General features: G+C 58.8%; 27 protein-coding genes and 1 pseudogene. 11 read left to right on the top strand and 17 right to left on the bottom strand.

Annotated features, from left to right (window positions below):
• The 5 genes and pseudogenes from MRBLSP13_RS11020 to MRBLSP13_RS11000 all read right to left on the bottom strand — a co-directional run.
• A pseudogene (locus MRBLSP13_RS11020) lies at positions 1 to 127 on the bottom strand (electron transfer flavoprotein subunit beta/FixA family protein); the annotation flags it as partial.
• 38 nt (positions 128 to 165) lie between these two features.
• Positions 166 to 1,548 (bottom strand): dihydrolipoyl dehydrogenase, encoded by a 1,383-nt coding sequence (gene lpdA / locus MRBLSP13_RS11015; RefSeq protein WP_363735432.1) that lies wholly within the window; start codon positions 1,546 to 1,548, stop codon positions 166 to 168.
• Between the two features lie 3 nt (positions 1,549 to 1,551).
• Entirely contained in the window at positions 1,552 to 2,835 is a 1,284-nt protein-coding gene (locus MRBLSP13_RS11010; RefSeq protein WP_363735433.1) for a dihydrolipoamide acetyltransferase family protein, read from the bottom strand.
• 2 nt (positions 2,836 to 2,837) lie between these two features.
• On the bottom strand, positions 2,838 to 3,851 hold the full coding sequence (locus MRBLSP13_RS11005; RefSeq protein WP_363735434.1) for an alpha-ketoacid dehydrogenase subunit beta: 1,014 nt from the start codon (positions 3,849 to 3,851) through the stop codon (positions 2,838 to 2,840).
• A gap of 3 nt (positions 3,852 to 3,854) precedes the next feature.
• A complete protein-coding gene (locus MRBLSP13_RS11000) occupies positions 3,855 to 5,084 on the bottom strand; it encodes a thiamine pyrophosphate-dependent enzyme (RefSeq protein WP_363735435.1) in 1,230 nt (409 codons plus the stop codon).
• A 143-nt stretch (positions 5,085 to 5,227) separates the two neighbouring features.
• Here MRBLSP13_RS11000 and MRBLSP13_RS10995 point away from each other — a divergent pair, with 143 nt between their 5' ends.
• Positions 5,228 to 5,686 (top strand): Lrp/AsnC family transcriptional regulator, encoded by a 459-nt coding sequence (locus MRBLSP13_RS10995; RefSeq protein ID WP_363735436.1) that lies wholly within the window; start codon positions 5,228 to 5,230, stop codon positions 5,684 to 5,686.
• Here the strand turns inward: MRBLSP13_RS10995 and MRBLSP13_RS10990 are convergent.
• A complete protein-coding gene (locus MRBLSP13_RS10990) occupies positions 5,676 to 6,281 on the bottom strand; it encodes a TetR/AcrR family transcriptional regulator (RefSeq protein ID WP_363735437.1) in 606 nt (201 codons plus the stop codon). The genes MRBLSP13_RS10995 and MRBLSP13_RS10990 overlap by 11 nt on opposite strands.
• A 301-nt stretch (positions 6,282 to 6,582) precedes the next feature.
• Here MRBLSP13_RS10990 and MRBLSP13_RS10985 point away from each other — a divergent pair, with 301 nt between their 5' ends.
• The 6 genes from MRBLSP13_RS10985 (at position 6,583) to MRBLSP13_RS10960 (ending at position 13,984) form a co-directional block, all read left to right on the top strand.
• A complete protein-coding gene (locus MRBLSP13_RS10985) occupies positions 6,583 to 7,491 on the top strand; it encodes a helix-turn-helix transcriptional regulator (protein ID WP_363735438.1) in 909 nt (302 codons plus the stop codon).
• Between the two features lie 262 nt (positions 7,492 to 7,753).
• Positions 7,754 to 10,171 (top strand): GcvT family protein, encoded by a 2,418-nt coding sequence (locus MRBLSP13_RS10980; RefSeq protein WP_363735439.1) that lies wholly within the window; start codon positions 7,754 to 7,756, stop codon positions 10,169 to 10,171.
• A gap of 136 nt (positions 10,172 to 10,307) precedes the next feature.
• Positions 10,308 to 11,498 carry an MFS transporter gene (locus MRBLSP13_RS10975; protein ID WP_363735441.1) on the top strand — a complete coding sequence of 397 codons (1,191 nt, stop codon included), beginning with the start codon at positions 10,308 to 10,310 and terminating at the stop codon, positions 11,496 to 11,498.
• 162 nt (positions 11,499 to 11,660) lie between these two features.
• Complete coding sequence (locus MRBLSP13_RS10970) at positions 11,661 to 12,068, top strand: dihydroneopterin aldolase (RefSeq protein WP_363735443.1); 408 nt, start codon at positions 11,661 to 11,663, stop codon at positions 12,066 to 12,068.
• Entirely contained in the window at positions 12,065 to 13,294 is a 1,230-nt protein-coding gene (gene pabB, locus MRBLSP13_RS10965) for an aminodeoxychorismate synthase component I (RefSeq protein ID WP_363735445.1), read from the top strand. Before MRBLSP13_RS10970 ends, pabB begins: the two co-directional genes overlap by 4 nt.
• Positions 13,295 to 13,750: 456 nt before the next feature.
• A complete protein-coding gene (locus MRBLSP13_RS10960; protein ID WP_363754512.1) occupies positions 13,751 to 13,984 on the top strand; it encodes a hypothetical protein in 234 nt (77 codons plus the stop codon).
• 482 nt (positions 13,985 to 14,466) lie between these two features.
• Here MRBLSP13_RS10960 and MRBLSP13_RS10955 read toward each other — a convergent pair whose 3' ends face one another.
• The 8 genes from MRBLSP13_RS10955 to traA all read right to left on the bottom strand — a co-directional run bounded on the left by MRBLSP13_RS10955 (position 14,467) and on the right by traA (position 39,927).
• A complete protein-coding gene (locus MRBLSP13_RS10955; protein ID WP_363735447.1) occupies positions 14,467 to 15,756 on the bottom strand; it encodes a tyrosine-type recombinase/integrase in 1,290 nt (429 codons plus the stop codon).
• Positions 15,757 to 16,138: 382 nt separating this feature from the next.
• Positions 16,139 to 16,669 (bottom strand): toxin-activating lysine-acyltransferase, encoded by a 531-nt coding sequence (locus MRBLSP13_RS10950; RefSeq protein ID WP_363754510.1) that lies wholly within the window; start codon positions 16,667 to 16,669, stop codon positions 16,139 to 16,141.
• A 15-nt stretch (positions 16,670 to 16,684) separates the two neighbouring features.
• A complete protein-coding gene (locus MRBLSP13_RS10945) occupies positions 16,685 to 31,102 on the bottom strand; it encodes a cadherin domain-containing protein (RefSeq protein ID WP_363754508.1) in 14,418 nt (4,805 codons plus the stop codon).
• A 634-nt stretch (positions 31,103 to 31,736) separates the two neighbouring features.
• Positions 31,737 to 32,531 carry a formylglycine-generating enzyme family protein gene (locus MRBLSP13_RS10940; protein WP_363754506.1) on the bottom strand — a complete coding sequence of 265 codons (795 nt, stop codon included), beginning with the start codon at positions 32,529 to 32,531 and terminating at the stop codon, positions 31,737 to 31,739.
• Between the two features lie 15 nt (positions 32,532 to 32,546).
• Positions 32,547 to 33,131, bottom strand: a complete 585-nt coding sequence (locus MRBLSP13_RS10935) for a hypothetical protein (RefSeq protein WP_363754504.1) — start codon at positions 33,129 to 33,131, stop codon at positions 32,547 to 32,549.
• Positions 33,128 to 34,513, bottom strand: a complete 1,386-nt coding sequence (locus MRBLSP13_RS10930) for an HlyD family type I secretion periplasmic adaptor subunit (RefSeq protein WP_363754502.1) — start codon at positions 34,511 to 34,513, stop codon at positions 33,128 to 33,130. The genes MRBLSP13_RS10935 and MRBLSP13_RS10930 overlap by 4 nt, the downstream gene beginning before the upstream one ends.
• A gap of 68 nt (positions 34,514 to 34,581) precedes the next feature.
• Positions 34,582 to 36,765, bottom strand: coding sequence for a type I secretion system permease/ATPase (locus tag MRBLSP13_RS10925; protein WP_363754500.1), 2,184 nt, complete (start codon positions 36,763 to 36,765; stop codon positions 34,582 to 34,584).
• A 312-nt stretch (positions 36,766 to 37,077) separates the two neighbouring features.
• Entirely contained in the window at positions 37,078 to 39,927 is a 2,850-nt protein-coding gene (traA, locus tag MRBLSP13_RS10920) for a Ti-type conjugative transfer relaxase TraA (protein ID WP_363754498.1), read from the bottom strand.
• 172 nt (positions 39,928 to 40,099) lie between these two features.
• On the opposite strand from traA, the gene MRBLSP13_RS10915 reads away from it, so the two are divergent.
• Genes MRBLSP13_RS10915 through MRBLSP13_RS10905 form a run of 3 tightly spaced genes read left to right on the top strand, consistent with a single transcriptional unit; the run spans position 40,100 to position 40,859 of the window.
• Positions 40,100 to 40,426 (top strand): conjugal transfer protein TraD, encoded by a 327-nt coding sequence (locus MRBLSP13_RS10915; RefSeq protein ID WP_363754514.1) that lies wholly within the window; start codon positions 40,100 to 40,102, stop codon positions 40,424 to 40,426.
• A complete protein-coding gene (locus MRBLSP13_RS10910) occupies positions 40,380 to 40,664 on the top strand; it encodes a conjugal transfer protein TraD (protein ID WP_363754496.1) in 285 nt (94 codons plus the stop codon). The genes MRBLSP13_RS10915 and MRBLSP13_RS10910 overlap by 47 nt, the downstream gene beginning before the upstream one ends.
• A gap of 18 nt (positions 40,665 to 40,682) precedes the next feature.
• Entirely contained in the window at positions 40,683 to 40,859 is a 177-nt protein-coding gene (locus tag MRBLSP13_RS10905) for a DUF6771 family protein (RefSeq protein ID WP_363754494.1), read from the top strand.
• Between the two features lie 6 nt (positions 40,860 to 40,865).
• Here the strand turns inward: MRBLSP13_RS10905 and MRBLSP13_RS10900 are convergent, their stop codons facing one another.
• The 3 genes from MRBLSP13_RS10900 to MRBLSP13_RS10890 all read right to left on the bottom strand — a co-directional run bounded on the left by MRBLSP13_RS10900 (position 40,866) and on the right by MRBLSP13_RS10890 (position 43,884).
• On the bottom strand, positions 40,866 to 41,774 hold the full coding sequence (locus MRBLSP13_RS10900; RefSeq protein WP_363754492.1) for a HEPN domain-containing protein: 909 nt from the start codon (positions 41,772 to 41,774) through the stop codon (positions 40,866 to 40,868).
• 70 nt (positions 41,775 to 41,844) lie between these two features.
• Complete coding sequence (locus MRBLSP13_RS10895; protein ID WP_363754490.1) at positions 41,845 to 42,087, bottom strand: sigma-70 region 4 domain-containing protein; 243 nt, start codon at positions 42,085 to 42,087, stop codon at positions 41,845 to 41,847.
• A gap of 51 nt (positions 42,088 to 42,138) precedes the next feature.
• Positions 42,139 to 43,884: a ParB/RepB/Spo0J family partition protein gene (locus tag MRBLSP13_RS10890; protein ID WP_363754488.1), complete on the bottom strand. Its 1,746-nt coding sequence runs from the start codon at positions 43,882 to 43,884 to the stop codon at positions 42,139 to 42,141.
• 530 nt (positions 43,885 to 44,414) lie between these two features.
• Between MRBLSP13_RS10890 and MRBLSP13_RS10885 the strand changes: the two genes are divergently transcribed.
• Entirely contained in the window at positions 44,415 to 44,621 is a 207-nt protein-coding gene (locus MRBLSP13_RS10885) for a helix-turn-helix transcriptional regulator (protein WP_363754486.1), read from the top strand.
• The last annotated feature ends 524 nt before the right edge of the window (positions 44,622 to 45,145 follow it).

The raw sequence follows: 45,145 nt of genomic DNA, 5'->3' as shown, positions 1-45,145 counted from the left end.
CCGCAATCTCGTCGAAAGGGTTCATCGACATCTTGACGTTCGCCAGATCGACGCCCGTCCCATCCGCCTTCACGCGCGGCTTCACATTATAGTCAATCACCCGCTTCACGGGCACAAGGATCTTCATGGTTCCACCGTTGTTTTTGATGACAGCTATTGATGCGATCAGATGTGGATGGCGTGTCCCGCAACCTTGAGCGATGCCTCATGAAAAGCCTCGCCAAGGGTTGGATGCGCATGCACGATGCCAGCTATATCTTCGACTACCGCCCCCATTTCGATAGCTGTGGCGAAGGTCGAGGCCAGTTCGGAAATATGCGCTCCGACAGCTTGGACTCCCACGATGCGGTGATCAGACGTGCGCGCCACCACGCGGACGAAGCCCCCCTGATCACCGGCATCCATCGTCAATGACCGCCCATTGGCGGAAAAGGGGAATGTCGCGCTGACCGTATCGGGCGCGTCCGGCCCCACCCCCACGCTCACGATTTCGGGCGACGTGAAGCACACCGCAGGGATCGCAACGGGGTCGAACCGCCGTCTGGCACCGGCGATGACTTCAGCTACCAGTTCACCCTGCGCCGAAGCCTTATGCGCGAGCATCGGCTCACCCACGAGATCACCGATCGCCCACACATTGGCTGTGGAACTAGCGCAGTGATCATCCACCTTCACGAAGGGACCGGCCATTTCCAGCCCCATCTCCTCCAGACCCCAACCTTCGGTAAGTGGCTTACGCCCCACTGTCACCAATATCCGATCCGCCTCGATCAATTGTTCGCCGTCATCCACGGTCACGATCAGTCCTTCGTCGACCTCCGCCTTGGCGGCGGTGCCGAGCAGAAGGCCGATGCCCAGCTTCTCCAGCGACCGCCGGACCGGCTCGGACAGCTTGGCGTCATATTGCGGCAAGATGCGATTGGCCGCCTCGACCACAGACACGGATACGCCCAGTTTCGCAAAGGCAATGCCCAATTCAAGGCCGATATAGCCCGCACCCACTATCGCGAAACGGCGTGGCAGTTCGTCGAGCGAGAGCGCCCCGGTCGAGCTGATGACCTTGCCGCCGAAGGGCAGGAAAGGCAGCTCGACAGGCAAGGATCCGGTCGCAAGCACCACATGCTCGGCACGGATGACGGTTTCCCCTTCCTCAGTCTCCACCGTGCAGCTTTTCGCATCGGTGAAGCGAGCCCAGCCCTGCACCACTTTTACGCCCGCCCGCTTGAGCAGGGCCGCGACACCACCGTTCAGCTGATCGACGATGGAGTCCTTCCAGCCGACCATCGCCGCGAAATCGAGCGAGGGGGAGGCCGCAAGGCTGATTCCATAGCGCGACTGCTGCGCTGCGGCAGTCATCGCTGCAAACTCATCCGCCGCGTGGATAAGCGCCTTGGACGGAATGCAGCCACGCACAAGACAGGTGCCGCCCAGACGCTCGCCCTCGACCAGCACCGTATCCAGGCCTAGCTGGCCACAGCGGATCGCCGCCACATAGCCCCCCGGCCCGCCGCCGACCACGAGCACCTTGGGATTGAGAATTTCGGGCATGTTTCAGTCCATAAACAACAGAGCGGGACGTTCCAGCAGGCGCTTGAGCCGCTGCACGAACAGGGCGGCGTCATAGCCGTCGACGATGCGGTGATCGAAAGAGGAAGAGATGTTCATCATCTTGCGGATCGTGACCGCTCCGCCCTGCACCACCGCCCGCTCCACCAGCTTGTTCGGGGCGATGATCGCGACCTCCGGCTGATTGATGATCGGTGTGGTGACGATGCCCGCCAGCGGCCCCAACGATGTCAGCGTGATGGTCGATCCCGACAATTCATCCCGCTTCGCCGTGCCGTCCCGTGCAGCCGCGCTCAGGCGACCGATCTCACTGGCGCAGTTCCAAATATCTCGCGCTTCGGCATGGCGGATGACAGGCACCATCAACCCGGCGGGCGTCTGCGTCGCCATGCCGACGTGGACGGCGGCAAATTCCTTGAGAACCCCCTTTTCATCGTCGAAATGCGCGTTGATATGGGGAAAATCGGGCAAAGCCTTCGCCAGCGCCGCGATGAAGAAGGGCAGCAAGGTCAGCTTAGGCTGTCCCGGTTGGCGATGGGCATTGAGGTCGATTCGCAGCACGTCGAGTTCGGTGAGGTCACATTCCTCGACATAAGCGATGTGGGGAACGCGGCGCTTGGTGTACTGCAATTTCTGCGCGATTTTGCGGCGCAGGCCGATGATCTGGCGTTCCGCGACGCCTTCCCTGGGCGCCCTGCCCGCCGCCGGTGGTGCGGCGGCGATCGGGTTGGCGATATACACATCCAAATCGTCCGGCGTGATCCGGCCGCCCGGTCCGGTTCCGGGGACGAACTGGAGGGGAATCCCCAGCTCGTAAGCGCGACGCCGTGTGGCAGGCGCGGCAAGCGGCGCATCGCCGATCGCACGGCTGGTGAAGCCGGGCTGCTGTGCGCGCTGCGGCTGGCTCGATACTGCCGACTCGGCCCTCGCAACAGGTGCAGGCGCCGCCGCGTCAGAGGTGGCTCTGGGCTCGTAGACTAGCGCAGGAGCCGAAACGGCGCCCGCCTTTTCCGTGACGTTGCTCGCGCCTTCAACCTCGATTTCGACCAGCACCGAGCCGACAGGCTTCATCTCGCCCACCTGGCCGTGAATAGCCAGCACGACGCCATCGACGGGCGAGGTCATGTCGACTGTCGCCTTGTCCGTCATCACATCGACCAGGCTCTGGTCTTCCTTGACCTGGTCGCCTGGCTTGACATGCCAGACGACGACCTCCGCCTCGGCAACGCCTTCTCCCACATCGGGCAGATGAAAGTGATAAAGCCCCATTTTCAGTCCTCCAGGACGCGCTTGAGCGCGGCTGCCAGCCGCGCCGGGCCGGGGAAATAATCCCATTCGAACGCATGTGGATATGGCGTATCCCATCCTGCCACACGCGCGATCGGGCTTTTCAGATGATGAAAACAGCGTTCCTGGATCAGCGCCGACAATTCGCCGCCAAAGCCGCCGAAACGCGATGCTTCGTGCAGAATGACGCACCGCCCGGTCTTCTTCACGGACGCGACGATCGTTTCCACATCCAGCGGCACGATCGAGCGCAGGTCAATCAGTTCGGCATCGACGCCGCTATCCTCAATTCCCGCCTTGCCGACATGAACCATCGTACCATAGGCAAGCACGGTCGCCGCGACGCCTTCCCGCACGACGGCGGCCTTGCCCAGCGGCACGGTGTAATAGCCTTCGGGCACCTGAGCGCTCGACTCGTCGGCCCAGGTCTTGAGCGCTTGGTCATGCCGGCCGTCAAACGGCCCGTTGTAGATACGCTTGGGTTCAAGGAAGATGACGGGATCGTCATCCTCGATCGACGCCAGAAGCAGCCCCTTGGCATCATAGGGATTGGAAGGAATAACGGTCTTCAATCCGGTGATGTGGGCGAAGATCGCCTCGGGCGACTGGCTGTGCGTTTGGCCACCGAAGATGCCGCCGCCATATGGAGAGCGGACAGTGATCGGTGCCCAGAACTCGCCGTTCGACCGATAGCGTAGGCGCGCCGCTTCGCTCACCAACTGATCGAAGGCCGGCAGGATATAGTCAGCGAACTGGATTTCAGGGATGGGCCGGAGCCCATAGGCACCCATGCCAATGGCGGTCGCGATGATCCCGCCTTCGGATATGGGCGCATCAAAGCAACGGGTCAGACCGTGCTTGGCCTGCAATCCTTCCGTCACCCGAAACACGCCGCCAAAAAAACCGACATCCTCGCCGAAGACCAAGGTGTCGGGATCATTGGCGAGCGCTACGTCCAGCGCCGAATTGAGCGCCTGGATCATGGTCATCACGGCCATGTATCAAATCCCCAATTCGCGGCGCTGCTCAATGACGCGCCAGTCGGGCTGCTTGAAAACGCCCTCGAACATTTCTTTGACGCTGGGCTTGGACTTGCCGAGCGTTCCGACCGCCTCTGCCGCTTTCACCGCGCCCTTGACCTCCTGCTCCAGTTCCGCCGCCAGGGCTTCGTGGCGGGCCTCATCCCAGTCGCCGATCGCAATCAGATGCTGCTTCAGCCGGTCGACGGGGTCGCCTAGCGGCCAGTGCACCGGCTCATCGGAGGGGCGGTATTTGGTGGGATCATCACTGGTGGAATGACCCGATGCGCGATAGGTGAACAATTCGATCAACGTCGCCCCCTTGTTCGACCGCGCTCGTTCCGCAGCCCATTGCGTAGCTGCCCAGACGGCCAGGAAGTCATTGCCATCGACGCGAAGGCCTGGCAGGCCATAAGCGAGCGCCTTGGCTGCAAAGGTCGTCTCCTGCGCACCTGCAATGCCCGCAAAGCTCGATATGGCCCATTGGTTGTTGGTAACGCACAGGATGACCGGCGCATGATAGACGCTGGCGAACGTCAGCGCTTCGTGGAAATCGCCCTCGGCTGTCGTGCCTTCCCCGATATAGGCGAGCGCGATCTTGTCGTCGCCCTTGTAGGCGGACGCCATCGCCCAGCCGACCGCATGGCCGAACCGGCTGCCAACATTGCCCGAGAGAGAGTAGAAGCCATATTCCCGCGCCGAATAAAGGATGGGAAGCTGCCGCCCCTTAAGCGGATCCTCTGCATTGGAGAAGATCTGGTTGGTCAATTGCGTCAGGGGATAGTCGCGCGCCATCAGCCAGGACAGCACGCGATAGGTGGGAAAGCACATGTCCCCCGCGTCAAGCATCATCGACTGAGCAGCGCCGATCGCCTCCTCCCCCGTCGACTTCATATAGAAGCTGGTCTTGCCCTGCCGATGCGCACGGAAGAGTCGATCATCGAAGGCGCGTGTCAGCATCATGGCGCGTAGCCCCCGGATCAACACCGAAGGCGTGAGCCGCGGATTCCATGGCCCCTGTGCTTCGCCCTCATCGTCCAGCACGCGAATAAGCTCATAGGGCAAGTCGCGCATCAGATGCTCGGCCTCTCCGCTGTCGGGCCGCCGTACTGCGCCGGGCGCCGAAAGGACGAGGTTGCTGAAATCCGGTTGGTCCCCGGGACGTGACAGGGGTTCGGGAACATGCAGCCGAAGACCCTGGGAATTTTTCATGGACGCCGGTCAACCTTCAACATGGGGTTAATCTCCGGATGATGCTCCAGCAGGATCGAAATTAAAATTTCTCTCTTCGCCCGTTTCGCGATAAATAGTGCAATTTTATCCTATATATCTGAGATTTTTTAGGAGACTTTACCGTGGATCGGCTTGATCGAAAAATCCTTTCGGCTCTTCAGCAGTTCCCTGAGATGTCGGTCGTGGACATCGCTTCGCACGTCGGCCTGTCTCACACGCCGTGCTGGCGACGGATCAAGAAGCTGGAGGAAATGGGTGCGATCAGGGGCAAGGTCGTTCTTCTCGACGCGCAACTGCTTGGCCTGACGGTTGACGTCTTTGCCCAGCTAAAGTTGAAGCAGCATGACGAGGAAACTCTGAACCGCTTCGAGACGGCGGTCCGGGACCGAAGCGAGATCGTCGAATGTTTCTCGATGAGCGGTGACAGCGATTATCTGATCCGGATCGTCATCGACAGCATAGCCTCTTACGAGACATTTTTGAAAAAGGTGCTTCTGCATCTTCCCGGCGTGGGATCGATCAATTCCAATTTCGCCCTCGGATGCGTCAAGATGACGACAAACCTGCCGATCACCTCTTGACGGGGGTCGGAGAGGACTGGCCCGTCAGGACCAACGTATAAAGTTGGCTGAGTTCTTCGCGGCGCCGGGCTGCTTCACGTACTTCCATCGCATAATAGCCGACCTGATGGTAATAAGTGACCCGGGCTCTTACCAACGCTTCATCTTCGGCAAAGCCGAAGTCCTTGAACAGCTTCTGCAAGGCCTCCACGCGCCGGTTGTCCACCTCATGCACCGCCTGCTGAACCTTCACATCGGTGCGCGCCCAGTTGCGGATCGCCGTGTCGTAATCCGGGCTATATTCCTGCTCGTCAATCCACAGGCGCACCAACCGCTCGAACCGCTCGGCAGGTGATCCAGGTCCCTTCAGCGCCTCAAGGATAGGGGCGCTATTCGTGTTCTTCCAATCCTCCAGCAGGGCGTCGAGCAAGTCGCTCCGGCTCTTGAAACGCCAGTAGAAGCCGCCACGGGTTACACCGCACTCGCGGGCGAGGCGATCGATCTTGACCGAATTCACCCCTTCCTTGAGGAGCATCGCCCGCGCCACATCGATCCAGTCCTGGGTCGACAGTCCTCTTCCCTCGTCATTGGTCGTTTCGACCGGGAGCTTGCTCACCTGTATTCCCTTCGATCTGACGCCAACCGGGGCATTTTCCGCTGAAAGAAGCTATCCCGAATGCCTCGCCACCGCTCTTCGAGCAAGCGCTTTCCAAGCTGTGACAAAAGCGATATACACATATGTATGGCGCAGGAAAGCACCAGGGGAGTCGGGTGTGCTGGCTGAAACCACATCAAGGGATGTCGCCTTGCACCGGCAAGATGGACGCATTCTGGGATCATTCCATACGGATTGGTCAGATCGAGCGCCCCCCTCCATAGGCAGCATCATCGAAACGGGCGGTATGCGGACGGCAAGGATGACCGTCGACCGCGACGACGCTTCGGGCACTTGCGAATTTGTGTCGCTCGAACCCGGGCTGTTTCTGCTCACGCTCGACGTGGCGCTGCCGCAGGGCATGGCGCTCAATCTGGTGGGCGAGGATCTGATCGAATTTCATTACCGTGTTTCGGGGTCGATCTCGCTGCAGGGAAATTGGGGCGACGTGATCCAAGACCGGCCTTCGATGCTTTTGTGGCACCAGCCCCAGGGCCATGACGATGTTTGGGAGGAGCTGGGCTCCGCTGACATGAAGCGCGAAGTGTCTGCCACCCTCTATTGCAAGCCGGAATGGCTAGGACGACTGATAGGCTATGAATCGGCGCTTCTGCCCGACGACCTGCGCCGAATCCTCAACCGGCAGAGCACTCTGCCGACGCACCGGGTCCTGCCGCACCTGCCGGAAACGTCGAGCATCATCCATGCGATTTTAAACGACAAGGAATCTGGTCCGCTGCGGCTGGTGAACATGAAGGCGCGCGGCTACGAACTGCTGGCCTGCGCGCTCCGATCAGCAGCTTCTGACAGCCCTCCGTCCCGCCCCCTTTCCGATCGCGATGTCAAACGCATTGATGACGCCCGGGAAATTCTCGAGCGCGAGTTCATCCACCCCCCCACGATGCAGGCCCTCGCCCGCCGCCTCGGCCTGAACGTCAATAAGCTTTGCAACGGCCTCAAGGCACGTCACGGCGCGACCGGCCAGCATCTGATCCGAGCGGCGCGACTGAGGCGAGCCTATGAGTTGCTACAGTCATCAGACCTCCAGGTGAGCCAGGTCGCCTATGCCGTGGGCTATGCGCATCACAGCACCTTCACGGCTGCCTTCGTCGAACGGTTTGGTATTTCGCCCAAGGCCTTGGCCGCCAACCGGAACATGAGCCGAAACTGACCCGTACCCAAGCCGACCGTCCCACATCAGCCCCCACACCGTCAGAATCGAAATGCCGCGTGTCATTCGCGCGGATGTGACCGGGTCACGACATGGTCCACTCGGCCTAATTTTTTGTGGCGCGCGCCTAAATAAAGGCCGCACGGCTCTCTGGAAGATTTGATAGCAAAAGCCATTCAATAATGGCGGCCGGTGGGATGATGACCTTTCAGAGGCGATTTTGCATCCCCCGCGGCGGCCAGAGCGTGGAGCTTGGCGGTTTATGATTTCTCATTGCAAAGTAGCCGTTATCGGGGGCGGCGTCGTCGGCTGCAGCGTCCTCTATCATCTGACCAAATTGGGCTGGAAGGATGTTGTCCTGATCGAACGCAAGGAGCTGACTGCAGGATCGAGCTGGCACGCCGCCGGTGGCTTCCACGCGCTCAACAGCGACCCTGGCGTCGCTCGCCTGCAATCCTACACCATCGCGCTTTACAAGGAGATCGAGGAACTGTCCGACCAGAGCGTCGGCATGCACATGACCGGCGGACTCAACATCGCCGCGACTCAGGAGCGGTGGGATTTCTTGCGCGCCGACCAGGCACGGCATCGCGTGCTGGGCATCGACACCGAGTTGCTTGGACCTGCCGAGATCAAGGATATGTGCCCACTGATCGACGTCGCCGACGTGTACGGCGCGATCTACGATCCGCATGAGGGCCATGTCGATCCCTCGGGCGCCACTCATGCTTATGCCAAAGCAGCGCGCGCCAATGGTGCCCAGATCTATCGCCACACCCGCGTCATGGATCTGCAGCCCACTGGCAGGGGTAGCTGGCGCGTCATCACCGACCAGGGCGAGATTGAAGCCGAGCATGTCGTGAACGCCGCAGGCCTGTGGGCGCGCGAAATGGGCAACATGGTTGGCGCGCGGCTGCCGCTGGTCCCAATGGAACATCATTATCTCGTGACCGAAGACATCCCCGAGGTGTTGGCGCAGGAAAAGGAACTGCCGCTCATTCTCGATCTCGACGCCGAAATATACATGCGCCAGGAACGCGGCGGGATGCTGGTGGGCGTTTATGAAAAGGATGCGCAGCCTTGGGCGGTGTCTGGGACTCCCTGGGACTATGGCGAGACCGAACTGCTGCCCCCCGACCTGGAGCGCTTGACCGAAGAACTCATCCGCGGCTACCAGCGTTTTCCAGCCGTCGCGGAGGCAGGCATCCGGCGGATCATCAACGGCCCCTTCACCTTCACCCCAGACGGCAATCCGCTTGTTGGCCCAGTTCCGGGCATCCCCAACTACTGGTCGGCCTGCGGCGTGATGGCCGGCTTCGCGCAGGGCGGCGGCGTTGGTCTGACCCTCGCTCAATGGATCATCAATGGCGAACCGGAAGGCGACATCTACGCGATGGATGTGGCGCGTTTCGGCGACTATGCAACCCCGACCTATGTCATAGACAAAGCAAAGGAATTTTACTCCAACCGCTTCCGCTTGGCCTATCCCAACGAATATTGGCCGGCCGGTCGCGTTCATCGCACCAGCGCACTCTATGACACGCTCAAGGCACAGAATGCGGTGTTCGGCGTCAGCTACGGTCTGGAAACTCCCCTTTACTTCGCGCCCGAGGGAGAGGAGCCGGTCGAAACACCAACCCTCAAGCGCTCCAACGCCTTCCCTGCGGTCGCGCGGGAAGTGGCCGCGGTACAGCGGTCGGTGGGCATTTTCGACAGCTCCTCGTTCGGCAAATATGAAGTGACTGGCAAGGGTGCCGCCACCGCGCTGGACAAGATCCTGGCCAGCAAGTTGCCCGCCCCTGGACGTTTGCGCCTCGCCCCGCTGCTCTCGGACAGCGGGCGACTGATGGGCGACCTCACCGTCATGCGGCTGGAAAAAGAGCGCTTCATTCTCTTCGGCTCGGGTTATCTCCAGAACTGGCACGGCCGCTGGTTCGATACTCATCTGCCCAAGGATGATGTTCAGTTCCGCAACGTGACCGACCAGATACAGGGCGTTGCGCTGATGGGTCCCAATGCGCGGACGCTGCTGCAACGGATAACCGACATCGACCTGTCGAAATCCTCCTTCCCCTTCATGACGGTGCGCCCGGCGCATGTCGGTTTCGCCCCGGCATTCATCGCCCGGCTCTCGCTTACCGGGGAGCTGGGCTTCGAAATCTATGCCGACGCTGTCTATATTCGCTCGATCTACAACAGCCTTCGCAGCGCCGGAAAGGATCTTGGCCTCGTCAACTTCGGCATTCATGCCCTTAATTCCATGCGTTTGGAAAAGGGTTTCGGCATCTGGTCGCGCGAATTTAGCCGGGATTTCACCGCCGCCGCTTCGGGCCTCGACCGCTTCGTCGATATCAACAAGCCTGATTTCATCGGCAAGGCGGCAACGTTAGCCGAGCAGCAGAGTCCTCCGGAACAGTTGCTCGTAACCTTCGCTGTCGATACCGTCGATGCTGATCCGGCCGGTTACGAACCGATCTGGCATGACGGGGTCCATGTCGGCTTCGTCACCTCCGGCGGCTACGGGCATCGCATCGGCGCAGGCGTGGCAATGGGCTATATCAACCGTGATCTTATCCACGCGCAGAGCGGCTTTGAGATTTCGATATTGGGTGAGCGGCGCCCAGCCAGACTCTCGCTCGAGCCGCTTTACGATCCCACCGGGGCGCTGGCGCGCGGTTGAGGGCAGGCCAATTCCCTTGCTGCGGGCGTCAGGGAAAAGAAGGCACGGTTGCAATCAGACTGGGTTTTGTTGGAAGTGCCAACCCCATCATTGATGAACGTCGAAAGTTAACAGTGTCATGGCATCGTCAGGTTCAATGGTCGAAACACAGCGAAACCCAGGGTTGGCCGCCTTCATCGCGCTAGTGCTGGCCGTGGGCATCGGCAACGGCCTTGCCCATTTCGGAACCTCCTCGATGCCGTTCCAGGTTGGAGCGGTCATGGACGGCCGCCACCTCAGCGCCACGCAAGGCGGCATATTCGGCTTTTTCGAGGTCGGATCGCTGGCCCTGATCATGCTTGTCCTCTCCCCTGTGATTGATCAGTTCCGGCCCATGCGTATCGGTCTGGCCGGCGCGGGGCTGAGCTGCGCTGCGCATCTTCTGATGTTCGTCTTCGATCCCGGTTTCCCGGTGCTATGCACGCTCGCGGCTGCGGCAGGGGCCGGCTACGGCCTCCTCTACGCCGCGGTCATCACCGGGGCGTCCGGCTCGCACAATGCGGACCGCATATATGCTTTGGGCAGCAGTGCGACGCTGCTTGTCATCGTGTTGCTCATGATGACGCTACCTTTTGCCGGCCAAGCGTTCGGCCCGTTCGGTATTTTCCTGGGCATGAGCATCATATTGTTGTTCTCAAGCCCATTCCTGATCGGCTTCAAGGGGATCGCGCCGCACGTGAATCTTCAACAGCGGGGGTCAGTGTTGCGGCAAGGCGGGGCAAAACCCCTGCTCATCCTCTGGTCGCTATTCTCCTTCGGCACGGGTGCGCTCTGGAGCTTCGCCGAACGCATCGGCCGCCACATCGATCTTCAGCCGGAGGCCATCGGTTTCATCTTGTCCGCCAGCACCTTTTGCGGTCTCGCGGGCACCTTTGCCGCCGCGATGACGGCGGGGCGTGTCAACCGGCTGTGGGCGATAGCGATCGGCTTGGTGGGTTCCGGTGTGGGCTGCGCCATCCTGGGGGTATCGGCCTCCATCGTCGCTTACTCCTTGGGCGTGCTGCTCTACTGGATCTTCTACATGTATCTTTATGCCTATCTGCTCGGCACAGCGGCAGCACTCGATTCGGCGGGCAGGATCGGCACGGCGGGCGGCGGCTGCGAACGGCTGGCCTTTGCTCTGGGGGCTCCGGTAGGAGGGCTGGTGGTGGACTACTCGTCGTACGCGCTGCTGGGCATCATCGCGGCAGCACTGTGCATCGCCGCACTGCCTTTGTGTCTACCCAGTCTAAAAGCGGCGCTCGCGCGATCAGACGAGGACAACCGTAAATCGGCTCCCACTGGGTGATTGGTTAAGTGTCGAAACACGGGATCTGATCTCCGCGGCGAATCCACTTCGTTCGCCGGTGATATTGGGTGAAACTCTCCAGGAACAAAGCCGCTCTATTCCGAACGTTCGATGAATGAGATCTAGTCAGCAGATAGTGGAACGGAGCACAGGCAAAGTGGAATGAACACTTCTACTCCCGTCAGTCTGCCTAGCGCGACGAATGCCCGCGGTGCGATGCAATGCGATATCGTGGTAACCGGGTTGAAGGTGATGGCCGACATAGGGGCCTATGCTGCGGAGAAAGGAGTCTTGCAGCCATTGTCCATAACGGCCACGCTCTCAGTCATTCCGCCGAACGACGATGAACTTGGAGAGGCATTTGACTATGCGCAGATCTGTGAGTTTGCGACAACTCTAGCCACGCAGCGTATCAATCTGATCGAGACGTTCGCGCGCAGGCTGGCTGAGATGTGCTTGCGGCACGATCTCGTGCTCGGAGCTGTTATCGAGATTGATAAGCCACAGGCTCTACCCGGATGTGTTGCGGGCACCGTCTTTCGCCTAAGCAAGCAACTTCTGCGGCAATGAAAACCAATGAACATTTGCGCTCGCAAGCCCCATCGGGTTGGAACGATGCAGCAACTCACCCTGCATCCCCGCGCTACCCAATGCCCGACCTCACAACGCCCTTTGTCGTTTTCGACGATGTAAGAGCAGACGGCGAGGCTGTCCTCTACTCCGACCCGCATGAGATCATCGCTGCGCATACACTTGAAGAGATATTGCCAGCATTGATGCGCCTGCGTCGCGGAGTTGCCAAGGGCTCTCACGCAGCAGGCTACCTTAGCTATGAGGCGGGGTTCGCGTTTGAACAGCGGCTTCACCGCTATTCATTGAAACCATTCGGCGTTCCCCTACTCTGGTTCGGTCTCTTCGGCGCTCCCAATCCAACGCGGATATCGCCATCGAAGCCAATCAGACCACCGTCGCGCTCCGAATATTGGCAGCCACAGATCGAGCAACACCGCTACATGCGGGACGTTGGTCATATACTATCTCTAATTGATGCGGGCGATTGCTACCAGGTCAACTACAGCTTTGATGCCCATTTTTGTTACCCTGGTGATCCGATAGAACTTTATCGAGAATTGCGGCTCGCACAAGGTGCCGGATGGGGAGGCATTCTATCTACTGGACAGCATACTTTGCTCTCCTGTTCCCCAGAGTTGTTCTTCTCACTCAGTGGCGGAACCATTTGGACGAAGCCCATGAAAGGAACGGCTAGCCGAGGTACGACGCCAAAGGAGGATGCAACTCGCAAAAGAGAGCTACGTGAAAATCCCAAGGAATGTGCCGAGAATTTGATGATAGTCGATTTGCTCCGGAACGACTTGTCCCGTGCAGCGGTTCCCGGGACGGTTAAAGTCACCGATTTATTCGCGATCGAAACCTATCCCACCATACATCAGATGACGAGTTCCATCCGTGCCGATATCGCTCCGAACCTTGACACGATTGACTTGCTGATGCGTCTGTTTCCTTGCGGATCGATCACCGGCGCGCCGAAGATCCGGGCGATGGAAATTATAGCGGAACAGGAGCAACGTCAGCGTGGCGCCTATTCGGGATCCATGGGTTTCATAACGCCCGACGGCCGCTCCGCATTTAATGTTCTGATCCGCACCCTTCAGTTTAAGGTCAGCGAGCAAGTTTTGCACTTCGGGGTAGGATCCGGCATCGTCAGGGATTCCGTACCGAAAGCAGAGTGGAATGAATGCTGCTGGAAGGCTCGCTTCCTATCGGGGGTTACATGAAGGAGTGCGGAATTGTTTTCCGATCTGACGCGGCGTCCCCGGAATGATATCGGTCTCGAAGGCAGATCTCGCCGTCGCCAACGGAAGAGCGGACCATCCCAGTCCGCCCGAAAACGTTACGAAAACGAATCATTTTGGCCTGCTGGCTGCATTCGATATGAAATCCGATCGTCGCAGGCATCGAGGGAGCTTGATTGATGAAATATGCTGACTCCAATCACGCGCTTTACCCAGCGGCTCCAGCGACGAACGCACGCCACCATTCGAGCGAACGCAGGTCTATCTCGCGGCCCAGGAGCCGATGCGCACGCATCTCGCCGACTTCATGCGATCGGATTTTTCGTCGCCTTGGGCCTGGCGGTCCTGTCATTCCGCCGCGCATCCTGGTCCAACCGTGGCCACTGCCTGAGCCTGTTTGCAGTCTTTCCGGCCATTCAAATTCCCGTCGTCCTAATCATGGCCGTGCTCCCACGGCGAGAGGTGCCCAGCCAACAGCCTGATGCCGAGCGGATCGACCTAGCCGACGTGCTTCAGGGTGTCATCGCCGGAGTGGCGATCATCGTGGCGGCCGTGCTGATCTCGGCGTTGACGGTCGGCGCCTATGGCGACGTTGAGGCGCTTCGTATCTCGCGGCGATGGAGTGTCCGGTCGCTCCCCGATCACGGCGTCCCCGCCATCAGCAGGATATAGGTGGAAGAAAACCATCCAGGCAGGGAATTTCCCGGGCGAGAGTTATGGACGGAAATTACGCCCATTCAGCTTCTGACCATCGCTCCCAGTAGCGACGATTAGCGTCGGCTTTTCCAATTCCGTTCTCAAAAGCGGACAGAGCGCAAAGTCCCCATGCCAACCGCCCATGCCGGGACCACCGAAGCGATTTCATCTTTGCGGCAACGGATCAATTTGGGCCTATTTTATGCCGTTTTGCACCAGTGACATCATCTGAATGTGGGAAAATGATGGGTAGCAAAAATTTGGAATGCCCTATGCCCCGAAAGCCGCTGCCTGACCAAATAGATCGATTGATCACCGTGAGCGATTTCGCAGAAATTGCACGCCTTTCACGCCGCCAGATCGACCGCCTGCGCACGCGCCGCCCAGGAAATTTCCCCCGAGAATATGAATTGGGCACCGGGAGCAGCAAACACCGCCGCTGCCCCCGGTTCCGACTTTCAGAGGTGCAAGCCTGGCTCGACAGCCGGGCCCTGTGGTGATCGCGCTGCACCTGAAACGGCATCGGCCCCTTCCAGTTGTTCATGCACGCCAGCCCGGCGCGCTATTGCCAGCACCTCATTTTCCCAACGCGCAAACCAGCGCCGCTTCTCCTCTTCGAGATCATAGCGGTCATAGGTCCGCTCAAGTCCAGTCTTCAGATGGTTGAGCATCGCCTCGGCGGTTTCGAAATCGACATGCAGACGCTTCGTATTGGACCGCGCCGTCCGGCGAAAATCATGGGGCGTAAACCGCTCGATTGGTCGTCCGGCCAATTTCGCCATCCGGGCGACGACACGATCCCTGGCCTCATACCAGCCCTGCGTTCGCGGCCCCTCCACCTTTTCCGCTGGGAACAGCCATTCCGAATTGGAACGGAACAGACGAAGGCCCCACGGCCCCAGCGCGATCCGATGCGCCTGTCCGTTCTTGGAACGCTCCGCCGGAATGGTCCAGATACCATCCTGAAGCTCAGCAGTTTTTGCGAAGACGACCTCGGAGAAGCGCGCCGCCGTCAATAACCAGAGGAGCATACCACGACGGAAATCCCGCCGTTCCTCAGCAAGCGCTCGAAGAAACCATGACAGTTCATCCAGGCTGAGCTTCCGCGCCCGTGGCGTTTCGGGGAAGCGCAGATCGCCCAAGCGGCGGGCCGGATCGACCTCCAGCCCGACCTCTTTTCCCCGCAGGGACGCCGTCCAGCCGAAGAACACCTTCAATTCCGCAGCGAGCCGGTTGGCGCGAACCTTTGCCGCCTTTCCCTTCTTTTCCACCAGCGCGATGAGGTCGTCCTCGGTGACGTCATAGATGATCTTTTTACCCAGCTTGGGCTCAACATCGCGGCTGAATATGGCGATCTTGTCCGCTATTGTCCGCGGTTTATTCTTGCGCTTGGACCGGGAGGCCCGCCCTTCCCGAACCGCATTCATATATAAGACATGCGCCCTGTTCACCGTCATGGTGTCGCGGCGCTCCTGCTCCTGCCAGATATCTCTTGGATCGGAACCGGCATCGATCATGGCGTTCAGTTCGTTCGCCCACTCCCGCGCGGCGGCGATGGTAAAAGCTGGATAGGTGCCAAGCGTTCGTCGCAGGAACCCCTGCTTGCCCGGAACCCAGCGCATATATTTCCAGACCTTCTTGCCGCGCGAGAGCATCTGGATTGCCAGTCCAGGGGTGAGCGGATCGTTCAGGGAACCCTTCGCCATTCCGTCGATGAGCGAAGGGGTAAGCGTGATGGTGCGATTCATAGTCCGACATCCTGGTCGGCCCCTATCCAGATAAAATCGCGATAAAAATCGCGATAAAAGAGGGGGCAAATCCGGGCCAAATGAGGCGAACCGGGTCCAACTCTCTTCCGTCGCGATTTTCCGATAAGTCACTGAATATAGGCCGAAACTAGAGGATTCGGCTGGCTGGGGCGGCAGGATACAAATTCCCGCAACAACTCATTGAAAGTAAGATATCATTAAATAATACTATAATAAAATATCCAACATTTACTACAAAAAATACATGACCCATCTTCGGATTCATTGAACCATATTGATCGATAACAAGATTTTGTCAAGGCGATCCCTATCATCGTCCTACAATATCTCAGGCGTCGCCCGGCTCCAGGCCTCCACACCTCTATTGTTTGCTTGCCAGAGAGGCTTCAATGGCAACCTTGAGCTTCTCACCAGCGTCCCCATCGACCGTTTGCACGGTCCGCTTACCTGACCTCGGATCAGTCTGATGGAATTTGAAGGCTTTGCCGCTTAGCGGCCCGGAAATCAGATCGGCGATCATGATCTCCCGATGCTTGTTCTGCTCGTTTGCAAATGGTGCGATAAGGTCGACAAGCCAGATCGCCTCGCCAGACGTCCACTCCTCGAGCGTCAGACGGTTGGCCGGTTCGATCATGCCGGCTTCCAGCTTCCTCTCTGCTTCCGGGCTGCATTTCGCCCAAAGCGCCAGGCCCACCGGTCTGTCACCGTCACGGAAAACATAGAATTGCTGGTGGATCAGCGCCGGCATCAACAGCCATTCGATGTCGCCGATCGAAAGCCCTCGATGCAGCGGGGACTGCGTCAGGAGCCAGGTCATCTCTCCCAGCATGTGGCTTACCGTGGGCGGCGTGGAAGCGGCCGCGGCCGCTCCCTTCTGTATCGTCTCATTCATGCGACAGTCCTATAATCAGGCCGCGAAATAATCATAGAGTGCTTCGGTCTTGGCATAACGGGTGTTCAGTTCACCCTCTCCCGCTTCTGCCCCGAACGCCGCCATCTGTTGCGTCATCCGCGCCAATATGGTCTCCCACCCGCTCGCTGGCTCGTTTGCCGCCTGGCCGGGCTTATAGGCGAGCGCCACGTCGCCTACGGTCCCCACCGAGCCGTTCGCACGCGTGAAAGTGGAAGTGGCCAGCACGACATTCGATCCGATCTTCACATTCTGCTCGACCGCACGCGATGACAGGCTGATCGAGGTAATACCATGATCGGCCAGGGACTTGAGTTCCCCGCTATCGGTTGCGCCATCACCATCGCCATCCACCCAGACCTTCAATTCGCCAAAGCGGGTGTCGTTTGCGTCGATCTTGCCGTCCTTATTGGAATCGAGTGCTCCAAGCGCATCAAGATCACTCTTGGCATTGCTCTTCTCGGTGAGGAAGCTGAGTTCCGAAGCGCTGGTAATGCTACCGTCCCCGTCGCGATCAATGACGAGGAAACCATCGCCCTTCCCGACCCAGCCGGTGTTGTCCGCAATCCCGTCTCCATTCATGTCAAAGGCGGCCTTTGCCTTCTTGATCGAGCGCATCTCGACGCCGTCGCCATCCAGATCGAGGATGATCGGCGAAAGCATGCCGATGTCCTTGTTGGAGAAAGACAGGATGGTGGCTGGATCAATCAAGCCCGAGCGCCCGTCCAGAACGGCGGTGTCACTCCGCCGACGAACAAACATCTGACCGCCGGTTGTCGAGATCATATAGCGCTTGGATTTACGCTCATATTCCTGCCGCTCGACGTCGATCGCTGGTACAATCGGAGCATCTGAAGTGGCAGGCGTTTCGGTCCCCGTCCATGCCGAATAAGCCTCACGCGCGCTGCCATCGCCGCGTACATAAGCGAGTCCGGCATCGAGAGCTGTACCAGTGGTGCCATTAGTACGGCTGAAGCTCGCTTTGCCATAAATGATGTTACCACCGTCGTTGGCGTTTTCCGGCGCGACTGACAAAAGGCCGATGGCGCTGATCCCGGCTTCAGCGAGACTCTTGACCTCACCCGCATCCGAGATGCCGTTGCTGTTGGTGTCGAGCCAGAGCTTGAACTCGGCAAAGCGCGCATCGAGCGCGTCAAGCACACCATCACCATTGCTGTCGAACGCCTTCAGGCCTTCAAGGTCGGTCTTGGCGCCTTCCAGATCACCGACAAAGGAGATTTCGGCAATGTCGGAGATCTTGCCGTCACCATTGCGATCCAACGCCAGGAAAGCATCCCCAGATTCGATCCAGCCTGTGCGTTCGGTCGCGCCGTCGCCGTCCATATCAAAGCGAACTGTGCTTGAGGTTACCGAAATCAGGCCAGCACCGTCACCGTCATAGTCAAGGATGACCGGGGCGGCGATCCCGATGTCGGAGGGATCGAACGACAGGAAAACGTCACCGACGGCTCCGCTGGTACCATCATCACGCAAAAATTCCGAGGTCGCATAAATCACGTTATCGGCCCCTCCCGGAACCTCGCCTGTCAAGTTGAGCGTCAGGTTCACCTGTGCGATCCCCAGCGCCGAAAGCGAGAACAGCTCCCCAGTCTGGCTGACGCCATCCTGGTTGACGTCCCGCCATATCTGGAATTCGGCGAAACGTTCATCGCCACCGTCAAGGAAGCCGTTGGCATTGCTGTCATAGGCTCGCAGCCCTTCAAGGTCCGAGACAGCGCCTTCGGCATCCTCCACAAAGGAGATTTCCTTGATATCGTCGATTGTACCATTGGCGTTACGATCCAGCGCCAGGAAACCATCGTCACCGCTGAGCCAGCCAGTACGATCCGCGATTCCATCTAAGTCCATATCGAAGGTTGTCGTAGAGATATCGGCAGCCACAAGTTCGAGGCCATCGCCATCGAGATCCAGCATGACGGGAGGCGTTGTCTGCCCACGGCGAATGAAAGTGATCTTCATTGGAATATAAGTGGTACGATCGCCGTTTAGGATGTTGAGCGTGAAGGTGGCGTCAACGCTTGAGGTTCGCCTAACGCCTCCAATCTTCAGGCCGCCCTCCCATTCGCCGTCCCAATCCTGTCCGGGAACCCAGAAACTGATGCGTCCAGAAGAATCAATGTTGATATTCGGCATAGCCGTCGCGTTGATCTCGCCACTTCCACCCGAAACAACATTATATTCTCTATAGCTCAGGTTCGAGATGGAATAGCTAACACCCTGGCGTTCGGGATCAGTGACGAGTGGCGTGATATACCGGGTCACTGCCGAAGAGTTCGCCATGATCCAATATTCGGTATCACTTCTCTTGATCCAATTCCCCTTGGAACTGCCCGTCAGGTAGGATGCATAGGAAACGTCTTCATTCACGTCAGCAACATTAAGCGTCATGGTTGCTGAGGCGATCTGGCCCGAACTGTTGTCAATCGCCTGAACGCCCAGGTTGAATGTCGCCCGGGATGGATCTCGGCCGGTATAAACCTGATATTCGTAATAGCCGCCATATTCGTCCCAATAACCTTGGGTCTGGTAAACTTCGACGAGAGACTCATAATCTGTTCCTCCCGTCATCCAGATCGCACCGGTCGCTGCATCTATACTCCAAGGCCCCCAATTCTGCGAACCATTGGAGAATCGGTAGCTGATGTTGGCGCCGCCTTCCGCGTCGGACAGCATCAGAGACTTAGCGTTAAGAAGCTCTCCAGATGTTGCCGTAACACCTACCCATGGTCCTAGAGCGGTGTTGGATTCATTGACATTGAAGGTCCGATTGATGAGCGCATGTTGCTCGTTGATGTCATGAATGAACACCTGCGTCAGGGTAGCATCCGAGACATATTGACCGTCATTGGTACGCGTCCAGACATCAGCGATATGCGCCTCAATCCGACCATCGCCATCATAATCGGTGACCCCATAGCCGTTATTCTTGAACCATTCGAAATCGAGATTGGCGCCAGTAAAGCGGATCTGATTACCGACGATCTTGAACCACCCACCCGGGTTGGACAGGAGTTCCAATGTCGGCGTCGTGCCATCTGGGTCACTCAGCGGCAAAGACCGGACAACCACGTCATTGTTGGCCGGATTGCTGCCCAAACCGGTTTCATCGAACATAGACCAGACGGTTCCGCCCGACGAGTAGGGCGCCTCATTCACATTGGCGATCTCAATCCAGAAATTGGCTGCGCTTTCGGTGTAGCCAGGATTGCCCTGATTATCCCGCGCCCTGACGACATAGTTGCGACCAGGCTCCGCCGCCTCCCGGTTGAGAGCAGCGTTGGTCTTGATGACGCCAGTGACATTGTCGATCACATAACGCCCGTCCCAGGACTGATTGGAATAGTTGGTGCCGTCCCAGAACCAATAACGCTGCTGGCCAAAGGCCACCCCCGATCCATCCGGATCGCTCGCCGCGACTGTGCCGACAGTGGTCCCCACCCCGACATTCTCACTCACATACATGGTGAAACCAGCGAGGCTGTTGGCTTCGTTCACATTGTTGATGTTGATCGTGATTGGACTCGACGCCTGATTGTACCCTGCTCCGCCCGCATTATCGCGAGCCAGGATCGTGTAGCTCCCCGTGGTAAAGGACTCATAGTTGAGCGCGACCGCGGTCCTGATCTGGCCTGATACGGTGTCGATCGTAAATCGTCCGTCAGCCGAGGTGGTCGTGCCATTTCCGAAAAGATAGCGTTGCTGGCCGAAGGCCAGGGCTGGATTGTCGGGATCGCCAGCCATCACCGTACCGACGATTGTGCCGATCCCGACATTTTCATTGACCACCATGTTGTAGCTGCCTGGCAGACTGTTCGCTTCGTTCACATTGTTGACGGTGACCCCGATGCCCTGATCCTTATATTGACCAAAGCTGTCGGTCACCCGCACCACAATGCCATGCGAGGTTGCAGCCTCATAGTTGAGCAACGAACCATTAGCGACGCTGAGTACTCCCGCGGCAGTGAGCGTGAAGCGGCCTCCGGCATTGTCGAGCAATGTGTAGATGAGCGTATCGCCCGCGTCCGGATCGATGCCGGCGATAGTGCCGATCACGGTGCCATTGGCCGCATTTTCATTGACCGAGCCGGACAAGGTCGCCCCGGTCGGCGGCGCATTGATCACGACCGTCGTCGTCTTGGCGGCGGAGACAGCGGTCTGACCGCCTTCCGTCGCGCGCGCGGTAACCGAGAGGGCAAGATCCTGACTCCAGCCCGCAGGTGCATTGACCCTGAGACCATTCGCCTGCGCAGGCGTCAGCTTCCAGGTAGCCGAAGCCCCGTCATAGCTGCCTGCGCTCAGGCTTACGCCCGACGGCACACCGGTGATCCAGATTTCCTGGATTTCCGAACCATCCATGTCGGGGAAGGTAACGTTGAGGGACAGCGCTATGCCGCCAGCCTGCCCGGCCGTACCCGATCCTCCCGTGAACTGGTTGATGACAGGCGTATCCGCGACCGGGTTCACCGTCACGGTAAATTCCTGCGTCTCCGTTATGCCGCCTGCGTCAGTCGCCTGCACCCTGATGGTTGCCGTGCCGCTCGCATGAGCGACAGGGGTGATCATCAAGCTACGCTGCCCATTGCTATCAGGTGCACCGAACTGGATGCCCGCGTTGGCGATCACGGAAGAACCGGAAATCACCGTCGCCGACATCTGGATGCCCGCATTGGGGGTAATATCATCCGTTACGGTCATCGTGAGATTGAGCGGGACATCCTCATTGATGGTCCTGTTGCCGATGGTCGATATCACCGGCTTGGCATTGGTCCCCCAATAGGTCGCCCATTGCGCTTTATAGGTGAGGTCCGCCATCAGCGTATCGCGCGCCGCCACCGTAGCCGGCTTGGCCTTGGTCGCCATCAACTGGACCAGGCCCTCGACATTGATCTGGGTGCTGTAGCGCGTGCCCGCAATGATGAAGTCGATCTTGTAGTTGGACCGGCTGCCAGGATCGGAAATCAGATACCAGTCCTTGATGCGGACGCTGGAAGGCGTTCCGATCACGCTGATCCGCATGTCGTTGCCTACAGCCTCGAACCAGAGATCCTCATCATTGATGGCGCCTGCCGTATCCTGGAATCCCAGCACGTCGACATCGTCGCCGGACGGGTCGTAATTGTAGATGGTGTCGGCGTCGGATGAGCGGGTTACGATATAGGTGTCGTTATCGATGCCGCCATTCAGCAGGTCGTTGCCCGCGCCGCCATCGAGATAATCGTCTCCACTCTCGGCATAGAGTTGGTCGTTACCAGCCCCGCCCAGCAACGTATCGTTGCCGGAGCCGCCATAGATGATGTCATCACCATCGTCGCCCAGCAGGGTATCGGCGCCATCGTCTCCATAAAGCGTGTCATTGCCACTGCCGCCCAGCAGATTGTCATCACCCGCGCGGCCACGAAGCACATCGTTGCCACCCAGCCCCTCGATCCGGTTTGCGGAACCATCTCCATTAAGGATATCGGCAACGCTTGTGCCCCGAATGTTTTCGACACTGGAATAGCTATCCCCGGCCGCAGCACCTGTGTTCAAGGCAGATGTGACGAGATCGACCGTCACCCCAGTCGTATCGGCATCGCCCGAACGAAGAAGGTTATAGTCCGCCCAGTCCGAACCCGCGCCGCCGATCAACTGATCCGCGCCAAGACCGCCTAGCAGAACATCGTCGCCATCATCGCCATTCAGTTGATCGTTGCCATCGCCGCCATAAATGACATCGAAGGTGCCGCTATTATTGGCGCCACCATAAAGGCTGTCATCGCCAACCCCGCCATAAATGGTATCGGCTCCATCCCCGCCATAGATCGTGTCATTGCCGCTTTGGCCATACAACTGATCGTCGCCTGATCCACCGTCGATCAGATCATCGCCATCGCCTCCATCGATGGTATCGTTGCCGCCGAAGCCATAGAGAAGGTCTCGGTTCTGCTGGCCGACAAGCGTATTGGCATTGGCATCGCCCTCCAGCACATCATCGCGATTGTCGACCACAAGGTCGACCGTTCGCTGGATGGAGAACGGCGTGGCACTCATATCCGTGGCGGTCACCGTGAGGGTCACGCTCGCTTCGGCCTCATAGTCGAGCACAGCGCCCTGCTTCAACCGCAGGACATTGCCCACGACCTCGAAGCGGCTGTCGGACACCGAATAGCTGTAGCTGGCGTCGGCGAAGCCTGTGATATCCGGATCGACCACATTGAGTGTGCCGATTGCAACAGCAGGAAGCGCCGTGCCGTTCGCCACCCGATCGCGCTCTGCAATCGAGGCGATATTTGCGGACCATTCGAGCGCCGTCGGCGCTTCGTTGACATCCTCGATCGTAATGGAGAAGGCAGTATTGCCCGACGATGACAAACTGCCATCCGTGGCATCGACCGAACCAGTGAGGACGACCTCCATCTGCCCGTCCCCATCGGAATCGCTGGCGACGAGACCGCTATTGTAGAGACTCTCGAAGTCAGACGCGAAACCTTCAGCGAAGCGGATTTCGTTGCCGACAACCTTGAAGCGGTTCGACGGGTTGCTGACCAATCTTAGAGAAGGCGTCGTGCCATCAATGTCTGAGAGGGTGAACTGGGCAATCCAGATATCCGCAAGGCTACCAGAGATAGGTTCATCAACAAGATCGCGCGCCTGCAGCAGGACTGGCGTATCCGGTGCCTCGTTCCAATTTTCGACCGTAACCGAGAAATCCTTCTCGGCCCAGGCACCGTGAATATCCGTAACGCGTATCCGGATCACGTGTGATGCCGATGTCTCCCGATCAAGCAACGCCGGATTCTGCGCAATCAGCAGGCCATCGGACGTAAGGTTGAACCTGCCCCCCGCATCGTCGACGAGCGAGAAGGTCATCGCTTCGCCCTCAACCTCGGTGGCCACAATCTGCTTGATGGGGCTATCCCAGAGGGTCGGAGAACTGAGCGCGCCTTCGATCACGGAAATAGCCGCGCCATCCACCGTCCGTATGTCGCGAGGCGCGTCATTGACCGCTGCGATACTGACATCGACCGCAATCTCGGCGGACTGGCCATCGGCGTCGGTAACGATGACAGTAAAGCTGTCGGTACCATTGAAATCGGCATTGGGTGTGTAAACAAGCGTGCCTGACACGCCATCCACCGCCGCAGCACCATTTTTCGGTCCCGTACCCAGTTGATAGCCGTTGATATTCTCGTCATGGTCTATGGCACCTGTCGAGACAGGTCCGCTGGCATTATCCTCGTCGATAGCGATCGATATCGCGCTGCCGGTCGGCTTCGCCTTATGACCCTCATGCCAGTAGGTCGCCAATTGCGCGGCTATTGCCGCAGGCATGCTGCCGGGCGTGGACGCACTGCTTGCCGACATGTTACCGATCAGCGGCGTCGCATAGTTGAGGAAAAGACTGTGCGTCGCCGTGCTGATGCTACGGATGCGAGACGGATTGGTGGCGCTGAAATAATTGCTGACGGTGATCGTCGCATCGCCACCGATAACGCCAATCTTCAGATCGTCGTTCTGCCGGGTCAGCCAGATATCATCGAAGCCGACCGTCTGATCGAAGACGATGCTGTTGATCCCTGAGCCGTCCGCGATGGTGTCATTGCCCGAACGGGCGTCGAAGAGATAGACGTCGTCACCGGCATCGCCCTGCAGCCAGTCGGTTCCCGCTCCGCCTGCGAGCGTATCGTTGCCATCGCCACCGATCAGGACATCCGCGCCATCGCCGCCCTGCAACTGGTCGTTCCCCCAATTGCCTTCGAGATGGTCGTCGCCGCCATCGCCAAGAATCTGGTCATTGCCGGTGCCGCCATAGACCTGGTCATTGCCCAGGCCAGCCTGGACCAGATCATTGCCATCGAGCGCATAGATGACATCGTTGCCGTCGCCGCCATCGATATTGTCGTCGTCTTCACCGCCGTTGATGAAGTCATCGCCATCACCGCCATCAAGAACGTTCGCGCCATCGCCGCCATTGATGACATCGTTACCGCCAAGGCCGGATAGACGATTACCCCCCGCATCCCCGGTCAGCGTATCGGCAAATTGTGAGCCCGTGACATTCTCGATGCCAATCAGAAGATCACCTTCCGCATCACCCCCTGAACCGGTGCCGGTTACGAGGTTGACCTGCACGCCTGCTGCTGAACGCGCATAGCGTGCACTGTCACCCCAGCCGATTTCGGTCGCGGCCGAGTTGGTGCCGCCGTCGAGACGGTCCGCGCCCGCGCCGCCTTCGAGAATATCGTCGCCATTCCCGCCATAGAGGAGATCATCGCCGGCGTATCCAACGAGAACGTCATTCCCGTCTCCGCCAGCGAGATTGTCAGCGAGGTTGCCCCACTGCCCAAGCATCAGGTCATCGCCTGACGTCCCCACGGCCTGCGCCGAGCTCGTCGCCCATATTATCGAAGCCAGCGATGCGGACGATCCATCGGCGAACTGCAAAGTCTCGATGGCGCCATTGGCCGTGAACTGATCATAGAGGATGAGTTGGGCCGTCGACGATCCTGCGTACTGGATCAGAAGATCATTGCCGGTCCGCGTGAACTTGAGATCATTGAGGCCAATTCCCTGCCCGAACTCGAGCACATCCTCGCCACCCGATACCGAGCTGTCATAGGCAAAGCGGGTGACCTGCTGCCCGTTGGTCCTTGAGAAGCCACCAAGCCAGCCCGCCTGGATATAGGCGGAAGGGACTGGAGCGGCGGGCGTAACACCTGGTGCATAGACATAGCTGCCGCTGTCATAGACCAGCGCGCCGTGGGCGTCCTGAATCTGCAGCCGCCAATAACGGTACCCTGAAACCGGTTCGATCGCGCCCGTGGCCGCCCAGGACTTGACTGAATATCCATCGGCGAGTTGGCCGGCGCTTGTTATCGCTTCTTCGATAGCAAACGCATACTCCCGGATATTATCAGCGCCATCCCCAATGTTCCAGACATAGGTGTCATCGCCGGCACCGCCTCTCAAGGCATCGTTGCCCTGGCCACCCGTCAGCACGTTATCGCCTTCGTCACCGCCAAGGGTATCTCCCGCGGCACCGCCGATCAGGTCCTCGATGCTGTCATAGCTGTCGCCCGCTCCGTCACCGGCATTGGACCAGCTCGCCGAAAGCACGGCGCGAACCCAACCACTCGCCGAGACATAGGAAGCCGTATCCTGTCCCGCGCCGCCGATCAGGACGTCATTGCCCTTGCCGCCGTCCAGGATATCGTTACCGGAGCCGCCATAAAGGACATCATCGCCCATCTCGCCCTTCAGCGTGTCGAAGCCACTATTGCCCGCGATGATGTCGTTGCCCGATCCGCCCGCGATGATGTCATCGCCGGCGCCACCCGTGATCCAGTCCGCTCCCGACGTTCCGGCCAATGGCGTGATGTCGGTTCCATCCGCATAATCTGTCCCGGCGATCAGATTGGTAACACCTGCACGAATGTCGAGGATGCCGGTCTGATAGAAGGCCAATTTCTCGATTTGACCAGGCAGCGCATACCAGTCCTTGATCGTAATGCTGTCGGCAAGCGAATTGGCCGTAGCAAACTCGCTATTTTCGTCAGCGATGTTGAGGACCAGATCGTTCGAGCCTGCGGGCCGCGACAGCACAATATCCTGGATCTTGATGCCCGGATCAAACTCAATCGTATCGGTGCCGCTATTGGCGACAACCGCGCTGCCAGCAGGCGGGTTGAAGACGGTCAGGGTTCCCGTCACATCGTCGTAATCGAACCGGCCGAGCCACTGCAGATTGGGCGATTGAGCCGTACCCACATTCTTGCGGAGATAGGCGCCGCCGGGACCGGTTACCTCACCAGTCTGTTCGTTATAATGATAGCCCGCAGCTTCGTTCCACTGGCCAGAAGCACTCCAGACGACATCCCAATGCGCGGAATAATCGTCGAACAGTTCATCGCGGCCATCACCACGCGAATATTTGAATATGTCATTGCCAGCGCCACCCACGACGACATCGCCATCGCCGCGGCCACCCGAGAGGATATCGTCATCGTCGCCGCCATACAGGTCGTCGCCGCCGCCATCACCGGACAACGCATCCTTGCCCTTGCCGCCGATCAGTTGGTCGACGCCAATGCCACCTACGAGCAGATCCTGACCCGAATGACCCGCGACCAGATCGTTGCCGGTCCCGCCATTGCCGATGTCGTTGCCACCCAGCAGTTGAAGCTGATCGTCGCCATCGCCGCCATAAACGAAATCATTACCGCTGGTGCCGATCAGCACGTCATTGCCCGACCCGCCGACGATGAAGCTGGTGATGTCACCGATCCGTACCTCATTGCCGTCAGCAAATTTGAGCCATTCGATCCGCTTGAAATAATCGGAGAACCAGTCCTTCACCGTGAGCTGCGTGCCGGTGAAGCTGGTGGTACCATTGACGGTCTGCATCACCTTGATGATGAGATCGTCGCTGTCGATGCTGGAGCGCACCATCTGGATGTCGCTAAGACCAATGCCCGATCCGAAAACGATCGCGTCCTCCCCGCCAATAGCGGCCTTCTGGACCACGCCGGGCGCATCACCCACCCAGTTCTTCTTGATCGTTCCAGCCGCTAGTCCCGCCATGCGCTGGCTGACATAGTCGCCACCACCCGCTTGTGCGGCGGGCGCACCATTGGCCTCGTCCTCTGCGATATCGGCGCCATCGCCTAAGCGGACCAGATATTGGTCGTTGTCGAGTCCCCCCTTGAGGATGTCGCCATCGCCGGCACCGCCTGCGAGGATATCGTCACCCGCACCGCCGGTCAGCGTGTCGACGCCCTCGCCGCCCTCAAGCCAGTCGGACCCCTCACGGCCGCGCAACAGGTCGTTGCCCGCGCCGCCGTTCAGATAGTTGCCGTCGCCGCCGAGCGCGTTCTGGTCGGCCGTGCCCGCATCAAGCACATCGTCGCCATCGCCGCCCAGCAGCCAGTCGTCGAGGCGGCCACCATAGAGCGTATCGTTGCCTTCGCCCCCGAAAATATTGTCGCCCAGGTTCGAGGCGTAAATGGTGTCGTTGCCCGCGCCGCCATCGACCGTGGCGGCGACGTCGATGGCAAGCTCGCGCCGGTCAGCGGTGGAGAAGGTAATGGATGCTACCTCGCTCGTGCTCCGGCTGCGCGAAATCGTGAAGGTCGCGGTGCCACTGTCCTCATGCACGATCACATTGTCGAGCCATACATAGGGCTTGGAGCCGCTGGTTGCGTCGATGATCGTGCCCTTGCCCGATATCGGCGTCGCGCCATTGGCGAGTGCGCCCGCCCCTGCCGTCACCGTAGCCGTCAGGGTGAAGCTCTCATTGCCCTCGACATTGAGATATTGCGGCTTGCCGTTACCCGGCGTCACTTGTCCGGTGATCGGGTTTGTGGTGGGGCCGACATATTCGGGATTGAGGACATTGTCGGCGATCACCGCCGTGCGCACGAAAAGCTGGGTCGTGCCCGCCGCGAAGGTCGCACTGGTCGCATTGGTCCAGTTGATGCCGTCGATGGAAACCTGCACATTGCTGGCGTCCGTGGCGCCATAATCGGCGCCTTGGCCGCTCGCGCGACCGTCCGCCAGCGCGAGGCTCACGGTCACATCTGTGCCGACCGCCTTCGACAGGCTGAGGCGGAACACAGCATAGCCGTCCGCTTCCGACGCGAAGCTCCTTCCCACCATGAGTTGCGCGGCGGCAGTGGTATTGCTGATGATCGTCGCCGTCGCGTCACCACCTATGGCGCTCACGCCGGTGCCGTTTGACAGTGCCGCAAGGAAGCTCTCGACCGCAGTGTCGGCATCGCCCGCGACCGCAACAGTGACCTGCTTGCGTAATTCGCCCGATGCGAAGTTGACGGTGGTATTGGTCGCGGTGAAATCTGTGCCGGAGGTGGCTATGTCATCCTGTAGTTCGCCGTTAACGGTGTAGCCGCTCTGGTCAGCCAGTTTCTTGCCACGCAGGTCGATGACGTCGTTTGCCGCGCCAACTTCGATCGCCGTCTGGCCGGCGACGTCGATCGCATCGCCAAGCACATAATCGCCGACGCCGATCAGACGGCTGATCTTATTAGTATAGGGGTCATAGTCGAAGCCGAAATCGACATCAGCAGCGTTGGTCTGCGCTTCTTGGATCAGATAGGAGAACCCACCGTACCAGTCGCTGGCGTGACGGCGGGTCAGCCCCAGTTCGACGGCCCGCGCGAGATTGATCATTGTTTCGAGAGCGAACACGCTATCAGGTTCCGCCGCGACTAAGGCGTTGATCACGGTCGAGTTGGCGAGATAGCTCTCGTAAGCCTGTGCAGAGGCGATATTACCGAGCAGCACACTGCTATCGAAGTTCAACGGGTCAAGGCCGCCCATTTCGAATGTATTGTAGAGTGCGCGTTTGACATAGACATCACCGCCCGCGATCTTGAAATCTGGATCAGTGAAGCCGGTATAAACGCCATAGCCGATCAGGCGAGTTGCCGCGTCCTTGCCTGAGAATTTCTGGGTGATCGCATCGCTGCTCTTGGTTGAATAGGGCTTGTAGACAAATTTCTTGCCCCGCATGCCGTAGTTACCGGATTGAACTGCTTCGGGGTCGATGAGTGTACCGCCCATCGAAGAAAGAATGCCGTTGAAGGTTTCTGAAACGGCCGAAGCAACTGACCGGGCGGCTTGTTTGGAGCCGCCATGCTTGGACCACACGTTTGCGACGACAAATTCGCCCTTAGTTTCATCCCAGAGAGCATCCGCACCGGAACGCGGCGTCCCGCCAAGAACGGAGCCGATCAACCCACCTACGATGAAACCTACAAAGGCTGCAACGGCGATGCCGACAGGCCCCCCTAATGCTCCCAGCCCCAGCGCGCCATTTGCAGTAAATATTCCAGCTAAACCGGTCGTGACGCCAGCCTCAGCAGCTGCGGAGATCGCCAAGCCCATAGCCGTAGAGGCCAAGGCAGAACCAACGGCGGCGCCTATTTGACCACCCACCGTATCGAAGGAGACAATCTCCGATGCCAGCTTTGATCCAAGGAATCCGCCGACCGCGTTACCCAATTGGGTCCAATCGAGCGACTGCAAAGCAGCCGATATATTGGATCCCTCCAATATCAACTGGCTTGCAAGTTGCCCTATGGCGTAACCAGCGGATGAATTCGCCAGTTCACCTGCAAAGCCGTTGAGACCAATCGCATTGACCAGTTCGGCAGTCAGAAATGATGATATTGCTCCAACGCCGGCAGACTTAAGATTACTGATAAATTCGGTTCCAATTCCGGCAACCGCCTCTTCTACCGTTGCTTTCGTGGAATTACCGCCGAATACTCCAATATTGAGAATTTCACCGACATTTCCTAAGGCAGTACTCAATAACGCAGAAGAAATGGTTCCAGAAATCGCATTGCTTCCAGAAATAGATCTTCCCAAAATTGAACCGAGAATCGTTCCAGCGTCTTGGAAGTCGATACCAATCGGAGAATTGGCAGCTTTAACGGTTATATACTCTATTTCGTTTCTGTTCGTATGCGATCGCTGCACTACGACAGAGACACCTCCGTCCGAGGCGGTTGTACGAACGATCCTTGCCTTCGCCACATCGTCTACGACCTCGCCATCATACCCTATTAAATGGCCGTCACTATCTCGATCATAAGTTATTTCCACTGCGCGGCCCTTCGTATCAACCGCAGTAAAGCCCGCACCAGTCAAATAAGCATAGGAAAGATCCGAGGGTAGATTTAATCTACTTCTGCGATCTACGACTTCTTTCTTGAGCGAAATAATAATATTATTATCACGGATAGCCAAATCAACACCATCCATCGCTATTCCCAATGCTGCTTCCCGAGCAGTCGCAAAAATAGCGCGTCCCAAGACGGAATTTGGATCAAGATCGCCGTCGTTAAGTAACGGCTGATCCAAAGTACCTCCAATACGAAATACCATAGGTTCACTTAATGAATCAGTCGCACCCACAGTAACAATGCCCGAAATTTCGTTTGACATTGTATCAACAGTTATCAAATCAAATGAAACAGGATTACTAAGAGATTGCCTTTTCGTTGTAACTAAATCACCCTCCTTTTTTGTTGTTATTCGCTGACCATTTTCATCCCTGATCGTTGTTCCATCACTAAAAACGATTACATCTGGCTTATAACGGGAGCCATTTATTACAATATCCCCACCTTCATAGTTTTGCGTAGTATATTGAGATCGCAGATCTGTGGGAATTGTACTATCGATTTGCTTTTCACGAAGTTCAGCGATATCGCCAACGATGGAGACATCATAAACTTTACGGCTACTCAAATCCCATGCTGATTGCGAAACGACAATTCCCATATTGAGGCCAGGATCCAATCCAAGAGACTGAAGAACCTGTACGTTCGCTTCGACGGTATGAGTTACCTGTTCAACAACAATTAATCTTACTTTACCATCGATATCCACCGGGTATGTTTTTTGGGATACGGAAATTTTTATACCAAGTTGAACGACACTATTATCCGCATAACTAAGCGTCATAGATCCGCTATAATTAGTTACAGTATCAATAGTCGAATGATTAATTGCCGAAGTTGGCGATGATAATCCCCCATCCCATGATTCAGTTATATCCGCAGAAAACTGAACTGGGCTAAGCTCCAATACATTATCGTTGTTTATTGTTAAACTATCTTGCCACTCATTAAAGTAATCATTAATGAACTCCGGCAATAAATTAACATCAGCCTTTGTGTTTGTGATGGTATCATGATCCGTAACTCCAACGACGGACGCAAATGACATTGCTGGCAACCAGCGAGCAACCGCTCGCGCAAACTCTTTATTCGCAGTTATTGCTGATATAATTTTAATTTTACGTTCAGCACTAAGACCTCCTTCAAGGCCTAGTGCGTTGATGTACTCGATTGAATTATCTGGCAGTTTCCGATCTATTCGTGCGAGTTGAACTGGCGTTAAGGTGTCGATAATCAACTTTGCAACTTGCGCAATACCAGTCGTGGAACTGGCAGGGACAACTGACACATCAGCACGATTACGTACGTTAAGATTCGCTATTAGGTCAGACATATGTGGATCCCTATTTTTTTACCGCCACCAAGCGAATAGCGACATCTGCCAAAAACTCTCCGCCTATCACACTGACATGCTTGGAGGTTGTCAAATTTATTTCTTGTATTTTTGAGTCAACCTCTCCACCTTTTACGATATACGAAGAGCAAATTTGACTATTTTTAATCACATCATGACAACTCTTCGTCAAATCCCACGTATTTCCTATAACATCGTATAGGCCCCATCGATTTGGAGGAAATTTTTTTATAGGGTATCCCCTGACGTTATTAAATACTATTGTATATATACTATCCGGTCGTTTTGATCTAACCCCATCTATTGCTGCATTCCCAGGCAAGTCAGAATCACCCCAAGGAAATTTAGATGTACTCCCTGCTGCTGCCACTATTTCCCATTCATCAGCTGTTGGAAGATCAAAATTACGCCCTGTTTTTTTATTGATCCAACTTATGTAGCATTTTATCTGAGACACGCTCAAATTTCTTATGGGCCATGGAAGCGATATTGAATTTATCTCTTCTTTACTGGGAACATAGTTGCGCGGATAAATTGTTGGTAGACTACAAGATCCATCAAAATAAGATTTCAGATAGTCTGACCATGTAAGCTCATTGGCCATAACCATATTTATCTTACGTTGGGATACTTCTAAAACTGGAATATCTACAAGTTCCGGGCAATCTCTACAGTGAAGATTTCTCATCGCATTCTGCACATGGGATTTTGCTGCTTCCCTGGCATTTTCGTGCTCGGTACCAGATAATCCCAGCAGAACGGCAATCATGGCAACACGTTGCATAAATTTCCCTCAAAATTACCGAACTCTTCGATTATCAATGGCTTGCAACCGCTCACGAGCATCTTTTAGCCCAGGCTTTTCCAGACCAACAACTACAGGAATGACGTAGCCCTTACTCGCCCTGGTGGTGGGCGGCGAATAGACCCAAACGACACGCTTTTCATCGGCCACTGCTAAAACATACAGCTTTCGTGCACGGCGCAAATCCACAGGAACTGCATCTCCTTCTTCGTATCGAATTCCTAGTTCGAGTTGAGCGCGCTTGTCGCCTGCCTGAGCACGTCGAACGAGTTCTTGAAGTTGAGGATCGGCTCTTCCGGGCTTAAGTGAAATTCCCATATACTCGTTCGATGCACAGGCACCCAAAGCAATCACAGCCAGCATGGCTGTCATAAGCTGTAGCACCGCTTGCCGGATCAGCAAACGAGCCGGCCCCTTGGCCACTTTTTCACTTATTATGACGAAGCGGAAGATGATGCTCTTTACCAGCGCACGGTATATCGAGTATCCTAGGAACATGTCGGCACGTTCAGTCAGGATGCGCCGTTTTCCATAAACATCACCATCTGTCATCGAGGAGTGCTGTCCGATTTCGCTCATCTCTCCCTCCCGGCTTCATCCAACGACTGTACGATGGGTGAGAGCAGATACTGAATGATCCGCCGCTCGCCCGTCTTGATCTCAGCTTGTACAGCTAGGCCAGGCCCAATCGGCTGATCTCTACCGGCCACGCTTATAGTCCGCTGGTTCAAGCGAATGCGCGCGGCATAGACAAGTCCTGGCTGGACTGGCCTGTTCTTCTCGTCCCGTAGTGCCGTCTGCTGGTTCTGCTCGATCGCATCGCGGCTGATCGTCTCCACCACGCCTTCAACCAAACCATAGTCAGTGAAGGGAAAAGCCTCGAGCTTCACCCGCACCTTCTGGCCCTCGCGCACAAAGCCGATGTCTTTGTTGAGGATCATGGCCTCAACTTCGACATCGCTGCCGTCCGGTACAACTACCATGATCGGCTGAGCGGGCTGAACGACGCCACCGATTGTTGTAACCGCGAGCTGTTGCACCGTGCCGCTGACCGGCGCGCGCAGTTCCTGGAACGCGCGACGACGCTCTGATTTGTGAAGCTCCTGAACCGCCAAAGCCGACTTGTCTGTAGCTTCGGAAAGCTCGGTCACCGCTCCCTTGGCAAAGCCTTCGCGCAATTTGGAAAGCTCTGCGTCCAGTGCCCCCATGGCGGCACGCGCCTTGGCGGCGGTCGCCTGCTGGACCGCGATATTTTGAATATGCTCGAGCCGCAGTTGCTCATATTCCAGCGCCTTTAGCTTGGAGTAATAGCCCCGCTCCGCCAGCTCATTCCGCGCGGCGAGCTGCCGCTCCACCAACGGAAGGGTCATCTTCAGCTTGGCGATTTCCGCCTCGGCTGAAGACAGTTCGGCGGCCTGCTGCGCGCGTTGCTCACGGAGGCTTGCGCGCTGCGCCTCATATTCCGCGATGGCGGCGTGAACAAATTGGGCCTGAGTGGCAGACACACCCTCGGGTGTCCCAGCCGGTGGGACGAAGCGCGCCGATCTGCCGGCGAGATAGGCCAGCAATGCGTCATTGCGGGCTCGGATCACATTGGCAAAGAGAAGCTGCTGTCCCGCTTGCGCCTCATCCGCACCGGCCAGTGTTGGATCGAGCTCGACCAGCAGCTGCCCCTTGGTGACATGCTGGCCATTGCGGACATGGATGGCGCGCACCGAACCGATTTCGATCGGCTGGATGATCTTCACATTGGCTGAGGGAATGACCTTGCCGCTGGCAACCGCGACGACGTCAACCCTGCCAACCGCCGACCAGATCAGCGCGATGGAGAAAAGTCCGCAGAGCAGCAAGAGAAGCATGCGCAAGCCCGGGCTGGGCGGCTTCTCCATGATCTCCAATGCTGCGGGCAGGAATTCATGGTCGCTGATCGGACGCTTGGCCTTGTCCGCCTCGTCCTGCATGGTCCAGCTGATCCTGAGTACGCGCCAGTGATGGCTGAGCGTCGGGAAGGTTGCCGCTGCCCAGGCCTTCATGCCACCTGTCCCATCTGCTTGGTGTAGAGCTGCGCATAGCGACCGCCGGACTTGAGCAGGCTTTCATGATTGCCGACCTCGGTGATCGCTCCTCCCTCGACGGTGACGATCCGATGGCATTGACGAACCGCCGACAGGCGATGGGCAATGATGATGACCGTGCGGCCTTGCGCGATGCGGCGCAAATTGGTCTGGATGATCTCCTCGCTCTCGGCATCGAGCGCGCTGGTCGCCTCATCGAGGATCAGGATACGGGGGTTGCTGATCAACGCCCGCGCGATGGCCATGCGCTGGCGCTGGCCGCCGGAAAGGTTGCCGCCCCGCTCGTCGATAACGGTGTCGTAGCCGTGCGACAGTTCCAGGATGAAGTCATGCGCACCTGCCAGGTTCGCCGCAGCCATCACCCGTTCCATCGGCATGGTGGGATCGGCGAGCGCGATATTCTCCCGCACCGAGCGGTTGAAGAGGATATTTTCCTGCAGCACCACGCCGATCTGGCGCCGAAGCCAGGCAGGATCAACGAGAGCGAGATCCGTGCCGTCAACCAGCACCCGCCCCTGCTCAGGCACATAGAGACGCTGGACCAGCTTGGTGAGGGTTGATTTGCCCGAACCCGACGGCCCGACGATACCCAACATTTCCCCCGCTTCGACCGTAAGGTTGACGCCGCGCAAGGCTTCAGGCGCATCGGGACGATAGCGGAAACGAACCTTGTCGAACTCGACCTTGCCCCGGATCGGCGGCAGGCTGGCGCGGTTGGGATTATGCTCCGGCTCGGCGGGTGTGTTCAGCACATCGCCCAGACGATCGACGGAAATCCGGACCTGCTGGAAATCCTGCCAGAGCTGCGAGAGCCGGAGGATCGGCTGAGCAACGCGCCCGGAGAGCATGTTGAAGGCAACCAGCGACCCCACGCTCAGATCGCCCGCGATTACTGCCTTCGCCCCGAAATAGAGGATGGCGACCGTCGTCAGCTTGGATACGACCTGGATAAGATGGCTACCCCAATTGGCGAGCGTCGCCACGGCAAAGCCGGTATTGGTGTAGCCCGCAAACTGCTTTTCCCATTTGGCGCGCATTTGAGGCTCGACCGCCATCGCCTTCAAGGTGCCGATGCCGGTGACGCTTTCGACGAGGAAGGCTTGGTTTTCCGCCCCGCGCTTGAACTTGTCGTCTAGTCGCGCGCGCAAGGTCGGCGTGATGAAGATCGAGATCGCTGCGTAGATGGGAATCGACAGCGCCACGATCAGCGTCAGCATCGGGCTGTAGAGATACATGACGATGAAGAATACGATGGTGAAGAAGAGATCGATCACCACAGTCACGGCATTAGAGGTTAGGAACTCCCGAATTCGCTCGAGTTCTCGCACCCGCGCCACGCTATCACCAACCCGCCGTGCCTCGAAATAGGAAAGCGGAAGGTTCAGCAGATGACGGAACATGCGCGCCGACAACTCGCTGTCCACCCTGTTGGTGGTATGCGCAAAGAGCCAGTTGCGTAGAGCCGAAAGCAAAGTTTCGAACAGGAGCACTGTCGCAAGACCGATCGCCAGCACGTCCAGCGTGGTCAGCGACTGATGCACGAGCACCTTGTCGATCACGAGCTGGAAGAAGATCGGGGAAACCAGTCCCATCAATTGCAGGAAGAAGGAGCCGATCAGCACATCGCGCAAGGCGCCGCGATATTTGACGAGCGCGGGAATGAACCAGCTGATGTCGAAAGGACGCGAAACCCCCGCCATCTGCTCTCGGGTGGTCATGAGCAACAGACGGCCAGCAAAGCGCCCGTCCATTTCACCGCTGGTCCACACCTCCGGCCTCTCGCCATCGCCGCGCTGGACCAGGAAACGGAGCGCCTCCTCCTGCTGGTCGACCTTCAGGAGAATGACGATCTGCCCGTCGCGCAATTCAGCCAACGCCGGCAAAGGCAGTTGGGCCAGATCGGCAAGCGAAGCAGCCCGAATCTTGGCGACGATCTTCAGCCGCTTTGAGATTCGCGCCAGATCCTCCAGCGCATAGCCGTTCGCTGGCTCCCCATGATCGTGCGCGATCTGCGCAGGATCAGCGGGAACCCCAAGGAATTTTGCCAGCAGGACAAAGGAGGAAAGCGCAGAATCCGAGAAGGAAGATGTTTTGGAACTTCCATTGATTCCGCCGCCCTCAACGGCAGCGGATGTCATTCAGGCTGTGTCGTTTCAGCCCGGACGCTGCTCGCAGCAAAAACTGCGGAAAATATGATAGACCCAGACAAACGACGTCCCCCGCAAAACTCACCCCATGTGCGGAGGACACGACCCATCATATTTATTCCCCCGCATCTCCTGGCTATCAAATCCAAAATGGCCCCGCAATCAGTTATTTAGCGATGGTATAACTATTTACTCCGAAACGGATGAATCTCTCGCCGGGCCAGTCGGCACGAATCGCATGATGAACAATCTGCCGTGGTTGACCATGCAAGGACAATATATGCCTCGTCGCTCTGCTGGTCCTCACACTCCGATTCCCAGCCCCCGGCCCCGCCCCAGGTCGATCCCATGGTTGAACGCGAGCTCCGCCCCCAACCTTCGCCCACTGTCGATGGAGATTCCAAGTTCCCTCTTGCGGCTCGCCAGGATCGATTCCACCTGCGGATCGCGCTCCAGCGATCGCGCCATCGACCGCATGCCATCCTGACAGGTACGGCGCCTGTCATAGTCGCCATCGACATAGGCGCGCTCCGCGGCATTGGAGTAACGGTTCCAGCGTTCGACAAAGCGTTCGGCCCGCAAATTGGGATCGGTCCGCACTTCGCGCTCATGCACGATCGCCAGCCGCGCGGGCTCGGTGTCACCCCGCGCGGCTCCGGCGGCCAATGACGGATTGCGGCCATAGGCGGTTTCCGCGTCAAGCGCCGCATGTTCGCGTAGGCCGTTCAGTTCCTGCCTGGCTTGCTTGAGTTCGCTTCTCTGATCCGGCGTCATTTCAGCGCCCTGGTCCTGCATGGAGAAGATCGCCTGCACCACGCGGGCATGCCGCGCGATCGCACGATCCCGAATCTCTGCGATGCTCTCCTTAGGTTCGGCCATGGCAGGGGGATTGGCCCGCAGCTCCAACCCCTCGAAGGGAGACCGGGCGGGTTTTGGAGCTGCCTGCCGCTCTGGCCCAGGTGGCCGGACATAACCCGACGCCATATCCTTGCCGCGCTCGCGGCCAAGCGTGCGCACCAGCCTGCCGCGATCGGCAAAATCATCCTGGCCATAATGGAGGTCGACCGTGCTGCGGTGACGGGAGAGAGCGACATAGGCGGCATGGCGATCGAGCCCCGGCGTCGCCAGCACATGCACATTGTCGACCGTCATGCCCTGTGCCTTGTGGATGGTGGCGGCATAGCCATGATCGATCGCGGCATAATCCTTCACGTCGAATGCGACGGCACGGCCATCGTCCAGCATCGCCGTCATGCGCAGCTGATTGACATGCTGCACGGTGGCAAGGGTGCCGTTCCTGACGCCCAGGCTGCGCTCATTTTGCAAGAACATGACCCTGTCGCCGGAGGCAAAGCTGCGCGTTCCCCGTTCGACCGTCAGGCTGACCTCCTGGCCCAGCCCACCTGCGCCGCGCAGCCGGTCGCGAGCCGCCTCGTTGAGTTCGCGCACCTCGTCATTGGTGTGGGTGAGGATAATGCGACTCGCTTGCGGGTTAGCACCGCGATCCCGGTCCCAGCGGTCGATCAGCTCCTCACGTGCTTGGCTGCGCGTTGCGGCGGCATGGACATGGCCGGCTTCCTCATAAGCTGACAGCGCCTCGCCGGTCCGGCCCGTGGCCAGCGCCCGAGTGGCTTCACGCTGCCATTCTGCGCCCTGGCGGCGAATGGAGGTGATCTCGACGCTGCCATGTCGTTCGGCGACCGAGCGGAACGCGGCCCCTGCCTCGATTGCCTGGAGTTGTTCGGGATCGCCGACCAGCACCACCTTCGCGCCGCACTTCTCTGCTTCCCTGATCACCCGTTCCATCTGCCGGGTGCCGATCATCCCGGCCTCGTCGATCACGAGGACGGATTTGTCGGTAAGCAACTCACGCCCCTGACCCCATTGATGCTCGAGACTGGCGATGGTGCGCGCGGTGATCCCCGAGCCACCTTCGAGATTTTCCGCAGCGATGCCCGACAGCGCCGCACCCTGCACCGCATAGCCCGCCTGCTCCCAGGCTTCGCGCGCCACGCCCAGCATCGCGCTCTTGCCGGTGCCGGCATAGCCGATGACATTGCTCAGGGCCTGGGGGCTGGTCACATGCTCGAGTGCGCCGCGCTGCTCGGCGGAGAGGTTCCTGCCCCGCTGCGCTGCCTGCGCCAGTGCGCGATCGACTTGGCGCAATGCTACGCCATAATGGCGACGCGCATTGAGCGTGGCGGTCGCCCGCTCGAGCCGCTGTTCGGTCTCCAGCATGGATCGTGAAGTGAAGCGCTGTTCGCCGCGCCCGTTCTTGCCCAGCGCAACAAGATCGGGCGATGCCTTCACCGCCGCCATCACTTCATCGAACTGATCCTTCCCTTCGCTGTGCCGATGCACGAACATCGCAAGGTCGCGGATGGTGAAGGTGGCTTGGCCGTGGGTGATCGCGTCGAGCGCGATGCCGGGGTTGGCAAATATCTTCTCGCCATTGGCCCGCCCAATGCCGTGATGTTCTTCCAGCCGCTCACTGTCACGCCCCTCAAGCGCCATGCGCGCTGCGGCCGGGCCGATCTTGTGCTGAGGCTCCAGATCGATGCCCTGCGCCTCCAGACTACGATGATCGATCCGTGCGTCGATATCGAGTTCGGCGAGGCGGGTGTTCACATGGCTTTCCCAGGCCTCGCGCCAGTGCGTGAGCAGTTCGGTCCGGTTCCAGTCGCGCACCTTGGCGCCAAAGCCCTCTTCAATCACTTGCCGCAAACCCAGCATCACATGGGCATGGGGCTTGGTCGCCCCGTCGGCGCCGATATCCCAATGGACATTGAGGTCGGCGACCATGCCGCGATCGACGAACTCGCGTTGCACGAAATCGCGGGCCAGCGCGATGCCCTGCGTCTGGTCCAGCTCGCGCGGAATGGCAAACTCTATCTCGCGGGCCAACTGGGCGTCCTTGCGGATTTCGACGGCTTCGACAGCGTTCCACAGCTTTTCCCGATCGCGCCATTCCTCCGGCGCGCCATCGGGCAGCATCACCTCGCTGTGGACGACCCCCGCCTTGTTGGAGAAATCATGATGGCGGCCAAGCCGCTCATCATGCAGGCGCGAAGCCGAGCGATAGGCGGCAGCGGCCAGCGCCGACGATCCGGCGGCGCGGGAAATGATCTTGGCCGAGAAATGGTAGATCGCCATGGCGACACACCAGATACGCCCAAAAGCGCACGTCGGCACGACGTATAAGCGCGCCCTCGAAAGACTTCATCAATCTCGGGATGCGGAAATCTCAGGGAATATCAGAGCATTGCCGCTGATCGAGAGGAACGATAACTGGAATGTCCTTTCGTTTACAAGAAGGACATTCTCCATGCGCAAGCCACGAGACTATGATGCAGAGCTGAAAGCGCTGACCGACAAGGCGAGACAACTCAGGCTTCGCAAGCAAAGCCAGTTAGGTGAGTTGGTGATGGCGACCGGCGCAGATGCGCTCAGTGCCGAAGAACTGGCGGGCGCGCTGCTGGCCATTGCCACGACCAGCGACAGCGCGACAAAGGAGGCGTGGCGCAAACGGGGCGCTGCCTTCTTTTCAGGCCAGGCAAGCAACACTGGGCATGGCGCTGGCGATAAGCCGGACGGCGCTGCGGCGGGTGGCAGCAGCACGCAACCGGCTGCAGGCACAACAGGCACGCAATGACAGGCGGGATTGGCAGGTGAAGCGGCGCGAGCGCACCCGGCATTTGATCGAATTGGGCGGGCTGGTCATGAAGGCGGGACTGGTCGAACTCACTGACGATGATCGTGCCGTCATCCTTGGGCTGCTAGGCGAAGCGGCTGCAAGGCTGCGGGCTGAGGATCGTGCGCAACAGTTGCTGCTTTGGCGGCGGCGCGGCCAACGCATGTTTGCGGCCCAATCCTTGCCGGTTCAGGACTGAGCCGTCATAGGGCTGGCCATGGACGACGAAATGAAAGCCATCATCCTGGGCGTGATCGAACGCGCGCCGCAATGGATCCGCCATGATCTGGCGGCGAAGGATGCGGCCAGTCGCGCCCGTGCGGAAGAAACGCTGGCGGCGATGATCGCAGATGCGCTGGGAAACGGAAACGCTGGATCGCCGGGCAACGGCTGAAGACGTTCAGCCGTCAGCCAGACGCCGCTCGCAGACGGTTTTGACCAGTTCCTGCAACACCGCCACGCGCTCGCCCAGCCAGTTCAGTTCCTCGTCCGTCACCTTATAGTGAGGGGAATAGCGGGCGTTCACATATGCCTGCCGCAGCAGATCGAAGCAGCGGCGGCTGAACTTGTCATCGCGTGGCCAGGCCTCGACCAGTTCCGGGGCGATCTCCTCGGCATGACCGCGCAGGAAATTGAGCCGGTGGGATTTGGGCGAGTAGAGGCTCAGTGTGAGCAGCGTGCAGTGATAGAGTTGTTCTACAGCTTGGTGGAGTTCAAATGCCGCCTTGTTGCGCCAATGTTCGTCATTCCCTTGCGCTCGCTGTAGTTTGAACGTTTGCAATGAAGCTCGCGCAACTGAAAACCATCGTTCGAAATGCTTCCGCGCCTCAATCCGCCCTTCCTCAGGCGGCAAGTCACGCGGTTGCGAGAAGCAGAAACCCTCAGCCTCATAGAGCAGGATGCCGTCGCGGATGATGTCGATGAAGAAGGGCCGTCCCTTTTCAAGCTGCTGGTTCACTTCGGTCAGCGAATGGACGATGAAATTGACCGGCGCCGACAGCGTCTTCGTGATGGTCATATCGCGCATCAACCTGTCGTCTGCCGCCGACCAATAGTCCAGGTCGACCAGATTGTCGTCATTGACGACGATGAGGATGTCATAGTCGGACTTGTAGCCGCCGACCGGATCATCGACCCAGCCGCCCCGCGCATAGGAGCCGTAGAGCACGAGCTTCAGGATCCGAGCCTGCTTGTTCCATTTGCTGCTGCGGCGAGCCTGCGCCGCCTCGAACTCCTCGAACAGCACGCGTACGACATGCTCCAGTTCGCGCTGCTTGCTGGCAGGAAGATGATCGAGACCGGTTTTCATGGGGTTGATCCTAGCGGGGAGAGAGCGATGCGCCAACCTCGCCCGGCACGAACCGGGCGAGGCAGTCTTGTCAGCGAAACCAGCGCCGCCACCGCTGGCGCGACGGATCGCGCAGATTGCGGCTGAAATTGCCGAGGGCCTTGGCGAAAAGCCGCTCGACCTGCCGTTTCGTAAGGCCGGTCCGCTGCGCAATCTCCCCATAGCTCAGGGCATCGAGCCGGATGGCCAGAAAGATGTCGCGCTGGATACGGGGCAAGCGGAGCACCGCATCCTCCAGCCGTGCGATCAGGGCGGGGTCATGGCTGTCGTTCATCGGAAATCTCCCGACAGGAAAACCGGCGGCATTGCTGCCGCCGGTATCGGATCAGGCCGCTTGGGCCAGCGGGGACGGTTGCGGCGCGAGGGATGCGACCAGATCGGCCAGCAATACGCTGCGCTCGACCGTGGGGACGCTGCCACGCTCCGTATAGGCCATGGGCGGAAACGCCATCCAGCGTGGTACCCAGCCTTCGACCTTCGCCCGGCCATTCCCTCCGGTCAGGCAATCGCGGATGATCTGCCGCTTGACCTTGCCGGTTGCTCGGCCATTGGCGGTAGCCACTTCCTCACCCGCAACCTCGGTCAGGATGCCATCCAGCACTTCCCGTTCACGCAACTGGTCCAGCAGGGCATCGTCGCAGCCCCATGTCTCGCGCATATCGATGCCCAGATGCAGGCCCAGCAGATCGACAAGGGCGCTGCCTGCCTCCAGCGTTTCGGCCATGACAATCGCAAGCACCTCCTGCACCGCCTCGTCGGACAGGGATGCCAAGCGGACGACCAGGCCCGCTACGCCATGATCGCCCTCATAGCCGCCGGTGACGGTCGAGGTGTCGGGATCGAAGCCGAGGAGCCCCAGCACTGCCCGCCGCCGCGCATCGAACGCCGTTTCCGAAATGCTCGTCTCGATGCTTTCGGCAACTGCCTCATTCACCGCCCGCTGCGGTTCGACCGATACCCGCCACAACGACGATCCGGCGATGGCATGGGCCACCATCAGGCGCAGCGCCAGCGACGGAGAGCCAGCCACCGCCGCCCGCACGGCGGCATGACGATGAAGGTCCACATAGTTGCGGATGGCCGCACCGATTTCAGGGCGGACCGGCTTTTCGGTCACTGTCTCCGCCGCTGCCTGTTTCCGCGCTTCCCTGATCGTCAGATAGCCCTCATGGAAAGTGACATCGCCGCGTGGTCCGACCGCAATGAAGACCTTGCCGCCCTTGCGCTTGGGGGTGCGCTCATGATCCCAGCTATGGAAGGGTTCGCCAACGGGAAGGATCACGACATCCTGCCATCCGGCTTCGCGATAGGCGTCGGCCCGTTCGGCAATGGCCGCCTCCTGTGAGGTCCAGAATATGGATGCATCGGCAAAGTAGCGCTCCTCTCCGAAGAGGTCAGACACGATGCTGCCCGGAAAGCCGTCCGGATCGAACAGGGCTGCGCTGACCGGGATGGATGCACCACCGCAGGCCCATGCTTTCAACCGGGCACCGGTCGGGCAATAGGCTTCCGGATCGTCCAGCAGGGCCAGCCACTCACGCTGCCGGACCTTGGACAGCAGGGTCAGATGCCGAACTGTCGCGGCATCGATCTCATTCTGGCGATAGAGATTACGGATGCGGGGCAGGAGATTGCCCAAGGCCAGCGTCCGCTTCACCTGCAATTCGGTAAGACCGAAGGTGAGGGCTATATCCTCCACGTTCCGCCCTTCGCGCACGAGCCGGGTGAAGCTCTCCCAGCGCGTCACCTCGTCGGGGTCGAGCCGGGCCACATTCTCGATCAGCGAGGCTTCGAGCGCCGCCGCATCGTCGCCCGCTTCCATGATCGCGCATGGCAGGGCTTCGGCTTCCCCGCTTTCCTGCGCCACGGTCAGCGCCGCATGGTAACGCCGTTTGCCCGCGACGATCTCGTAGCTGTCAGGACTCCCCTTCTGCCGCACGATCAGCGGCACCAATACGCCCCGCGCCCGTACGGAGGGCAGGATGTTGGTCAGGTCCGGTATCTTGCCCTTGGCCCGCATATTGGCAGGCGAAACGGACAGATGGGCGATGTCGATATGCTTGAGTTCCATTGCCTTCACTCCTTCAAAACACCGCAACCGGCGCCGGAATGGCGGGGGGAGCGGCAGGAGCGACCCCAAAGGCCTGTCGAGGGAGCCGGGCTGCACCCGCAGGGGCGCAATGGAATGGAGCACTCAGGCGAAGCCGGAGTTGTTGCCCGGCGCGACGGGCCTAAGGGCAAGCGACGCTCCCCCCGCCAGATCGACGCCGGAGGCCAACGCCAGCGCGCACGGCGCGATGACCGCATGCGGACCAACGGGCCGCTCCAAGCCCGAATCGGGAAACTTGCACGCTGATCTTCAGCGCGCGCCGCAGCCATCTCTCATCTCAAAAAGGGGTCAGCAGCCGCACCGCCGATGGCCGCAAAACCCATCGGCGAAAATTTTCTGCATACGATCTGGCCTGCCGTGGACCGACATGGTCCGCCATGGCCCGATTTGGCCCAAGCCACTGATTCTCATGGGCTTGACGCGACAGAACGACCCCACGATCCTGATGCTCAGGGGCAAGCAAACCGCATCGCAGCATATAGGATATTGCCATGACCGCTCAGTCCCCCGACCGCATCCTCCGCATCAACACCGTGCTCGACCGCACCGGCCTCAGCCGGGCGACCCTCTATCGCAAGGTGGCGGATGGCACCTTTCCCAGGCAGGTGCGCATCGCCAGCCGCTGCATGGGCTGGCGGGAGTCCGCCATCAATGACTGGCTTAGGAATCCCATGTTCTACAGCGTCGGGGATGGCTGACCCCGCATCCATCCATATTGGTGCCAGTTAGCGTTGTATTGGCGCCAGCCCAATCTACATTCATTGCCGCCGCTCTTACCCCTTGAGCGCGGCAACGACCCCGAACCTCAACCCCGCCGTTGAGCTTGCTCCGGCGGGGCGACTTTCCTTCGGGTTCATACGCAATGGGATGACCCCATGCCAATTTGCGTGCCGCCTGGACAAGAATGGCCGGGCGGATTTTAACTGGCTCGGGGACTTTGCCGACAGTCAAGTTGAGGGTGATAGAGTCAGGAAAGCGGACACTCAATTGACGCTTCTATTCGCTCGCGAGCTATCGGATCAGAAATGAACCACGAATAGAGCCGCACCACTGTCATACCTTGATCGGTCCAAATTGCTTTTGACTGAAGAGACGGTATGAACCGCCCCGGGATTGCCGGAGGCCCTAACTCCTGAGAGGTAGGGTCTAAGATGAGCAAGACAACGAACAAGTTTGCACCGGAGGTGCGCGAGCGGGCAGTCCGCCTGGTGCTGGACCAAGA

This window comes from Sphingobium sp. LSP13-1-1.1 (genome assembly GCF_040676415.1).
In the GTDB taxonomy this organism is placed as follows: domain Bacteria; phylum Pseudomonadota; class Alphaproteobacteria; order Sphingomonadales; family Sphingomonadaceae; genus Sphingobium.
This window is presented reverse-complemented; position numbering and strand designations above follow the sequence as displayed.

Bases quoted from the DNA above. Each gene is read 5' to 3' on its own strand.
- lpdA (WP_363735432.1), bottom strand. From the start codon at position 1,548: ATGCCCGAAATTCTCAATCCCAAGGTGCTCGTGGTCGGCGGCGGGCCG.
- MRBLSP13_RS11010 (WP_363735433.1), bottom strand. From the start codon at position 2,835: ATGGGGCTTTATCACTTTCATCTGCCCGATGTGGGAGAAGGCGTTGCC.
- MRBLSP13_RS11005 (WP_363735434.1), bottom strand. From the start codon at position 3,851: ATGGCCGTGATGACCATGATCCAGGCGCTCAATTCGGCGCTGGACGTA.
- MRBLSP13_RS11000 (WP_363735435.1), bottom strand. From the start codon at position 5,084: ATGAAAAATTCCCAGGGTCTTCGGCTGCATGTTCCCGAACCCCTGTCA.
- MRBLSP13_RS10985 (WP_363735438.1), top strand. From the start codon at position 6,583: ATGACCGTCGACCGCGACGACGCTTCGGGCACTTGCGAATTTGTGTCG.
- MRBLSP13_RS10980 (WP_363735439.1), top strand. From the start codon at position 7,754: ATGATTTCTCATTGCAAAGTAGCCGTTATCGGGGGCGGCGTCGTCGGC.
- MRBLSP13_RS10975 (WP_363735441.1), top strand. From the start codon at position 10,308: ATGGTCGAAACACAGCGAAACCCAGGGTTGGCCGCCTTCATCGCGCTA.
- MRBLSP13_RS10970 (WP_363735443.1), top strand. From the start codon at position 11,661: ATGAACACTTCTACTCCCGTCAGTCTGCCTAGCGCGACGAATGCCCGC.
- pabB (WP_363735445.1), top strand. From the start codon at position 12,065: ATGAAAACCAATGAACATTTGCGCTCGCAAGCCCCATCGGGTTGGAAC.
- MRBLSP13_RS10960 (WP_363754512.1), top strand. From the start codon at position 13,751: ATGGCCGTGCTCCCACGGCGAGAGGTGCCCAGCCAACAGCCTGATGCC.
- MRBLSP13_RS10955 (WP_363735447.1), bottom strand. From the start codon at position 15,756: ATGAATCGCACCATCACGCTTACCCCTTCGCTCATCGACGGAATGGCG.
- MRBLSP13_RS10950 (WP_363754510.1), bottom strand. From the start codon at position 16,669: ATGAATGAGACGATACAGAAGGGAGCGGCCGCGGCCGCTTCCACGCCG.
- MRBLSP13_RS10940 (WP_363754506.1), bottom strand. From the start codon at position 32,531: ATGCAACGTGTTGCCATGATTGCCGTTCTGCTGGGATTATCTGGTACC.
- MRBLSP13_RS10935 (WP_363754504.1), bottom strand. From the start codon at position 33,131: ATGAGCGAAATCGGACAGCACTCCTCGATGACAGATGGTGATGTTTAT.
- MRBLSP13_RS10930 (WP_363754502.1), bottom strand. From the start codon at position 34,513: ATGCAGGACGAGGCGGACAAGGCCAAGCGTCCGATCAGCGACCATGAA.
- MRBLSP13_RS10925 (WP_363754500.1), bottom strand. From the start codon at position 36,765: ATGACATCCGCTGCCGTTGAGGGCGGCGGAATCAATGGAAGTTCCAAA.
- traA (WP_363754498.1), bottom strand. From the start codon at position 39,927: ATGGCGATCTACCATTTCTCGGCCAAGATCATTTCCCGCGCCGCCGGA.
- MRBLSP13_RS10915 (WP_363754514.1), top strand. From the start codon at position 40,100: ATGCGCAAGCCACGAGACTATGATGCAGAGCTGAAAGCGCTGACCGAC.
- MRBLSP13_RS10905 (WP_363754494.1), top strand. From the start codon at position 40,683: ATGGACGACGAAATGAAAGCCATCATCCTGGGCGTGATCGAACGCGCG.
- MRBLSP13_RS10900 (WP_363754492.1), bottom strand. From the start codon at position 41,774: ATGAAAACCGGTCTCGATCATCTTCCTGCCAGCAAGCAGCGCGAACTG.
- MRBLSP13_RS10895 (WP_363754490.1), bottom strand. From the start codon at position 42,087: ATGAACGACAGCCATGACCCCGCCCTGATCGCACGGCTGGAGGATGCG.
- MRBLSP13_RS10890 (WP_363754488.1), bottom strand. From the start codon at position 43,884: ATGGAACTCAAGCATATCGACATCGCCCATCTGTCCGTTTCGCCTGCC.
- MRBLSP13_RS10885 (WP_363754486.1), top strand. From the start codon at position 44,415: ATGACCGCTCAGTCCCCCGACCGCATCCTCCGCATCAACACCGTGCTC.